This is a genomic window from Amycolatopsis sp. La24 (genome assembly GCF_029087445.1).
Taxonomy (GTDB): Bacteria; Actinomycetota; Actinomycetes; order Mycobacteriales; family Pseudonocardiaceae; genus Amycolatopsis; species Amycolatopsis nivea.
In genome coordinates this window covers 1-57,671 of record NZ_JARACH010000032.1, presented here as the reverse complement: position 1 = coordinate 57,671, position 57,671 = coordinate 1, and the positions used below count along the sequence as shown (strand labels likewise).

46 protein-coding genes and 1 riboswitch (1 of these 47 running past the window's edge) are annotated in these 57,671 nt (G+C 69.3%); of the genes, 19 read left to right on the top strand and 27 right to left on the bottom strand.

Features of this window, described 5'->3' with window-relative positions; genetic code table 11:
- A protein-coding gene (locus tag PUT80_RS27155; RefSeq protein ID WP_275293928.1) for an NADP-dependent oxidoreductase crosses the window boundary here: on the bottom strand, positions 1-422 show its beginning. It extends 481 nt beyond the left edge of the window; 422 of the gene's 903 nt are visible here — the first part of the coding sequence; it begins with the start codon at positions 420-422; the stop codon falls past the left edge of the window.
- A gap of 89 nt (positions 423-511) precedes the next feature.
- Here PUT80_RS27155 and PUT80_RS27150 point away from each other — a divergent pair, with 89 nt between their 5' ends.
- Positions 512-1,090 (top strand): TetR/AcrR family transcriptional regulator, encoded by a 579-nt coding sequence (locus PUT80_RS27150; RefSeq protein WP_134730869.1) that lies wholly within the window; start codon positions 512-514, stop codon positions 1,088-1,090.
- Here the strand turns inward: PUT80_RS27150 and PUT80_RS27145 are convergent.
- Positions 1,037-2,041 carry a YafY family protein gene (locus PUT80_RS27145; RefSeq protein ID WP_275293927.1) on the bottom strand — a complete coding sequence of 335 codons (1,005 nt, stop codon included), beginning with the start codon at positions 2,039-2,041 and terminating at the stop codon, positions 1,037-1,039. The genes PUT80_RS27150 and PUT80_RS27145 overlap by 54 nt on opposite strands.
- A 79-nt stretch (positions 2,042-2,120) precedes the next feature.
- Here PUT80_RS27145 and PUT80_RS27140 point away from each other — a divergent pair, with 79 nt between their 5' ends.
- Positions 2,121-2,564 (top strand): nucleoside deaminase, encoded by a 444-nt coding sequence (locus PUT80_RS27140; protein ID WP_037814760.1) that lies wholly within the window; start codon positions 2,121-2,123, stop codon positions 2,562-2,564.
- Between the two features lies 1 nt (position 2,565).
- Here PUT80_RS27140 and PUT80_RS27135 read toward each other — a convergent pair whose 3' ends face one another.
- Positions 2,566-3,219 (bottom strand): NIPSNAP family protein, encoded by a 654-nt coding sequence (locus tag PUT80_RS27135; protein ID WP_051729072.1) that lies wholly within the window; start codon positions 3,217-3,219, stop codon positions 2,566-2,568.
- A 326-nt stretch (positions 3,220-3,545) separates the two neighbouring features.
- Between PUT80_RS27135 and PUT80_RS27130 the strand changes: the two genes are divergently transcribed.
- On the top strand, positions 3,546-4,517 hold the full coding sequence (locus tag PUT80_RS27130) for a chitinase (RefSeq protein ID WP_051729071.1): 972 nt from the start codon (positions 3,546-3,548) through the stop codon (positions 4,515-4,517).
- A 484-nt stretch (positions 4,518-5,001) separates the two neighbouring features.
- Here PUT80_RS27130 and PUT80_RS27125 read toward each other — a convergent pair whose 3' ends face one another.
- The 9 genes from PUT80_RS27125 to PUT80_RS27085 form a co-directional block, all read right to left on the bottom strand.
- Positions 5,002-5,271, bottom strand: coding sequence for a hypothetical protein (locus PUT80_RS27125; RefSeq protein WP_275293926.1), 270 nt, complete (start codon positions 5,269-5,271; stop codon positions 5,002-5,004).
- Positions 5,272-5,373: 102 nt separating this feature from the next.
- A complete protein-coding gene (locus tag PUT80_RS27120) occupies positions 5,374-5,979 on the bottom strand; it encodes a TetR/AcrR family transcriptional regulator (RefSeq protein ID WP_037814758.1) in 606 nt (201 codons plus the stop codon).
- Between the two features lie 247 nt (positions 5,980-6,226).
- Positions 6,227-7,393 (bottom strand): acyl-CoA dehydrogenase family protein, encoded by a 1,167-nt coding sequence (locus PUT80_RS27115; protein WP_078870531.1) that lies wholly within the window; start codon positions 7,391-7,393, stop codon positions 6,227-6,229.
- The gene (locus PUT80_RS27110; protein WP_275293925.1) at positions 7,390-9,342 is read right to left on the bottom strand and encodes a biotin carboxylase N-terminal domain-containing protein; all 1,953 of its coding nucleotides are present in this window, start codon (positions 9,340-9,342) and stop codon (positions 7,390-7,392) included. The genes PUT80_RS27115 and PUT80_RS27110 overlap by 4 nt, the downstream gene beginning before the upstream one ends.
- Positions 9,343-9,347: 5 nt before the next feature.
- The gene (locus PUT80_RS27105; protein WP_051729070.1) at positions 9,348-10,949 is read right to left on the bottom strand and encodes a carboxyl transferase domain-containing protein; all 1,602 of its coding nucleotides are present in this window, start codon (positions 10,947-10,949) and stop codon (positions 9,348-9,350) included.
- The gene (locus PUT80_RS27100) at positions 10,946-12,139 is read right to left on the bottom strand and encodes an acyl-CoA dehydrogenase family protein (protein ID WP_051729069.1); all 1,194 of its coding nucleotides are present in this window, start codon (positions 12,137-12,139) and stop codon (positions 10,946-10,948) included. Before PUT80_RS27100 ends, PUT80_RS27105 begins: the two co-directional genes overlap by 4 nt.
- Positions 12,094-13,788: an acyclic terpene utilization AtuA family protein gene (locus tag PUT80_RS27095; protein WP_275293924.1), complete on the bottom strand. Its 1,695-nt coding sequence runs from the start codon at positions 13,786-13,788 to the stop codon at positions 12,094-12,096. Before PUT80_RS27095 ends, PUT80_RS27100 begins: the two co-directional genes overlap by 46 nt.
- Positions 13,785-14,576 (bottom strand): TIGR03084 family metal-binding protein, encoded by a 792-nt coding sequence (locus PUT80_RS27090; protein ID WP_275293923.1) that lies wholly within the window; start codon positions 14,574-14,576, stop codon positions 13,785-13,787. Before PUT80_RS27090 ends, PUT80_RS27095 begins: the two co-directional genes overlap by 4 nt.
- A 268-nt stretch (positions 14,577-14,844) precedes the next feature.
- Positions 14,845-15,963, bottom strand: coding sequence for an IS110 family transposase (locus PUT80_RS27085; RefSeq protein ID WP_275293922.1), 1,119 nt, complete (start codon positions 15,961-15,963; stop codon positions 14,845-14,847).
- A gap of 552 nt (positions 15,964-16,515) precedes the next feature.
- On the opposite strand from PUT80_RS27085, the gene PUT80_RS27080 reads away from it, so the two are divergent.
- The 4 genes from PUT80_RS27080 (at position 16,516) to PUT80_RS27065 (ending at position 22,243) form a co-directional block, all read left to right on the top strand.
- Positions 16,516-17,349, top strand: a complete 834-nt coding sequence (locus PUT80_RS27080) for an enoyl-CoA hydratase-related protein (RefSeq protein ID WP_275293921.1) — start codon at positions 16,516-16,518, stop codon at positions 17,347-17,349.
- Positions 17,346-17,957, top strand: a complete 612-nt coding sequence (locus tag PUT80_RS27075) for an acetoacetate decarboxylase family protein (RefSeq protein WP_275293920.1) — start codon at positions 17,346-17,348, stop codon at positions 17,955-17,957. The genes PUT80_RS27080 and PUT80_RS27075 overlap by 4 nt, the downstream gene beginning before the upstream one ends.
- A gap of 216 nt (positions 17,958-18,173) precedes the next feature.
- Positions 18,174-21,155: a ribonucleoside-diphosphate reductase subunit alpha gene (locus PUT80_RS27070; RefSeq protein ID WP_134730884.1), complete on the top strand. Its 2,982-nt coding sequence runs from the start codon at positions 18,174-18,176 to the stop codon at positions 21,153-21,155.
- A 14-nt stretch (positions 21,156-21,169) separates the two neighbouring features.
- Entirely contained in the window at positions 21,170-22,243 is a 1,074-nt protein-coding gene (locus PUT80_RS27065; RefSeq protein WP_134663605.1) for a ribonucleotide-diphosphate reductase subunit beta, read from the top strand.
- Between the two features lie 69 nt (positions 22,244-22,312).
- On the opposite strand, the gene PUT80_RS27060 is transcribed toward PUT80_RS27065, so the two are convergent.
- Positions 22,313-22,621, bottom strand: a complete 309-nt coding sequence (locus tag PUT80_RS27060) for a metalloregulator ArsR/SmtB family transcription factor (protein ID WP_275293919.1) — start codon at positions 22,619-22,621, stop codon at positions 22,313-22,315.
- Between the two features lie 81 nt (positions 22,622-22,702).
- On the opposite strand from PUT80_RS27060, the gene PUT80_RS27055 reads away from it, so the two are divergent.
- The 5 genes from PUT80_RS27055 to PUT80_RS27035 all read left to right on the top strand — a co-directional run bounded on the left by PUT80_RS27055 (position 22,703) and on the right by PUT80_RS27035 (position 29,922).
- Positions 22,703-22,990 carry a muconolactone Delta-isomerase family protein gene (locus PUT80_RS27055; RefSeq protein WP_275293918.1) on the top strand — a complete coding sequence of 96 codons (288 nt, stop codon included), beginning with the start codon at positions 22,703-22,705 and terminating at the stop codon, positions 22,988-22,990.
- Between the two features lie 74 nt (positions 22,991-23,064).
- Positions 23,065-23,253: riboswitch (cobalamin riboswitch) on the top strand.
- A 114-nt stretch (positions 23,254-23,367) separates the two neighbouring features.
- On the top strand, positions 23,368-25,632 hold the full coding sequence (metE, locus tag PUT80_RS27050; protein WP_275293917.1) for a 5-methyltetrahydropteroyltriglutamate--homocysteine S-methyltransferase: 2,265 nt from the start codon (positions 23,368-23,370) through the stop codon (positions 25,630-25,632).
- 257 nt (positions 25,633-25,889) lie between these two features.
- Entirely contained in the window at positions 25,890-27,293 is a 1,404-nt protein-coding gene (locus PUT80_RS27045; protein WP_134663625.1) for a cytochrome P450, read from the top strand.
- Positions 27,294-27,557: 264 nt separating this feature from the next.
- A complete protein-coding gene (locus PUT80_RS27040; protein WP_275293916.1) occupies positions 27,558-29,393 on the top strand; it encodes a diguanylate cyclase in 1,836 nt (611 codons plus the stop codon).
- Between the two features lie 70 nt (positions 29,394-29,463).
- Complete coding sequence (locus tag PUT80_RS27035; protein WP_275293915.1) at positions 29,464-29,922, top strand: peroxiredoxin; 459 nt, start codon at positions 29,464-29,466, stop codon at positions 29,920-29,922.
- 134 nt (positions 29,923-30,056) lie between these two features.
- Here PUT80_RS27035 and PUT80_RS27030 read toward each other — a convergent pair whose 3' ends face one another.
- From PUT80_RS27030 to PUT80_RS27015, 4 genes are all read right to left on the bottom strand, one after another.
- Positions 30,057-30,581: a GNAT family N-acetyltransferase gene (locus tag PUT80_RS27030; RefSeq protein ID WP_275293914.1), complete on the bottom strand. Its 525-nt coding sequence runs from the start codon at positions 30,579-30,581 to the stop codon at positions 30,057-30,059.
- Between the two features lie 74 nt (positions 30,582-30,655).
- Complete coding sequence (locus PUT80_RS27025; protein WP_275293913.1) at positions 30,656-31,852, bottom strand: LCP family protein; 1,197 nt, start codon at positions 31,850-31,852, stop codon at positions 30,656-30,658.
- Between the two features lie 109 nt (positions 31,853-31,961).
- Entirely contained in the window at positions 31,962-33,224 is a 1,263-nt protein-coding gene (locus tag PUT80_RS27020; protein WP_051729088.1) for a cyclopropane-fatty-acyl-phospholipid synthase family protein, read from the bottom strand.
- Positions 33,225-33,314: 90 nt separating this feature from the next.
- On the bottom strand, positions 33,315-34,055 hold the full coding sequence (locus PUT80_RS27015) for an alpha/beta fold hydrolase (protein WP_275293912.1): 741 nt from the start codon (positions 34,053-34,055) through the stop codon (positions 33,315-33,317).
- Positions 34,056-34,121: 66 nt separating this feature from the next.
- Between PUT80_RS27015 and PUT80_RS27010 the strand changes: the two genes are divergently transcribed.
- Positions 34,122-34,850 (top strand): SIS domain-containing protein, encoded by a 729-nt coding sequence (locus PUT80_RS27010; protein WP_275293911.1) that lies wholly within the window; start codon positions 34,122-34,124, stop codon positions 34,848-34,850.
- Positions 34,851-35,193: 343 nt separating this feature from the next.
- On the opposite strand, the gene PUT80_RS27005 is transcribed toward PUT80_RS27010, so the two are convergent.
- Complete coding sequence (locus tag PUT80_RS27005; RefSeq protein WP_037814719.1) at positions 35,194-37,059, bottom strand: ABC transporter ATP-binding protein; 1,866 nt, start codon at positions 37,057-37,059, stop codon at positions 35,194-35,196.
- Between the two features lie 245 nt (positions 37,060-37,304).
- Here PUT80_RS27005 and PUT80_RS27000 point away from each other — a divergent pair, with 245 nt between their 5' ends.
- A complete protein-coding gene (locus PUT80_RS27000) occupies positions 37,305-38,615 on the top strand; it encodes a glycosyltransferase 87 family protein (RefSeq protein WP_275293962.1) in 1,311 nt (436 codons plus the stop codon).
- On the opposite strand, the gene PUT80_RS26995 is transcribed toward PUT80_RS27000, so the two are convergent.
- The 4 genes from PUT80_RS26995 to PUT80_RS26980 all read right to left on the bottom strand — a co-directional run bounded on the left by PUT80_RS26995 (position 38,602) and on the right by PUT80_RS26980 (position 44,284).
- Positions 38,602-38,811 (bottom strand): helix-turn-helix domain-containing protein, encoded by a 210-nt coding sequence (locus PUT80_RS26995; RefSeq protein ID WP_003071237.1) that lies wholly within the window; start codon positions 38,809-38,811, stop codon positions 38,602-38,604. The two genes, PUT80_RS27000 and PUT80_RS26995, sit on opposite strands and share 14 nt — an antisense overlap.
- 179 nt (positions 38,812-38,990) lie before the next feature.
- Positions 38,991-40,619: an ABC-F family ATP-binding cassette domain-containing protein gene (locus PUT80_RS26990; protein ID WP_275293910.1), complete on the bottom strand. Its 1,629-nt coding sequence runs from the start codon at positions 40,617-40,619 to the stop codon at positions 38,991-38,993.
- 167 nt (positions 40,620-40,786) lie between these two features.
- Positions 40,787-41,464: an acVLRF1 family peptidyl-tRNA hydrolase gene (locus PUT80_RS26985; protein WP_275293909.1), complete on the bottom strand. Its 678-nt coding sequence runs from the start codon at positions 41,462-41,464 to the stop codon at positions 40,787-40,789.
- A gap of 48 nt (positions 41,465-41,512) precedes the next feature.
- Positions 41,513-44,284, bottom strand: coding sequence for a S8 family serine peptidase (locus tag PUT80_RS26980; RefSeq protein WP_275293961.1), 2,772 nt, complete (start codon positions 44,282-44,284; stop codon positions 41,513-41,515).
- A gap of 589 nt (positions 44,285-44,873) precedes the next feature.
- Here PUT80_RS26980 and PUT80_RS26975 point away from each other — a divergent pair.
- Positions 44,874-46,433 (top strand): CBS domain-containing protein, encoded by a 1,560-nt coding sequence (locus PUT80_RS26975; protein WP_275293908.1) that lies wholly within the window; start codon positions 44,874-44,876, stop codon positions 46,431-46,433.
- 378 nt (positions 46,434-46,811) lie between these two features.
- On the opposite strand, the gene PUT80_RS26970 is transcribed toward PUT80_RS26975, so the two are convergent.
- Positions 46,812-47,303 (bottom strand): GNAT family N-acetyltransferase, encoded by a 492-nt coding sequence (locus PUT80_RS26970; protein ID WP_134669640.1) that lies wholly within the window; start codon positions 47,301-47,303, stop codon positions 46,812-46,814.
- A gap of 40 nt (positions 47,304-47,343) precedes the next feature.
- Positions 47,344-48,906 carry a dGTP triphosphohydrolase gene (gene dgt, locus PUT80_RS26965; protein ID WP_037814706.1) on the bottom strand — a complete coding sequence of 521 codons (1,563 nt, stop codon included), beginning with the start codon at positions 48,904-48,906 and terminating at the stop codon, positions 47,344-47,346.
- A 38-nt stretch (positions 48,907-48,944) separates the two neighbouring features.
- Between dgt and PUT80_RS26960 the strand changes: the two genes are divergently transcribed.
- Both PUT80_RS26960 and PUT80_RS26955 read left to right on the top strand, forming a co-directional pair.
- Positions 48,945-50,051, top strand: coding sequence for a lycopene cyclase family protein (locus PUT80_RS26960; protein ID WP_275293907.1), 1,107 nt, complete (start codon positions 48,945-48,947; stop codon positions 50,049-50,051).
- Between the two features lie 145 nt (positions 50,052-50,196).
- Positions 50,197-51,876, top strand: a complete 1,680-nt coding sequence (locus tag PUT80_RS26955; RefSeq protein ID WP_275293906.1) for a GGDEF domain-containing protein — start codon at positions 50,197-50,199, stop codon at positions 51,874-51,876.
- Here PUT80_RS26955 and PUT80_RS26950 read toward each other — a convergent pair.
- Both PUT80_RS26950 and PUT80_RS26945 read right to left on the bottom strand, forming a co-directional pair.
- Complete coding sequence (locus tag PUT80_RS26950) at positions 51,860-52,504, bottom strand: response regulator transcription factor (protein WP_275293905.1); 645 nt, start codon at positions 52,502-52,504, stop codon at positions 51,860-51,862. The genes PUT80_RS26955 and PUT80_RS26950 overlap by 17 nt on opposite strands.
- Positions 52,501-53,700, bottom strand: a complete 1,200-nt coding sequence (locus PUT80_RS26945) for a histidine kinase (protein ID WP_275293904.1) — start codon at positions 53,698-53,700, stop codon at positions 52,501-52,503. The genes PUT80_RS26950 and PUT80_RS26945 overlap by 4 nt, the downstream gene beginning before the upstream one ends.
- Before the next feature lie 83 nt (positions 53,701-53,783).
- Between PUT80_RS26945 and PUT80_RS26940 the strand changes: the two genes are divergently transcribed.
- Positions 53,784-54,509, top strand: a complete 726-nt coding sequence (locus tag PUT80_RS26940) for a class I SAM-dependent methyltransferase (RefSeq protein ID WP_275293903.1) — start codon at positions 53,784-53,786, stop codon at positions 54,507-54,509.
- 158 nt (positions 54,510-54,667) lie between these two features.
- Here PUT80_RS26940 and PUT80_RS26935 read toward each other — a convergent pair whose 3' ends face one another.
- The gene (locus PUT80_RS26935; protein ID WP_238607420.1) at positions 54,668-55,228 is read right to left on the bottom strand and encodes a snapalysin family zinc-dependent metalloprotease; all 561 of its coding nucleotides are present in this window, start codon (positions 55,226-55,228) and stop codon (positions 54,668-54,670) included.
- A 155-nt stretch (positions 55,229-55,383) separates the two neighbouring features.
- Between PUT80_RS26935 and PUT80_RS26930 the strand changes: the two genes are divergently transcribed.
- Entirely contained in the window at positions 55,384-57,303 is a 1,920-nt protein-coding gene (locus PUT80_RS26930) for an AarF/UbiB family protein (protein ID WP_275293902.1), read from the top strand.
- The last annotated feature ends 368 nt before the right edge of the window (positions 57,304-57,671 follow it).

The following is a 57,671-nucleotide window of genomic DNA, read 5'->3' as shown; positions in this document are numbered from 1 at the left end:
AGCAAGGTGCCGGAGCCGAGTGCGTCGAGCGCCGCGTAAGCCGTTCCGACCGCCATCGGCAGAGCCGCCGCGTGCACCGCGTCGAGCCCGTCCGGCCGCGGGAACCACGTGTCGAGCAGCGCCTGTTCAGACGCACCCGCGGTGGGGCCAGTGAACGGCGCGATGCCGAAAACCGGGTCGCCGACCTCGACGCCGGTCACGCCTTCGCCGAGAGCGTCGACCGTGCCGGACACCTCCAGGCCGATCCCGCGCGGCAGGTCACCGGCGAAGAGGCCCTCGCACAACGCCCAGTCCGCCGGGTTCAGGCCGCACGCCTGGACCGCGACGCGGATCCGCCCCGGCCCGGGTTCGGGGGCCGCAGCGTCCTCGACCCGCAGGACCTGGGCCGCAGGACCGTGTTCAGAGAAACGAAGGGTGCGCATCCGGCTGTCTCCTCGTGAGTGATGACAGAAGCTGTCGTCACTGACGCTACCAGAGTGATGACAGCATCTGCTGTCGCTACACTGGCCCCATGGCGCGATGGGAGGGCAACACCCGGAACCGGCTCGAGCAAGCCGCACTGGAGTTGTTCGAGGAACAGGGCTACGACCGCACGACGGTCGCGCAGATCGCCCAGCGCGCGAACCTCACCGAGCGGTCGTTCTACCGCTGGTTCGCGGACAAACGGGAAGTGCTGTTCGGCGGCAGCCAGGAACTGGAAACCGAATTCGTCACCGCGATCGACGCCGTCCCGCCAGGAACGCCCGCGCTGCCGACCCTGCTGGCCGCCTTCGCTACGGCGCCACGCGTATTCCGTCCGCGCGAATTCCTGCTGCGCCGAGCGACCGTGATCGCTGCCAATCCCCCGTTGCGTGAACGGGAATTGATCAAACTCGTCACCATTTCCGAAACCCTCACCAGCGCACTGAAAGACCGCGGCATCGATCCCCAAACCGCCCGGCTGGCCACCGACCTCGGACTCTCCGTCCTACGACTCGCCACCGAACGCTGGATGACCGAGAAACACCGCGACAGCAACAGTTTCCCCGGGGCCCTGTCAACCGCCGCCGCGGATTTGCTCGCCGTCGCCACCGGCGGAAGTCCGGCCTGACGTCGCCCGCGCGAATCGTTGCGCGATGTTCGCCATCCGGTCCAGCAATTCCGGCGGCCCGTCCTCCACCACGAAGTCGAATTCCCACTGCGCCAGGTAAAACGGAATGGATTCGAAGGTTTTCGCGCCGGTGCGGATCCGGCAGGTTTCGTCGTCGATCGGCTCGATCACCGCCGTCGTCGGGGAAATCCACGCCGTCAGCACTTCCGCCGGAGCCGACACGCGCAGCGTCACGATGTGCGGATACGGCGCGGTCGCGATCCGGCTCGACACGTAAGCGGCGAGGTCCTCGGCCGGCGGTTCCCTTGGCGTGAAACGGAAACTAGGCACCGGGAGACCGTCGATGCGGTCCAGCCGGAAGGTGCGCCAGTCGTCTCGGCCGAGGTCCCACGCGACGAGGTACCAGCGCCAGCCGGCGTGCACGAGCCGCAACGGTTCCACGTCGCGTTCGGTCACCTCGCCCGCGTGGGTGCCGTAGGTGAATCGCAGGCGCTCGTTGTCCCGGCACGCCGCCGCGACCACGGTCAGCAGCTCCGCGTCGATCGTCGGCCCGCCGCCGGGGATCCGGACCATCGCCGAATCCATCGCCCGCACCCGGTGCCGCAGCCGCGCGGGCAGCACCTGTTCGAGCTTCGCCAACGCCCGCACGGACGTCTCCTCGATGCCCGCCACCGTGCCGTTCGCCGCCGTGCGCAGGCCGACCGCCACCGCGACCGCCTCGTCGTCGTCCAGCAGCAGCGGCGGCAGCGCCGCACCGGAACCTAGCCGGTACCCGCCCGCGACCCCCGGCGTCGCGTGCACCGGATAACCGAGCTGCCGCAGCCGTTCGACGTCGCGGCGGATCGTCCGGACGTCGACCCCCAGCCGGCCCGCGAGGTCCGGACCAGGCCATTCGCGACGCGCCTGCAACAGCGAGAGCAGGCGCAACAGGCGTTCGGAGGTTCCGTACATGCCGAGCACTCTGCCACGCTTCGCGGACAGGTTCGGTCCTCGATCGCCAGGGCAACGCGGCGACGTGCGAAAGTGACGCATGCTCGACGACCTGCTCGCTGTCGCCCGCGAAGAGGCGGAAGCCGGAAAAGCCGAGGGCGGCGTGCCGATCGGCGCGGCCCTGTTCGACCGCGACGGGAAGCTGCTCGGCCGCGGCCACAACCGCCGCGTCCAGGACGGCGACCCGTCCCTGCACGCCGAAACCACCGCCTTCCGCGCCGCCGGCCGCCGCCCGCACTACCGCGACACGATCATGGTCACCACGCTGTCGCCGTGCTGGTATTGCAGCGGTCTGGTCCGGCAATTCGGCATCCCGCACGTGGTGATCGGCGAATCCCGCACCTTCACCGGCGGCCACGGCTGGCTCGCCGACCACGGCGTCCGCGTCGACCTCCTCGACGACCCCGCCTGCGTCGCCCTGATGACGGAATTCATCGAACGGGAACCGGCGCTCTGGTTCGAGGACATCGGCGAACCGACGTGACTCACGCCAGCGGCGAAAACTCCAGCGGCACCGCGATGACCGAGTCCGCGCCGAGAATCTCCTCCGGCGCGCCCGGCGGCGGCCACATCCCCTTCGCGTAGAGGTCGCGACGGATCGCGAGCCGTTCGTCCAAGCTCGCGAACGGCCAGATCTGGATGATCCGGTCCGGGCCGTCGAGCGCGTACATCACGACGGTCAGCGGATCGACCAGATGCCGCGCGGGCAACGCTTCGCGCCAGCCGTCGATCGTCGCGGTCAGACCGCCCGGCCGGAGGTGGTAGTCGCGGATCTCGTACACCGAGCCGTACGTTCCCGGCCGCACCGGCGGCACGAACGGGAACGGCGCGAAACTCTGCAGCGACAGGTCGGTCAGACAGCCGCCGCCGAACGGTTCGCGGCTGTGCCGGGCGCGCAAGCGTTCCTCGTCCAGCGCTTGCTGGTTCTCGAACCCGCGCAGCACGACCAGCCTGCCGAGCGGACCGTTTTCCGTCTGCCAGCAGCCGAGCAGTTCGCCGTGCCCCTCGACCCACGGCAGCACGCCTTCGACGGCTTTCGGCCCGTCGAGCAGCTGGAACGACAGAATCGCCAGCTCGTACCGGACAGCCTGCTGCTCCGGGGCGACGTCGGCACCGCTGATCCGGACCGGTTCGGTCATGACGCTCCTACTTCGTTCGCTCGCCCTTCCAGCCTGACACAGCCCCGCGGCCGCGCTCGCTGAGCGGACTCGGCTGCCCTCCCGGCCACGCACCGCTTCCCGATCGTCCCGCTGACCGGAGCCCCGGAACCTCCCGGCGACCTCGGCGCCGTCGGTGAGGTTTTTTCCCACTCCCGCCCATGTCTTGACACTTCTCAATGGTCTAGTCCATTGTGACTGCGCACACACTCCCCCGAGTGCCTGCGGGGCGCCGCCGCCACGTCCGGCTTCGCCAGGTGCTCCGATGACGCGTGCCGCGAGGTGCGCGTTCCCCCGTTGGAGGACCCATGAAATCCTTGCGCCGCACCAGTTCCCGCCGGAAACTCGCCGGACGTCTCGGCGTGCTGGCGCTCGCCGCGGGCGCCGCTTTGTCCACCGCGACCGGCACCGCCTCAGCCGCGGGAGACCCGGTCCTCGCGGCCCCGTACCTGTACCAGTGGGGCGGCCAGAGCGATCCGTCCGCCGCGATGGACGCGACCGGCGTCAGCGCGTTCACCCTCGCGTTCATGCTTTCCGGCGGCGGCTGCACGCCCGCCTGGGACGGCAACCGCCCGCTCGACGGGACCGACGCCGCGATGATCCAGAAGATCCGCTCCGCGGGCGGCGACGTGATCCCGTCGTTCGGCGGCTGGCAGGGCAACAAACTGGGCCCGAACTGCGGATCGCCGGAGGAACTGGCCGGCGCGTACCAGAAGGTGATCGACGCCTACGACCTCAAGGCGATCGACCTCGACATCGAGAACACCGACGAGTTCGAGAACGCGGCGGTGCAGGACCGCATCCTCGGCGCGGTCAAGATCGTCAAGGAGAAGAACCCGAACGTGCGCGTCGTGATCACCATGGGCACCACGCCGCAGGGCCCGAACGACTGGGGCAAGCGCCTGGTCTCGCAGGCGAAGGCACTGGGCGCGGACGTCGACGTGTGGTCGCTCATGCCGTTCGACTTCTCCGACGGCGGCGACATGGTCGCGATGACGAAATCCGCGGTCGACGGCCTGGTCGGCGAACTGAAGTCGACGTTCGGCTGGGACGACGCCACCGCCTACCACCGCGCCGGACTGTCGTCGATGAACGGCAAGACCGACCGCGCGGGCGAGGTCGTGTCGGTCGCGGACTTCACCGCGATCCGCGACTGGGCCGCCGAACACCACCTGGGCCGCGTCACGTTCTGGGCGACAAACCGCGACTGCGGCGGCTGCAGCGGGATCGACCAGGAGAACTACGCGTTCACGAAGGTCGTGGCCGGGTACAACGGCTGATCGCGGGGCCGGGCTGGGTTGAGCCAGGCGACGGTTCGGGCGAGGCGGGTTAGGTCGAGCAGCGATCCTGCCGACCTGGGCCGAACTGGCAGCGGTCCGGCCCCAGCCCGGCTCGGCGCCGGTCCGGCCGACGCGCGCTAAGCCGGGCAGCGATCCTGCCGACCTCGGCCGAACTGACGGCGGCTCGACTGGCCCTGGCCCGGCTGGGCAGCGATTGGGCTGGCCCGGATCAAGCCGGGCAGCAACTCCGCCGACTCGGGTCAGGTTGGCGGGTTCGACCGGCCCGGATCAAACCGACGGCGGTTCAGCTGAGCGAACCGGGCACCGTTCGAGCGAAGACTCGCGGGTCACCCCGGTGGACTGAACCACCTGGTGCGCGCGGATCGCGGCCGCCGGGTCTGGCGACGGGGACCTTCCCGCCCGGGAGGTCCCCGTTCTGCCGTCCGTCACACACCGTGTGCGGATACGGCCGAACGAGTGAAGATCAGGCAGCGGCGGTGACCGACAGCGCGGCCGCGCCGGCCTCGGTCAGTTCGGCGGGGACCCGGCCCGCGGCGGTGACTCCCGCGCCCGGGCGGACGTAGCCGCCCTTGGCGAGTGCGTGTGCGGTCATCTGGTCGCAGCAAGCGAAACCGTCGACGAACAGGTCGGGCTCGCAGCTGGTGGACATCTCCGCGCGCTGCTGCGCGACCGCTTTGAGCATGGCCATCGCGCGATGGGTCAACTCGACGGTCACCCCTTCTGCACCGGACACCGGGATCGCCTTCTTCCTCGTGGGCTACTTACTCAACGTTATCGCCGATTGGGCCGAATGTGTTAACAGCCACACTGTAGCGGTTCGGGAATGTGACGATGCCTAGACCTGTTCGGTTCCCGCCAGGCGAGACTCGAGCGTCCGCGCCCACTCGCGCACGATCTGCTCGCGGCGGCGGGTGTCGTCGGTGAGGAGGTTGGCGAGGCCGAGCCCGCGCCCGAGGTCGAGAGTGGCCTGGACCAGTTCGCGAACGCCCGGCTGAGCCTCGTCGACCCCGAGCAGTTCGACCGCGACCCGGTGCGCCTCCCGCCCGACGCGCGCCTCCAGCGGCACCAGCACGTCGCGCAGCTGGTCGTCCGTCGACGCGACGGCCCACAGCTGCAGCGCGGCGCGGAACATCGGCCCGGTGTAGAGGGTCAGCAGCATCTCGACGACCCACTCGATCCGCGACGAGCCGCCCGGCGACCCGGCCGCGCGCGTGCGCAGTTCGTCCAGCTGGGCCTCGCCGAGCAACTCGACCGCCGCGGCGACCAGCGATTCCCGCGTCGGGAAGTGGTGCTGCGCGGCACCTCGGGAAACCCCGGCCCGCTCCGCGATGACCGCGACGGTCACCCCGTGCCACCCGCGCTCCCCGATGCAGTCCATCGCGGCTTCGATCAACCGCCGCCGGGTGGTGCGGCTGCGTTCTTGTTGCGGCTCGCGGAGCATCAGCCCTCACCTGCCCGAGCCAGTGCGCACCCAGACCTCAGACCAGACACGCGCCGAGTGGTGCGACTGCGATCCTGCGGCGGCTCGCGAAGCATCAGCCCCAGCCCGCTCCGGCAGAAGTCCGTGACGGGAGCCCTGCGGGACTCTGCTCCCCTCCCGGACCTCAGACCAGGCCCGCACCGGGGACCCGGCCGCTCTCCACGGCCGGGCCGCCGATCGCCGACGCACCTCATGACTTCACCCTTGCTCAGTACGACTTCGGCAGCCCGAGGCTGTGCTGACCCACGAAATTCAGCACCATCTCGCGGCTCACCGGCGCGATCCGGCCCAGGCGCACGGCCGTCACCAGGGTTCCCAGGCCGTATTCGGTCGCCAGCCCGTTTCCGCCGTGGGTCTGCACTGCCTGGTCGACCGCGCGGATCGCGACCTCCGCCGCCGCGTATTTCGCCATGTTCGCGGACTCCCCGGAAGCGAAATCGTCGCCCGCGTCGTACAGCGAGGCGGCCTTCTGCGTCATCAGTTTCGCCAGCTCAAGCTCGATTTTCACCTGCGCGAGCGGATGCGCGAGCCCCTGGTGCGACCCGATCGGCGCGCCCCACACCTGCCGTTCGTTGGCGTAGCCGACCGCCTTGTCCAGGGCGTACCTCGCGGTGCCCAGCGAGAACGACGCGCCCATGATGCGTTCCGGGTTCAGGCCCGCGAACAGCTGCGCGATCGCCGCGTCCTCCTCGCCCACCAGGGCTTCCGCGGGCAGCCGCACGTCGTCCAGGAACAGCGAGAACTGGTTTTCCGGCGCGACGATGTCCATGTCGATTTTCGTGAACTCGAACCCGGGCGCGTCCGTCGGCACCACGAACAGCGCGGGCTTCAGGCGACCGGTCTTCGCGTCCTCGGTGCGGCCCACGACGAGCACCGCGTCCGCCTCGTCGACGCCCGAGATGAACACCTTGCGCCCGGACAGCACCCAGTCGCCGCCGTCGCGACGGGCGGTCGTCGTGATCTTGTGCGAGTTGGAACCGGCGTCCGGTTCGGTGATCGCGAAGACGATTTTCTTGCTGCCGTCCGACATTCCGGGCAGCCACTGCTTCTTCTGGTCCGGCGTGCCGAAGCGCGACAGCACCGTCCCGACGATCGCCGGCGACACCACCATCAGCAGCAGCGGCGAGCCCGCGGCCGCGAATTCCTCCAGCACCGCGGCGAGATCCGCGATCCCGGCTCCCCCGCCGCCGTATTCCTCCGGCAGGTTCACGCCCAGGTAGCCGAGCCGTCCGGCCTCGTTCCACAGTTCGTCGGTCTTCTCGCCCGCGCGGGCCTTTTTCGCGTAATAGTCGTGCCCGTACTTGCCCGCCAGATCGGCCGCGGCCTTCCGCAGCGCCACCCGCTCTTCGGGCTCGACGAAGTTCATCGCGTTCATTCGGTCTCTCCCACCACAGCCAGCACCGCGCCTACCTCGACCTGTTGCCCGACCTCGACCGGCAGTTCGGCGACCACGCCGTCCGCCGGGGCCGAGATCCGGTGTTCCATCTTCATCGCTTCCAGCCACAGCAACGGATCGCCCGCCCGCACACTGTCCCCTGCGGACACTGCGAGCCGCACGACTGTGCCCGGCATCGGCGCGAGCAGTGAACCCGCGGCCAGTGCCGAATCGGGGTCGGCGAACCGCGGCTCGGCGGTCAATGTCACCGAACCCAATGGTGAATCCACATAGGACACCGCGCCGTGCCTGGCGACGGCGAAGGTCCGGCGCACTCCGGCAATGTCGAGGACCACCTGATCCGGCGTCGCGGCGACCAAGGCGACGTCGTCGTATCCCTCGGCACGCAGGCCGTCGCGGGTCAGCGAATAGACGACCTCGTAACGGTTGTCTCCCTTGGCGAATACCTTGCGCTGACCGCCGGACCGGACGTTGCGCCAGCCACTGGGCAGCCGTCCCAGAGTGGTCGCGGAGGCCCGGTTCCCCGCAGCATCGGCCAGTGCGGCGGCCAGGGCGGACCAGCGTTCGGTGTCCACAGTGGCCAGTGGCGCGGCCAAAGTGTCCAGTCCGTGCCGGTCGAAGAACGCGGTATCCGTTTCCCCGGCAAGGAAAGCTTCGTGGCGCAGGATCCGGACCAGCAGGTCGCGGTTGGTCACCACGCCGTGGATCTTCGCACCAGCCAAGGCACCGGCAAGCCGACGCGCGGCTTCCGCCCGCGTGGGAGCCCACGTGATGACCTTCGCCAGCATCGGGTCGTAATGGACGCCGATCACCGAGCCGGACTCCACGCCGGAATCGAGGCGCAGTCCGGCACCGTGGACGAATTCGCGGTCCACTCCGGACACTTCGAACGTGCGCAGCGTCCCGCTCTGCGGCTGCCATCCGGCCGACGGGTCCTCGGCATACAGCCGGACTTCGATCGAATGCCCATTGCCAGCAGGCGGTTCGGCGGGCAACCGGCCGCCTTCGGCCACCGAAAGCTGCAACGCCACCAGATCCAGTCCGGTGACGTTCTCCGTCACCGGATGCTCGACCTGCAGCCGCGTGTTCATCTCCAGGAAGTAAAACCGACCGTCCGGGCCAGCGAGGAATTCGACCGTTCCCGCGCCGACGTAGTCGATCGCCTGCGCGGCCTTGCGTGCCGCGTCGAACAACTCCGCCCGCATGGCATCGTCCACAAAGGGCGATGGCGCTTCTTCGACGACCTTCTGGTGCCGCCGCTGGATGGAGCACTCCCGCTCCCCCACCGCCCAGACGGTGCCGTGCGAGTCGGCGAGCACCTGGACTTCGATGTGCCGTCCGGTTTCGAGGTATCGCTCGCAGAACACCGTCGGGTCGCCGAACGCCGATCCCGCCTCCGCGCGAGCACTCTCGACGGCCTCAGCCAGCTCGTCCAGCGAGCGGACCACGCGCATGCCGCGACCGCCGCCGCCAGCGGAAGCCTTGACCAGCAACGGAAGATCGGCATCGGTTACCGAGGAAGGGTCCAATTCGGACAGCACCGGGACCCCGGCGGCAGCCATCAGCCGCTTGGACTCCACTTTGGAGCCCATCGTTTCGATCGCCGCGGGCGGCGGGCCGATCCAGGTCAGCCCGGCGTCGAGCACTGCCCGGGCGAAACCGGCGTTCTCGGACAGGAAGCCGTATCCGGGGTGGATCGCGTCGGCACCGGCGTCCGCCGCGGCTTTGACGATCAGTTCGCCTCGCAGATAGGTCTCGCCCGGTGCGTTGCCCGGCAGCCGGACGGCGACGTCGGCTTCCCGCGCGTGCGGTGCGTCGGCGTCCGCGTCGGAAAACACCGCGACGGTGCCGATTCCGGCGTCCCGGCAGCTGCGGAACACGCGGCGGGCGATTTCGCCCCGGTTGGCGACCAGCAGATTCTGGATCATGGCCCTCACATCCGGAAGACGCCGAAGCCGCCTTCGACGCCCTTCACTGGTCCGTTGTGGATCGCCGACAGGCTCAGCCCGAGCACCGTGCGGGTGTCGCGCGGGTCGATGATGCCGTCGTCGTAAAGCATGCCGGAGAGGAACATCGGCATCGATTCCGCCTCGATCTGGTTTTCCACCATGGCGCGCATCGCGGCGTCGTTCTCCTCGCTGTACTCCTGTCCCCGGCTAGCCGCCGCGGCGCGGGCCACAATGGACAGCACGCCGGCCAGCTGCGCCGGCCCCATCACCGCGGATTTCGCGCTCGGCCAGGCGAACAGGAACCGCGGATCGTAGGCCCGGCCGCACATCCCGTAGTGCCCGGCGCCGTAGGACGCTCCCATCAGGACGGACAGGTGCGGCACCTTCGAGTTCGAGACCGCGTTGATCATCAGCGCACCGTGCTTGATGATGCCGCTCTGCTCGTATTCCTTGCCGACCATGTAGCCGGTCGTGTTGTGCAGGAACACCAGCGGCGTGTCGATCTGGTTGGCCAGCTGGATGAACTGCGCGGCCTTCTGCGATTCCTCGCCGAACAGCACGCCCTGGGCGTTGGCCAGGATTCCCACCGGATACCCGTGGATGCTCGCCCATCCGGTGACCAGGCTCGGCCCGTACAGCGGCTTGAACTCGTCGAAGTCCGAACCGTCCACGACGCGTGCGATCACCTCGCGCGGGTCGAACGGGATCTTCAGGTCCGTCGGCACGATGCCGAGCAGGTCTTCGGCGTCGAACAGCGGTTCGGCGTAGTCCGGTTTGGGCGTCGGGCCCTGTTTGGTCCAGTTGAGCCGCTTGATGATGCTGCGGCCGAGCCGGATCGCGTCCTCCTCGTCGACCGCGAGGTAATCGGCGAGCCCGGACGTCCGGGCGTGCATTTCCGCGCCGCCGAGGGATTCGTCGTCGGATTCCTCGCCGGTCGCCATCTTGACCAGCGGCGGTCCGCCGAGAAACACCTTCGCGCGTTCCTTCACCATCACGACGTAGTCGGACATGCCGGGCAGATACGCGCCGCCCGCGGTGGAGTTGCCGAACACCAGCGCGACGGTCGGCACCTTCGCCGCCGAGGACCGCGTCAGGTCGCGGAAGACGCGGCCGCCCGGGATGAAGATTTCCTTCTGCGTCGGAAGATCCGCGCCGCCGGACTCGACCAGGTTGATCACCGGAAGCCGGTTCTGCGCCGCGATGTCCGCCGCCCGGAACGACTTCTTCGTCGTCCACGGGTTGCTCGCGCCGCCCTTGACCGTCGGGTCGCTCGCCGAGATCAGGCATTCGACGCCTTCCACGACGCCGATCCCGGTGATCACGCTCGCGCCGACCTTGTAGTCCGAACCCCACGCGGCCAGCGGCGACAGCTCCAGGAACGGCGAGTCCTCGTCCAGCAGCAGTTCGATCCGCTCGCGCGCCAGCAGCTTCCCGCGCTTGCGGTGGCGTTCGACGTACTTTTCCCCGCCGCCGGCGACCGCTTTCGCCTGTTCGGCGTCGATCTCCGCGAGCTTCTCCAGCATCGCCTCGCGGTTCGCGGCGAACTCGTCGGCGCGGGTGTCCACTGTGGACCTGATAGTGGTCATGCGGTGTATCCCAATCGCTTCGCGGCCAGTCCGGTGAGGATTTCGGTGGTGCCGCCGCCGATGCCGAGAATGCGGACGTCGCGGTAGTGCCGTTCCACTTCGGACTCGCGCATGTAGCCGAGCCCGCCGTGCAGCTGCACCGCCTCGTTCACGACCCATTCGGCGGTCTGCACCGCGGTGTTCTTCGCGAAGCACGCCTCGGCGATCACTTCTTCGCCGGACACGTGCCGGAGCGCGACCTGCCGGGCGTACGTCCGCGCGACGTCGACCTTGCAGGCCATCTCGGTGAGCTTGTGCTGCACCAGCTGCCGCGAGATCAGCGGACGCCCGAACGTCTCGCGCATCCGGCACCAGTCCAGCGTCAAATCCAGTGCCCGCTGCGCGTGCGCATATGCCTGCACCGCCAGCGAAAGCCGTTCGGTGACGAACTGCGTGGCCACCTGAGCGAAGCCGCTGTTCTCCGCGCCGACCAAGTTCTCCGCCGGGACTCGGACGTCCACATAAGACAGTTCCGCAGTGTCCGACGCCGCCCAGCCCATCTTCTCCAGCTTGCGCGACACCGTGAACCCTGGCGTCCCGCGCTCGACCACGATCAGCGAAAGCCCGTGCGCGCCCGCTTCACCGGTTCGGACCACAGTGGTCACAAAGTCCGCGCGACAGCCGGAAGTGATGAACGTCTTCGCCCCGTTGATCACGTACTCGTCGCCCTCGCGCACCGCAGTGGTGCGGATCCCGGCGACGTCGGAACCGCCGTCCGGTTCGGTGACCGCCAGCGAGCCGATCTTCTCGCCTTCGAGCGTCGGCCGCACCCAGCGTTCGATCTGCACCGGGTCGCCGGCCTCGACGATGTGCGGCACCGCGATCCCGCAGGTGAACAGCGACGCGAACAGCCCGCCGGACCCGCCCGCGTAGTGCATTTCCTCGGCGACCACGAGCGCGTCGAGGTAATTGCCGTCGCCGCCGCCCGCGGATTCGGGGAACGCGACCCCGAGCAGGCCCAACTCTCCCGCCTTGCGATGCAGGTCGCGCGGCAGTTCCCCGGCCCGCTCCCAGTCGTCCAGGTGCGGCAGCACGTCCTTCTCCACGAACCGGCGCACCGTCGCGCGCAGTTCGGTGCGTTCCGGCGTGCGGAACGGATCCACGGTCACAGCAGCGCCTCCGGGACGTCGAGTTCGCGCGCCCGCAGCCATTCGCCGAGCGCCTTCGCCTGGGGATCGAACCTGGCCTGCGAAGCGACGCCGTCGCCGAGAATGCCCTCGACCACGAAGTTCATCGCCCACAGGTTCGGCAGCAGATGCCGGGTGACCGGCAGTCCTTCGGTTTCCGGCAGCAGACGGCGGAATTCCCCGACCGTCAGCCGGTGCACGAGCCAGCGCCACGCCTCCTCGGACCGCACCCACACGCCGAGGTTCGCGTTTCCGCCCTTGTCGCCGCTGCGCGCGCCCGCGACGAGCCCGAGCGGAACGCGCCGCACCTTGTTCGCCGGAAACGGTTCCGGCAGTGCCGGTTCGTCTACTTCGGACAAGGAAACCGTCTCGGCAGCGGGCGCGATGTCCACCTTGGACCCGTCCGGCAGCACCGCGACATGCGGAACCGCGGCAGCGTCCACAAAGGCCGCCGAATACACCCCGAACGGCGAAGCGTCCGAGGGCGGTGCGGTCACGTGGAATCCCGGGTAGCTCGCGAGCGCCAGCTCGATCGCCGCTCCGCTGAACGCACGTCCAGCGACCTTCGGATCATTGTCCTTCACCGCGACATGCAGCAGCGCGCTGGCACGTTCCTCGGTGTCGGCGTCCGCGTGATCGGTGCGCGCGAGCGTCCACCGGACGTCGGCTGGCGGACGCTTCGCCAGCGCGCCTTCCAGCTGTTCCCGTACCAGCGCGGCCTTTTCTTCGATGTCCAGTCCAGTAAGGACGAACGTCGTCTCGTTCCGGAAGCCGCCGAGCCGGTTGAGACACACCTTCAACGTCGGCGGCGGCGCTTCCCCGCGAACCCCGCTGATCCGCACGCGGTCCGGTCCGTCGTCCGACAACGACAACGTGTCGAACCGCGCCGTCACATCAGGATTCGCGTACCGCGCACCGGTGATTTCGTACAGCAGCTGCGCCGTCACAGTCCCTTTATTGACCACGCCGCCCGTACCCGGATGCTTCGTGATCACACTGGAGCCGTCCGCGTGGATCTCCGCCAGAGGGAATCCCGGCACACCAATCGGCTGTTCCCGGAAGAACGAGTAGTTCCCGCCGGTCGCCTGCGCGCCGCACTCGATGACGTGTCCCGCCGCGACCGCTCCGGCGAGCGCGTCGTAGTCGTCGCAGGCCCAGCCGAAGTGCGCCGCCGCCGGTCCGACGATCACCGACGCGTCCGTAACGCGCCCGGTCACCACGATGTCGGCCCCAGCCTTAAGGCACTCCGCGATGCCCCAAGCGCCGAGGTAAGCGTTGGCAGTCAACGGTTTCTCGAAGCCGAACTCATCCGCTCGCGCGATCAGGTCGTCGCCTTCGACGTGCGCGACGCGGACCTCGAGACCGAGCTTCTCGGCCAGTTCGCGCAACGCGTCGGCCAGCCCCGCCGGGTTGAGCCCGCCCGCGTTCGCGACGATCCGGACGCCCTTCTCCTTCGCCAGACCGAGGTTTTCCTCCATCTGCCGGAGGAACGTCTTGGCGTAGCCGCGCGCCGGGTCCTTCATCCGGTCGCGGCCGAGGATGAGCATGGTCAGCTCGGCAAGGTAATCGCCGGTCAGGACGTCGAGCGGGCCGCCGGTCAGCATTTCCCGCACGGCGGAGAACCGGTCGCCGTAGAACCCGGACGCGTTCCCGACGCGCAACGGCGCGCTCACGCGAACTGCCCCGGCTTGCGCCCCGCCCCGGGCGGCCCGGCGAACGCCTGCGCGATGCCCAGCCATTCCTCGACGTCCGCGCCGGTCGCGACCAGATCAGTGTCCGCCGGATGCCGCCGCTGCGTCGCGACCAGGCAGAAGTCGAGCGCGCTGCCGGTCAGCCGCTGCTCCGCGCCCTCCGGCCCGAACGCCCACGTGCTGCCGTCCGGCGCGGTCAGCTCGACCCGGAATTCCTCGGTCGGCGGTGCGAGCGAGTGGAGTTTGTACGCGAAATCGCGCGTGCGCGTGCCGAACCGGGCGATGTGCCACAGCCGTTCGGTGGGTTCGCGGGTGACGCCGAGCGCGTCGGCGATGTCCTGGCCGTGCGCCCAGGTCTCCATCATCCGCGCGGTCGCCATGGAAGCCGCGCTCATCGGCGGGCCGTACCACGGCAGCTTCTGCCCGTCCGGGACCGCGGCGAGCGCCTCGGCGAGGGCGGCCCGTCCCGCGCGCCACTGCGCCAGCAGCTCGTCCGGCGGCAGCTGAGCCCCGTCCTCGGCACCCTGGTCGACGTAGTTCTCGCCGATGCTCAACAGGTTTTCGACCTCGGACTGCCAGTCCTCCGGCCTGCTCGCGGAGATCAGCGATTTGCCGTCGGTCCACGCCAGATGCGCCACCTGATGCGCGATGCTCCAGCCGGGCGCGGGCGTCGGCCGCGCCCATTCCCCGGCGGGCAACCCGGCGACCAGGTCGTCGACCGCCTGCGATTCGGCCGCGAGATCCCGGAGGATCCCCGCGAGATCAGCCATTCCTGCGCCTCCCTGCGTCCGCCGCACCACCTCGTGCGGACCCAGCGTGGACCCTGGCCCCGGAAAAATCAAGCGCGCATGATTGTTTTGCTCCGGCACCGAGTCCGTGAGGGCCACCCTCATTGACTCTGATTCCCTCAGGGTTCCCCTCACGACCCGTCACCGGTCGTGAGGGACCCCTTCACGGACTCTGATTCCCTCAAGGAGCCCTTCACGGACCGCCCCGCCAACCACCGGGACGCCGCCCCAATGATGCTCCTATGGTTTGTCAAGGGGTGAGGTGGTGGAGTGCGGCGAGGTCGGCTGTGAGGTGTGGGTAGATTTCGCGGGCGACGTAGCGTTTGAGCATGCGGATGACGTGTTTTCCGTTGCTGCGGTTGGGTGTTCGGTGTGCGGTGACGTAGTCGCGGGTGGGTTGGTGGGTGGCCATGCGGGTGAGGACGACGCGGTAGAGGGCGGCGTTGGCGTGGCGGTCGCCGCCGCGGTTGAGGCGGTGCCGGTCGGTGAGCCCGGAGCTGGCTTGTTGTGGTGCGGCGCCGGTGAGCATGGCGAAGGCGGGTTCGCTGCGGAGCCGGTCGGGGTTGTCTCCGGCGGTGACCAGGAGCTGGCCGGTGGTGTCGGGGCCGAGGCCGTGGCGGGCGAGGGTGCGGGGCGCGATCAGGGCGGTCAGGGCGGCGAGCTGGGTGTCGAGCGCGGCGAGGGCCTGGTTGTGGCGGTGGATCGCGGCGGCCAGTTCGTGCAGGGCGATGCGGGTGCCCAGGGCGGAGTCGAGCAGGGCGCGGCCGGGGGCGGCGCCGGTGGCGGCGGGGGCGGCCGCGAGGGCCTGGCAGGCCGGCAGCAGCGCGGCCGGGGCGAGGTTGTGCAGGCGTTCGCGCAGGTCGTCGGGTGCGGTGACGAGGGTGGCGCGCAGGGTGTTCCAGAGCGCGGTGCGGGCTTTGACCAGGGCGTCGCGGGTGTTGCGCAGCACGCGGACCGATTCGATCGGCCCGGTGCGGACTTTCGGGGCGGCGGTGGCGTCGCCGGACTGCACTGCGGCGGCGGCGTTGAGGGCGTCGAGGGGGTCGGTTTTGCCTTTCAGGCGGCGTTTCTGCCGGTTCGGCCGGGCGACTTCCACGACGTGCACGTTCTCGGCGAGCAGGTAGCGGGTCAGTCCGGCTCCGTAGGAGCCGGTGCCTTCCACCCCGGCCGCGGCGATCGGGCCGAACCCGGTCAGCCAGGCCAGCAGCGCCTGGTAACCGGCGCGGGTCGCGGGGAACCGGCGGGTTCCCAGCACCCGGCCCAGGGCGTCGCGGGCCGCGGCCCAGTGGAAGTCGCGGTGGGTGTCCACTCCCGCGACGACCCCGCCCGGCTCGGGGGCGGGGTGGGATTCCGGCGTGTGGTTTGCCATGCTGATCGGTGTCGTTCCTTCTCGGAGGGCTCTGGGCGGGCAACGGCGCCCCACCGGACCGCGGCGAGCGGACAACACTGTGATCAGCGGCCTGCGGCTACAGGCTCCTATCAGGTCACAACCCCGCGCCCGGTGAGGACAAGCGGGGTCACCGGACCGGCCGACAGATCATTGGCCAGACACCACGGTCGGTGGCATTTCGAGTCAAACCGGACCAGTGACCCCGCACCCCCACATCCTCACAGCGGCATTGGGTGCATCTGACGCAACGAACGCCACATTGGGGCGCAAGCCCCACCCGAGAACCCGCAGCCGATGCACCCCAAACATCGAGGCACCCAGCCCTCCCCCGCACCCCGACACGAAGCCTCCCTGCGGTTCGGGGGTGCTTGTCAAGGCATCTTTCCCGCCTTGACAAGCACCCCCGAACCGTCAGCACAATCAACCTTCGGGGTGCCCCACGCAACCACCCGTGCGCAATGTCGCCGCCAGGCGACGAGGCGGACCCCACCGATATTGACACCGCGAAAACAAGCCCCCTACCGTCCTCCCATGGACTCCTACGCGGAGATCGCCTACGAGGTCGCCGCCAAGGTCGCGACCGTCCTGCTCGACCGGCCCGAAGCCCGCAACGGCTACACGACCCGGATGGCCGACGAACTCGCCCACGCCCTCGACCGCGCCGACCGGGACGAGGACGTCCGCGCCGTCGTGCTCGGCACCACCGGCAAGGACTTCTCCGTCGGGGCCGACCTCTCCTCCGGCGGCTTCGACTTCGGCGACCGCCCGCCGGACGACTGGCAGGAACCGGCCGGCCGCGTGTCGAAGCGGATCTTCACCATGAACAAACCGGTGCTCGCCGCGTTGCGCGGGGCGTCCGTCGGCGCGGGCATCACCATCACGCTGTCCTGCGACTACCGGTTCGCCTCCACCGACTCCAAGTTCGGCTTCGTCTTCACCCGCCGCGGCATCTACCCCGAAGGCGCGTCCGCGTGGTTCCTCCCCCGCCTCGTCGGGATGGGCGCGGCCGTCGACTGGATGGTCAGCGGACGGCTCTTCGGACCCGACGAGGCGCTCCAGGCCGGACTCGTCCACCAGATCCACGACCCCGGGGAAGTCCTCGCCCAAGCCCAAGCCAAGGCGAGGGAGATCGCCGAAACGACCGCGCCGGTCGCGGTAGCGGTCACCCGGCAGTTGCTCTACCGGATGGCCTCGGCCCCGTCTCCGTTCGACGTCCACCAGGTGGACTCGAAGCTCATCTCCCAGCTGGGCTCGAACCCCGACGCCGTCGAGGGCATCGCCTCGTTCTTCCAGAAACGCCCGCCGGAGTTCCCCTTGCGCGTGGACCGCGATCTGCCGCCTTACCTGCCATGGATCACCGAATGACCGAGTACCCGCCCGAACCGTGGCACCTCGCCGCCGACGCGTGCATCTCGATGTGGCGGGTCCCCGTCGACGAACTGCCCGCCTTGCCCGCCGGCGCCGAACCGCTGCTCCTGGGCAAGCAGGCCGCCGTGTTCACCGCTTGGATCGACTACCTGCCGTCCGGCCAGCTGAGCTACCACGAACTCCTCTCCTGCGTCGCTGTGCGCGGCCGCGGGCTCGCCGCGTCGATCACCGACATCTGGGTCGACAGCGAGGTCTCGCGCGCGGGCGGGCGCGAACTGTGGGGCATCCCGAAGGAACTCGCGTCCTTCGCCTTCACCGGCGGACGCACCTTCACCGCGGCGACCTCCGACGACTGGATCGCCACCGCCGCCTTCACCCCGCGCCTTGGGCTCCCGATCACGCTCCCGGTACGCTTCGAGATCGCTCAGGACCGCGGCGGCACCCCGTTGCGTACCCCGGTCGAGTGGCGTTCGAAGCCCCGCGCGGCGGCCGCCGACTGGTCGGTCAACCCGGCCGGGCCGCTGGCGTATCTCGCCGGGAAACGGCCCGTGGCCAGTGCCGCACTGGGTGCCACGAGGCTCCGTTTCGGATCTTGCCCTCGGTGATCGGATAACCCGCCAGGGTGAGACCGACACGCCATACCTTGGGGCCCGTGCGAGCCCCCACCCCAACATGTAGTCTCTGGGAACCGGCAGCCCCCAGCGACGGGGAGACCGCTTGAAGAGGGCGGCCGGGCTGTTTCGCCGAAACCGCAGCGCATGGCCTTGACCGGCCGTGTGCCGCTCGAACGCGCCCATTTCGAGGAACTGTTGGAGACACGCATGTCAGTGGAAACCGGTCAGCGGCCGCCGTCGGCGGCGGAGGGGGCCCCGAGCGCGGTCCGCGTCATCCGGCGGGACGGAAGCGTCTCGCCCTTCGACGCGGGCAAGATCTCGGTGGCGCTGACCAAGGCCTTCCTCGCGGTCGAGGGCGGCGACGCCGCCGCGTCCTCCCGCGTGCACCACGTGGTCGCGGAGCTGACCGGGCAGGTCGAGGCGGCGCTGCTGCGCCACACCGGCCCGGAGACCGCGCTGCACATCGAGCAGATCCAGGACCAGGTCGAACTCGCCCTCATGCGCGGCGAGCACCACAAGGTCGCCCGCGCCTACGTGCTCTACCGCGACGAGCGCACGAAGGCCCGCGAGGCCGCCGCGCCGGCGTCCGCCGAGGTCGCGCTGAGCGTCAAGGGCGCCGACGGGACGCTGCGCCCGCTCGACTGGGCGCGCGTTTCGCACGTCGTCGGCGAGGCCGTCGCCGGGCTCGAGGACGTCTCCGCCGAGCCGGTGCTGGCCGAGGCCAAGCGCAACCTCTACGACGGCATCACCGCCGACGAACTGGCGCTCGCGCAGATCATGGCCGCGCGCGTGCTCGTCGAGCAGGAGCCGAACTACTCGTTCGTGTCCGCCCGCCTGCTGCTGGACAAGCTGCGCGGCGAGGCGCTGAGCTACCTCGCGCAGAAGCCGCGCCAGGCCAGCCAGGACGAGATGGCGGCCGAATACCCGGCGTACTTCCGCGCCTACCTGCGCCGCGCGGTCGAACTGGAACTGGTCGACGGCGAACTGCTGCGCTTCGACCTGGACAAGATCACCGCCGCCATCCACGCCGAGCGCGACCTCGACTTCGGCTTCCTCGGCCTGCAGACCCTGTACGACCGGTACTTCCAGCACCACAACGGCGTCCGGTTCGAGCTGCCGCAGGCGTTCTTCATGCGCGTCGCGATGGGCCTCGCGATCCGCGAGGACGACCGCGAAGCCCGCGCGATCGAGTTCTACGAGCTGCTGTCGACGTTCCACTTCATGGCGTCCACCCCGACGCTGTTCAACAGCGGCACCAACCGCGCCCAGCTGTCGTCCTGCTTCCTGACCACGGTGGACGACGACCTGGACTCGATTTTCCAGGCGTACAAGAACAACGCGCTGCTGGCGAAGTACTCGGGCGGCCTCGGCAACGACTGGACCCCGGTCCGCGGCCTCGGCGCGCACATCAAGGGCACCAACGGCCAGTCCCAGGGCGTCGTGCCGTTCCTGAAGATCGCCAACGACACCGCGGTCGCGGTCAACCAGGGCGGCAAGCGCAAGGGCGCGGCGTGCGCGTACCTGGAGACCTGGCACGTCGACATCGAGGAATTCCTCGACCTGCGCAAGAACACCGGCGACGACCGGCGGCGCACGCACGACATGAACACCGCCAACTGGGTCCCGGACGAGTTCCTGCGCCGCGTCGAGGCGAACGCCGAGTGGACGCTGTTCTCCCCGAACGAGACGCCGGACCTGCACGACCTCTACGGCAACGCGTTCGCGCAGCGCTACCGCGAGTACGAGGCGGCCGCCGCGCGCGGCGAGATCAAGGTGTTCCGCAAGGTCCGCGCGGTCGAGCTGTGGCGGCGGATGCTGACCATGCTGTTCGAGACCGGCCACCCGTGGATCACCTTCAAAGACCCGTGCAACCTGCGTTCGCCGCAGCAGCACGTCGGCGTCGTGCACTCGTCCAACCTGTGCACCGAGATCACGCTGAACACGAACACCGAAGAGGTCGCGGTCTGCAACCTCGGCTCGGTGAACCTGCTCAAGCACGTCACTCCGTCCGGTTTGGACACTGAGCGGCTCGAGAAGACCGTGCGCACCGCGGTCCGCATGCTCGACAACGTGATCGACATCAACTTCTACACGATCCCGGAGGCGCGGCGCTCCAACCTGCGCCACCGTCCGGTCGGCCTGGGCATCATGGGCTTCCAGGACGCGCTGTTCGAGCTGGGCGTGCCGTTCGCGTCCGCCGACGCGGTGAAGTTCGCCGACGTGTCGATGGAGCACCTCTCCTACTACGCGATCTCGGCCTCGACCGACCTCGCCGAGGAGCGCGGCCAGTACCAGACGTTCGAGGGTTCCTTGTGGAGCAAGGGAATCCTGCCGATCGACTCGATGCAGCTGCTCATCGACGCCCGCCAGGGCGACGGCCTCGACGTCGACACCTCCACGACGCTGGACTGGGCCCCGCTGCGCGAGCGCGTCAAGACCGTCGGCATGCGCAACTCGAACGTGATGGCGATCGCGCCGACCGCGACGATCTCCAACATCTCCGGCGTCGGCCAGTCGATCGAGCCGCTGTTCCAGAACCTGTACGTCAAGTCGAACATGTCCGGCGACTTCACCGTCGTCAACCCGCACCTGGTCAAGAGCCTCAAGGCGCGCGGCCTGTGGGACGAGGTCATGGTCAGCGACCTCAAGTACTTCGACGGCAGCCTCGGCCAGATCGACCGCGTTCCGGACGACCTCAAGGCGCTGTACGCGACCGCCTTCGAGATCGAGTCGAAGTGGATCGTGGACGCCGGTTCGGTGCGGCAGAAGTGGATCGACCAGGCGCAGTCGCTGAACCTGTACATCGCGGCACCGAGCGGCCGCAAGCTCGACGAGCTGTACCGCTACGCCTGGCACAAGGGCCTCAAGACCACGTACTACCTGCGGGCGCAGTCCGCGACGCACGTGGAGAAGAGCACCCTGCGCGGCACCGACGGCAAGCTGAACGCCGTCTCCGCCACCCCCGCCCCGGCCGCTCCGGCTGCCGCCGCTCCGGCCGCCGCGCCTTCCCCGGCACCGTCGCCGTCGCCGTCCGCCGCGGTTCCGGCCGCTTCTCCCGCGCCGTCGCCGTCGCCCGCCGCGGCCGTCCCGGCGGAGCCGAAGGAGATGCCGAAGACCGACGTCGACTTCGTCGCCACCGAGGGCGCTGCCTGCCGGATCGACGACCCCGACTGCGAAGCCTGCCAGTAAGGAATTCCTGAACCATGACGAACGTGGAAACGACGGACGCGACCGGCCTCGGCGAGATCGAGGTCGGCGCGGCCCGGATCAACGTCGACGACAAGCGCATGATCAACGCGCGCGCCGACGTCAACCAGCTGCTGCCGATGAAGTACCGGTGGGCGTGGGACAAGTACCTCGCGGCGTGCAACAACCACTGGATGCCGACCGAGGTCGCGATGCAGGCCGACATCGCGCTGTGGAAGTCGCCGGACGGCCTCACCGAGGACGAGCGGCAGATGCTCAAGCGCAACCTCGGCTTCTTCGCCACGGCGGAGTCCTTGGTGGCCAACAACATCGTGCTCGCGGTGTACCGCCAGATCACGAACCCGGAGTGCCGCCAGTACCTGCTGCGCCAGGCGTTCGAGGAGGCCGTGCACACGCACACCTTCCAGTACATCTGCGAAAGCCTCGGCCTGGTCGAGGGCGAGCTGTTCAACATGTACCGCGAGGTCCCGTCCATTTCAGACAAGGACGCGTGGGCGCTGAAGTACACGCAGAACCTGGAGAACCCGGACTTCGAGACCGGCACGCCGGAAGCCGACCAGGCGTTCCTGCGCGACCTCGTGGCGTTCTACGTGATCTTCGAGGGCATGTGGTTCTACACCGGTTTCGCGCAGATCCTGTCGCTGGGCCGGCGGAACAAGATGGTCGGCATCGCCGAGCAGTACCAGTACATCCTGCGCGACGAGTCGATCCACCTGAACTTCGGCATCGACTGCATCAACCAGATCAAGATCGAGAACCCGCACCTGTGGACCGAAGAGTTCCAGGCCGAGGTGCGCGGAATGCTGCAGGACGCGTGCGAGCTCGAGGTGAAGTACGCCCGAGACACCATGCCGCGCGGCATGCTCGGCCTGTCGGCTGACCTGTGCGAGCAGTACATGCACTTCATCACCGACCGGCGCGCCCAGCAGATCGGCCTCACCCCGATCTACGGCGAGAACGAAAACCCGTTCCCGTGGATGTCCGAGGCGATGGACCTGAAGAAGGAAAAGAACTTCTTCGAAACCCGCGTCATCGAATACCAGTCCGGCGGTGCCCTCGACTGGGACTGATCCCGCTCCGGGAAAGACGCTGAAACTCGGCCGCGCTCCTGGTTCGCCAGGGCGTGGCCGAGTTTCGTTTCACGAGGTCTCGTTCGCCGCCAGCACGCTTTCCAGGACGTCCGGGAAACACCGGAAGGCTTCCTCGCGGAGCGAGACGAAGCAGCGGGTGCCCTCGAGACGATGCCAGGTCAGCCCCGCTTCGCGCAGCGTTTTCATGTGATGGCTCAGCGTGGACGGCCCCACGCCGACCTCGAAATCGCCGCGCGGATGCTCCGCGCGGTCCGCCAGCACCGCCATGATCCGCAGCCGGGCCGGGTCGCCCAGCGCCGACAGCAGGCGCGCGAGCGGGACGTCCCGCGGATCCGGGTGGTCGAGGTGGCGAGCCATGGCACCAGAGTACCCAATATGTTCGATGTTCGACGAATATCGATGATAGCGTGGCGGCACGAACCGACCCAGGAGGACGACGTGGACTTTCTGATTCGCATCGACACGTCTCGCGTGTACGAGCTGCCGGACGGCGAACGCGAGGACGTCATCGCGCGGGAGCACGCCCGCGGCCGCGAGTTGATGGCGCAGGGAGTGCTCCGGCACTTCTGGCGGCTGCCAGGGCGGCGCGCCAACGTCGGCATCTGGACGGCCCCGGAGGCCGATACCCTCCACGAGGCGCTTGCCAGCCTGCCGATCTGGAAGTACGCGGACTTCGACATCACCCCGCTGGCCACCCATCCCTTGACCCGGCAGGCAGCGGCGTGACGATCCCGCACTTCGGGACGCGAGCCTGGCTTGTGCCGCGCACGAGCCGGAACCGCTAAGCTCGCCCACGCCACTGGTTCGCCAGGACGCAGCCGCGTCCCGGCGAGGCAACAGGGAACCCGGTGCGATTCCGGGACTGCCCCGCAGCGGTATGTGGGAACGAAAGCTGTCACCGCGAAACGCGGTAAAGCACTGGGCACCCCGCCTGGGAAGCGACAGCCGGTAGGCACGAGCGATACGCCCACGAGTCCGAATACCTGCCACTGGCACGCACGCCGACGGCGTGCGTGAGTCCGGGCCTCGCGGGAAGGGCACCGACCGAAGCACGACTTCCGCGTGCCCGGACTCTTCCGGCGAGCACGTGAGGATGCATTGCTGTGACCACGATCGGCACCACCGTTCTGGGCTATCCGCGGATCGGCCCGGCCCGAGAACTCAAACGAGCACTCGAGTCCTATTGGTCAGGAAAAACCACCGAAGAAGGCCTTCTGACCGCCGGACGGCAGCTGCGCGAGCAAACCTGGACAACCCTGCGAGACCAAGGCCTCGGCTCGATCCCGTCCAGCACTTTCTCGCTCTACGACCAGGTCTTGGACACCACCGCCCTCTTCGGCGCTCTGCCGGAGCGCTTCACCCGCCTAGGCCTGTCCCCGCTGGACACCTACTTCGCCGCCGCGCGAGGAGTCCCGGACGCACCCGCCCTCGAAATGACGAAGTGGTTCGACACCAACTACCACTACCTGGTCCCGGAACTGGGCCCGAACTCCCGCTTCGCACTCACCGGCACCGCCCCGATCGACGAAGTCCGCGAAGCAAAGGCACTAGGCATCACGCCACGCCCGGTACTCGTCGGACCGGTCACTTTCCTACTGCTGGCCAAGCCCACCGAACCCGGCTTCACCCCGCTGGAACTGCTGGACGAACTACTGCCCGCATATGCCGAACTTCTGGGCAAACTGGCCGACGAGGGCGTCGAATGGGTCCAGTTGGACGAACCAGCCTTCGCGACAGACCGAACCACGCCGGAGTTCAACGCACTCACCCGCGCCTACCACTGGCTGGCCAAGGAACCCCACCGCCCGAAGGTCCTGGCAGCCGGATACTTCGGCGGCCTCGGCCGAGCACTGGGCGTCCTGGCCCGCTCCCCCATCGAAGCAATAGCCGTGGACCTGGTAACCGATGAGTCCTTTGTGGACAAAGTTGCAGCAGAAGGAGCACTGCGAGACAAGGAAGTCCTAGCCGGAGTAGTAGACGGCCGAAATGTCTGGCGCACCGACCCAGACGTCGCACTAGCCCGCGCAGCGCAACTGCGAGACACCGCCGCACGCGTGAGCATCTCGACGTCGTGCTCGCTACTTCACGTCCCCTACGACGTGAACGCGGAAACAGACCTCGCCCCGCGCCTCAAGAACTGGCTGGCTTTCGCGAAGCAAAAGGTGGACGAGGTCGTCCTGCTAGGCCGAGCCCTAAGCGGAGAGACCGCAGACCTCGCTCCAGCCCGAGCGGCCGTCACCGACCGAGCCGGAGCCGCCGAACTCAACGACGCCAGCGTCCGTGCACGAGTCAACGCACTCCGCCCAGTAGACACCGTCCGCGCGCCGTATGCAGAACGCGCTGCGGCACAACAGAAATCCCTGAACCTGCCCCCACTACCGACCACCACAATCGGCTCCTTCCCGCAAACCAGCGAGGTCCGCCGAGCCCGAGCCGCACACCGCGCGGGCAAGATCGACGACACCGCCTACCGCACCGCGATGCGCGCCGAAATCGACCGCGTCGTACGGCTGCAGGAAGACCTGGGCCTAGACGTCCTGGTCCATGGCGAACCCGAGCGCAATGACATGGTCCAGTACTTCGCCGAACAACTGACTGGCTTCGCGGCGACCGCCCTCGGCTGGGTCCAGTCGTACGGATCCCGTTGCGTCCGCCCGCCAATCCTCTTCGGCGACGTCTCCCGGCCGCGACCGATGACCGTCGAATGGGCGCAGTACGCGCAAAGCCGCACTGACCGCCCGGTGAAGGGCATGCTGACCGGCCCGGTCACGATCCTGGCGTGGTCGTTCGTCCGTGACGACCAGCCCCTGGCCGACACCGCACGCCAGGTCGCGCTGGCCGTCCGGGACGAGGTCGCGGACCTGGAGGCCGCCGGAATCCGCATCATTCAGGTCGACGAACCGGCATTGCGCGAGTTGCTGCCGCTGCACGCAGCGGACCGTGACGCGTACTTCGACTGGGCAGTGCCCGCGTTCCGGCTGGCTACTTCGGGCGTCGCGGAAACGACGCAGATCCACACGCACATGTGCTACTCGGAATTCGGCGACGTGCTGCCCGCGATCGACGCCCTTGACGCCGACGTCACCAGCATCGAGGCCGCCCGCTCGAAGATGGAGGTGCTCGCCGACCTGAACGAAGCAGGCTTCGGCCGCGGAGTCGGACCCGGCGTGTACGACATCCACTCGCCGCGCGTGCCGGACCAGACCGAGATGGCGGACTTGGTGCGCACGGCGCTCGGCGCGGTCCCGGCGGACCGGCTGTGGATCAATCCGGACTGCGGTCTCAAGACCCGCAGTTACGCCGAGGTCGAGCCGGCGCTGCGGCATCTGGTCGGCGCGGCCCGGGAACTGCGCGCCGAACCTCGCTGACCCGTCCCGGTGCCGGGCAACACGGCCCGCTGCCCGGCACCGGTCCGAGGATCACCCGAACGGCAGGCCCGCGAGGTATTGTCAATGCGTCAATAACGCGGGACCGTGGAGGCGGCCGATACCCTGACCGGGAGGTGGTCGCCATGGCGGACGTGACCGGAAAGACGAGGCTCCCGGCGGCAGGCGGCGCGCTCGGCAAGGTCGCCCACGCGGGGAGCGACGGCGTCACGCGGCTGTCGGAGAACCTGCGCGGCCGGATGCCGCCGCTGACCGCGATCCCGTTGCCGCGCAAGTTCGACGAACGCTGGCTCGGCGCGCGCTGGCCGGTCCGCGAACTCGCGGCGCCCCCGGCGGGCAGCGGCCTGAAACCGGTGCTCGGCGACGACGGGCCGCCGCTGATCGGCCACACGCTCGACGGGATGCGGTTCGGCCTCGACTTCAGCCTGCACCGCTTCGAGCAGTTCGGCCCGGTGTCGTGGATGGGGGTGTTCGGCCAGCGGATCGTGACCCTGTCCGGAGCCGAGGCCACCCAGGCCGCGCTCGTGAACAAGGACAAGGCGTTTTCCCAGGAGGGCTGGAAGTTCTTCATCGAGCGGTTCTTCGAGCGCGGGCTCATGCTGCTCGATTTCGGCGAGCACCACCTGCACCGGCGGATCATGCAGGAGGCGTTCACGCGCGACCGGCTTCGCGGCTACGTCGCGCAGATGGGTCCGGCGCTGCGCGAGGGCGTCGCCGCGCTGCCTTCCGGCCGCCCCCAGCTGTACTGGGCGTTCAAGCAGCTGACGCTGGACGTCGCGACGCAGGTTTTCATGGGCATGCGCTCCGCCTCCGACGCCGAGCGCATCAACCGCGCGTTCGTGGCCGCTGTGCGCGCCGGTACCGCCGTCGTGCGCTATCCGGTGCCTGGCGGTCGCTGGGCCGCGGGTTTGCGCGGCAGGCGGACGCTGGAGCGCTATTTCGGCGAGAACCTGGCGGCCAAGCGCGACGCGGACGGCGACGACCTGTTCTCCGCGCTCTGCCACGCGGTTTCCGAGGACGGCGACCGGTTCAGCGACGCCGACATCGTCAACCACATGATCTTCCTGATGATGGCCGCGCACGACACGACCACCATCACCGCCAGCGCGATGGCCTACTACCTCGCGAAACACCCGGAATGGCAGGACCGCGCCCGCGAGGAGTCGCTGCGCCTCGGCGACGACCTGCCGGACCTCGACGCGCTGGAAAGCCTCGAAACACTGGATCTGGTGATGAAGGAGGCGCTGCGGCTGCGCGCGCCGGTGCCGTCGCTGGCACGGAAGACCACAAAGGACACTGCCGTCCTCGGCCATTACCTGCCGGAAGGCACCATGGTCGCGGTTTCGCCGACGCTGAACCACTACTCCCCCGAGCACTGGACCGATCCGCTGCGCTTCGACCCCGAGCGGTTCGGCCCGGACCGCCGCGAGGACAAGGCGCACCGGTTCGCATGGATGCCGTTCGGCGGCGGCGCGCACAAGTGCATCGGGCTGCAGTTCGGCGGCCTGGAGGTGAAAGCGCTCATGCACGAGCTGCTGCGGGCGCACCGCTGGTCGGTGCCCGAGGACTACGTCGCGAAGTGGGACTACGTCTCGCTTCCGGTGCCCGCCGACGGACTGCCCGCCCGGTTGGCCTATCGTTGACGGCCGCCGAGCGGGACAGAAAGGTCGACAGCTGGAGACAAAACTGCAGTACAAGCCACCTTCGTGTACTCAAGGTGACTTGATGTCACCAGTTGTGTAGTGCCCATCACTCGTTCAGCCGGTAGACACCCTGTTTGGTCCGTGATGCCGTGGCATCACTTGCGGCCAACTCGTACCCAGTGTGGGTCTTCGGATCCTCCGCACCGGGTCTGAGCTGGTCTTTGTCCGCGTATGAAGAGGTGGAGTGTGCCGGAGCCTGGTGCCATGCCAGGGTTGGTCGACGTCGCGCGCAAGTACGCGGCGGCGCTGACCGACACCAACGGAGTAACGCTCCCTCCCGCCGAGGTGGAGCGGATCCTGCTCGACTTCGCCGGCGAGGTCGCCGCGCGTCCCGAGGACGCGGGCGCCACGCGGCGGTTCACCGCGCTCTTCTCCTCCGTGCCGCTCGGCATCGCGCTCACCGACCCGGCCGGGAACGTCGTCGAGGCGAACGGCGCGCTGGCCCGGTTGCTCGGCACGTCCGCGGCCGCGTTGCGGGACAAGCACATCGCGGATCTCGCCGCCGGCCCGCAGGACGCCACCCGGCTGCGCACCGCGCTCGAAGGCCTCCCGCTCACCGCCGACGCGCGCCGGACCGTGCAGAGCGTGCAGCTCGGCCACAGCCGCGACGGCGAACTGACCACGAACGTCACGCTCGCGTCGCTGCCCGGCGACCGGCCGGGCACGTACTTCCCGGTGTTCATGGCCGCCGATGACGACGACCTGCACCTGCTCGGGGAACGGCTGCGCCACCAGAACCTGCACGACCCGCTGACCGGGCTGCCCAACAGCGCCGCGTTCAACGCCCAGCTCGAACTCGCGCTCGGTTCGGGCGGCTCCTCCGAGATCGCCTTGCTGTACCTGGACATCGACGGGTTCAAGGTGATCAACGACGGGCTCGGCGCCGGCATGGGCGACCAGGTGCTGAAGGAGATCTCGCGGAAACTGACGGCGGTGTTCGCCGGCAAGCACGAGGCCTACGTCGCGCGGCTGTCCGGTGACGGTTTCGCGGTGCTGCTGCGCGGCCCGGAACTGACCGGGCAGGAGACGGTCCTGCTGGCCGACCGGGTGCTCGAGGAACTCAGCGAGCCGGTCTACGTCGACGGACACGGCATCGGCGTCAGCGCGAGCATCGGGATCGTCGTGCGCCCGGCGAACGAAGGCAGCCACGGCGACCTGCTGCGCGCGGCCGAACTGGCGCTGCACCGCGCCAAGGAAGCGGGCAAGGCGCAGTGGATGCTGTTCGACCCGCAGCTCGACGCACGGGACCGCAACCGCTACCAGCTCGGTGCGGTGATCGCCGGCGCGCTGGAGAACGGCGAGTTCTCGCTGATCTACCAGCCGACGGTCAAACTCGCGAAGCCGGACGAGATCGCCGCGGTGAACGCCGGACTGCTCTGGAGCCACCCCGAACGCGGCGAACTCGGACCCGAGGAGTTCTACCCGCTCGCGCAGACCACCGGAATGACCGTGCCGCTCGGCAAATGGCTGCTGCAGGAATCGCTCGGCGCGACCGCGCGCTGGCGCGAACAGTACGGCCCCGCCGCGCCGGACGTGTGCATCCGCCTGCCGAAGCGCCTCGCCACCGACGAAGACCTGGTGCTGATGGTCAAGAACCAGCTCGACCGGCACCGCCTGCCCGCGCGAGCACTGCGGCTGTGCACCGACCGCGAGTCGATGTTCGACAGCGAGGGCGAACTGCTGGACTCGTTCAGCGTGCTCGCCGACCTCGGTGCCCAGCTCGTGCTCACCATCACCGGATCGTCCGACCTGGAACTCATCCCGCGCTACCAGCTCCCGGTGAAACACGTGATCCTGAGCGGCCCGGTCGTCGACGCCCTGGCCGGCCCCGACCCCGCCGAAACCGACGTGCGGCACCTGTCACAGCTGGTCACGCGGGCCAAGGAACTGGGGCTGCGCATCGGCGCGGAGGGCGTGCGCGACCACGGTCATGCCGCACGCCTGCGGGAACAGGGCGTGCTGGCGGCGCGGGGTTCGTTCGTAGCGGAGTCCGCGACGGGCGACGAGGTCGACGAAATGATCGCCCGGCACGCCAGCTGACCCATCCGCCGCCCGCCCGGCGCCGAACCCCCGGGCACGACGACCTCTTTTCCGGAAGGACCCCTCCCCGATGCAGCCTGGCGACCTCGCCCCCGACTTCACCCTCCCCGACGACCAGGGCGTCGAACGCACCCTGTCCGCCCTGCTGGCCGACGGCCCGGTCGTGCTGTTCTTCTACCCGGCCGCGATGACGAGCGGCTGCACCGCCGAAAGCTGCCACTTCCGGGACCTCGCCGCGGAATTCGCCGAGGCGGGCGCGCAACGGGTCGGCATCAGCCCGGACGCGGTCGGCAAACAGCGCGAGTTCTCCGCGAAGCACGGTTTCGACTATCCGCTGCTGTCCGATGTGGACGGCACGGTGGCGAAGCAGTTCGGCGTGTGGCGCAAAATCCTGCCCCTGCACACGAAACGCCAGACGTTCGTGATCGGGCAGGACCGGCGGGTGCTGGACGTGATCAAGAGCGAACTGAACTTCACCGCGCATGCGGATCGGGCATTGAAGGTGCTTCGGGAGCGAGCGGACGCCTGACCTCTTCGGTACCCGTTCCGGCCGGGATTTCCCCAATGTGGCATTGGGTGCATGCGACGCACCCAATGTGGCATTCGGTGCGTCAGACGCACCCAATGCCACATTGGGGCGCTCTCAAGCCGCAGGCAAACCACTCAAGCGGCCCGATCGAGCCGCCACACCACATTCACCCCGCTGCAAGCCGACGGAAGCCGCCCCTCTGCATTCTCCTCCCCCACCCGGGAAAACCCCAGCCGCTCCGGAACCGCGCCGCTGCGGGCGTTCCGCTCGTCGTGCTTGATCAGCACATGCGTGGCGTCCAGCCGCCAAGCCAACGACACCAGCAAAGCGCTCGCCCGCGTCACGTATCCCTTGCCAGTCTGGGACTTCGCGAGCCAGTACCCGATCTCCCACCCGTCCCCGCGACGCATCAAGCCGCAACTGCCCGCCAGTTCGTCGTCCGGCGTGAAAATCGCGTAGTTGTACTCCTCGCCGCTCTCCCACTGCGCGACCGCGCGGGCGAGGAACTCGTCCCCCTTGGCGGAGTCGTAGCCGTCGATCGCCCAGGGCATCCACGCGGCCAGGTGGTCCAAAGATCCCACGACGGTCTCCACCTGCACGTCGCGATGGTCCGGGCGCCAGCGAACGAGGGTGATCACACCGTCGGTGAGAGTGTCCATGCCAGCAATCCTGACAGCAAAAACGGCGGCAGGCTCGCGAATTTCGCGAAGCCCGCCGCCGTCCCCAGCGAACGTCAGTTCATCACGATGTCGGGCGGCACCTCGGTGTCGTTCTTCAGCGCGTCGAACAGCTGCGCCGACTTCTTCTTGTCCCAGTGCTGCGCCGAAGCGTCGGTGATCGGCATCGTCGTGGTCGTGACGCCGTCGGAGGAAATCCCGCGCATCGCGATCGCCAGGCCGACCAGGTTGTGCACGTGGTCGCCGGTGTCCATGGTCAGCGCGTCCGGCGCGGAGCCCAGCAGCGGGAAGAAGTCGAACGGGTTCAGCAGCGTCCCCGGGCTCGCCACCTGGCTCACCAGCGCGCCGATGAACTTCCGCTGGTTCGCGACCCGGTCGAGGTCCGAGCGCGGCGTCGCGGACGCGTGCCGCATCCGGACGAACCCGAGCGCCGACCGGCCGTCGAGCTTCTGGCAGCCCGCCTTGATGTCGATGCCGGTCATCGGGTCGTTCATGTCCTTGTCGATGCACATGTCGACGCCGCCGATCGCGTCGACGATCTTCGCGAAGCCGCCGAAGCCGATCTCCGCGTAGTGGTCCATCCGCAGCCCGGTGGCCTGTTCGACCGTCTGGACCAGCAGTTTCGGCCCGCCGAGCGCGAACGCGGCGTTGATCTTGCTCGTGCCGTGGCCGGGGATCTTCACCTGCGAGTCGCGCGGCAGGCTCAGCAGCGTCGGCTTCGTCGAGTTGTCCGGGAGGTGCGCGATCATGATCGTGTCGGTGCGCTGCCCGCCCGCCTCGCCGGAGTCGCCGGTGGCCAGCCGCTCCTCGTCCTCCGCGGTCAGGCCCTGGCGGCTGTCCGAGCCGACGATCAGCCAGTTCGTGCCCGACGCGGCGGCCGGGCGCCCGGAGTAGTCGCCGATCGCGTCCACCCGGTTGATGGAGAACTCGAGATACGCCCAGATCGCACCGACGAACAGCACGAACACGATCAGGAGCGTCATCAGGATCTTGCCGATGCTCCACCGGCGGCGACGGCGCGGCCGCGGCTGGCGGCCGCCGTGCTCCGGCGGGTCCTGCCTCGGCGGTCCGGGCGGCGGAGCGGGGGCCTCGCCGCGCGCGCCCATCGGCCGGGTGCGGGCGTCGTAGGGGCTCTGCCCTCTCCCCGGCAGCGGCAGCATCTGCGCCCGCTGCTGCTGCTGACGCGGGCGTGCGGGGGGCTGCGGTGGCCTGGGCGGCATCCGCCGCCTGCCGTCGTCGCCTCCGTACGTCATGGGCCTGTCTCCCCGATCCGGTGGGTGTGGCCGCGCAGGATCCTGCACGGTCCTCCTGCGGTGGACGTGCGGGACCCTACGCGGGTTGTTCCGGAAGGGGGAGGAGAGGTCAGCGCGGGTCGGCGAACCCGAACTGGTGGACCTTCAGGTGCCCCGACCGGAACCCGGCCTCGGAGTAGGCGAGGTAGAACTCCCACATCCGCCGGAACACGTCGTCGAACCCGAAGCCGCGGATGTCGTCCCAGCGCTGCTGGAAGCGGTCCCGCCACAGCTTGAGCGTGCGGGCGTAGTCCTGGCCGAACTCGCGCATCCCGGCCAGCTTCAGCCGGGTGTTCTCGCGCATCCCGTCCTCGATCGCCTGCACCGACGGGATGATGCCGCCGGGGAAGACGTACTTGTGGATCCACGTGTAGGACTTGGCCGAGGCCTCCATCCGGTCGTGGTCCATGGTGATCGCCTGCAGGCCGAACTGCCCGCCGGGGCGCAGGCGCTTGCCGATCGTGGAGAAGAACGTGGGCCAGTAGGACGCGCCGACCGCCTCGATCATCTCCACGCTGACCACCGAGTCGTACTCGCCGGTGGCCTCGCGGTAGTCGCACAGCCGCACGTCGACGCGGTCGGACAGGCCCGCCTCGGCGATCCGCGCGTCGGCGAGCACCTTCTGCTCCTGCGAGATGGTCAGCGACGTCACCTTCGCGCCGCGAGAGGCCGCGCGGATGGACAGCTCGCCCCATCCGGTGCCGATTTCCAGCACCTCGCTGCCTTTGCGCACGCCGGCGTAGTCGAGCACGCTGTCGAGCTTGCGGTGCTGCGCCTGGGTGAGCGTGTCCCCGGGCCCGAACAGCGCCGAGGAGTACATCATCGACTCGTCCAGGAACGCGCTGAACAGGTCGTTCGACAGGTCGTAGTGCCGGTGGATGTTCGACCGGGCGCCCTCGATCGTGTTCTCTTCCGCGGACGGCTGCATGCGCTCGGCGAACCGGCGGAACCGCTGCAGGAAGGGCGGCACGAGCGTGGCGAGCCGCTCGGCGAACGGCGTCAGCACGCCGGCCAGGTCTTCCGCGGTCCAGTCGCCGACCAGGTACGCCTCGCCGAAGCCGATCTTCGCGTCGGCTCCGAGCCGGTGGAAGAACGCCGCGGGCCGGTGGATGCGCATCTCCGGCGCGTCCGGGCCGCCCGCGCCGAGCACCGTGCCGTCCGGGAACGTCACCCGCACGTCCAGCGTTTTCACCGCGTGCCGGAAGAGCGCCTCGGCCGCGCGCGCCCGCAGCGGCGAATGCGGCGGCGTGGCGAGACCGGGCCATCGGGATTCGTCGGGCACCGGCTGCGAGACCGCTGAGACCACTGTCGGATCGACTCGTGACGTGGACAAGACACTCCCTCCGAACGGGCTTTTCGAGCCCTTCCCCATGATATTCCCGCTTCGTCCCCGTCGCCCTCGCGACCGGGCCGCACCCTCCGGTTACCCCGGAATGCGCAGCCGGTCGCCGGAGGGGCGGGACCAGGCCTGACGAAGAGTCTCGTCCGTCTCGCCCACTCCGATCCGGTCCAGTGTGAAAGCACACATGAGCCGGGTCCAGACCGCGGGACGGCGGATCATCGAATGGCCCTCGCCGGCGATCTCGAACCGCGCGACCAGGTCGGTGACCTCGCGGGCGCGCGCGGCGAAGGCGTAGGACTCGGCGGGCAAGGTCATCCGGTCGCGGGTGCCGTGCGCGATCAGCACCGCGCGGCCCGCGACGGCGTCGACCGGCTCGCCCTGCGGCGTCCACGGGGCCATCGCGCACACCCCGGTCACCGCGGGATCGTCGGCGACGCGCAGCGCGACGCGGCCGCCCATGGAATGCCCGACGAGGACCACCGGGAGCCCCGGATGGTCGGCGCGGATCCGTTCCAGGGCCCAGCGCGCGTCCGGCACCGGGCTTTCCGTCCGCCCGTTCCAGCCGTACAGCCGGTTCCGCATCAGCCGGACTTCCAGCCCGTGCCGCTTTCCGGCGCGGTGCAGCGAGCGGGCCAGCGGCACCATCCGCTGGTACGCCAGCCGCCACGGCTGGACGGCCGCGGTGCTGCGTTCGGCCCCGCCGTGCAGCACGAGCGCCACCGCGCGGGTCTGCCCGGGGGCCCGCCACACCCGCACAGCCGGATCCGTCCGGCCGTTCCGCCGTTTCCCGTTCACCGGCACCCCCGTTTCGATCAACTCCACGGTAATCCACCACGAAGCGTGTCCACCCGATAGATTCGGTGCCCGGACCCGCGAGGAAGGGCAGGTGTGGTGAGCGCCACGGATCTCGTGAAGAACACTTCGGACCAGCTTGCGGCGGCCGCGGAGGCCAACGCCGCGCACGTGTCCGCCGCCGCCGACCTGCTGCTGGGGGTGATCCGGGCCGACGCGCTGGTCTTCACCGCGGGCGCCGGGCACTCGCTCGCGGCGGTCGCCGAGACGTTCTACCGCGCGGGCGGGCTCGCCTGCGTGTATCCCGTGTACCACCCGGAACTGCTGCCGCTGCACGGCGCGCAGCAGAGCACGCGCACCGAGCGCCGTTCCGGGCTCGCCGAAGAGGTCTTGGCCGAACGCGCACCGGGACCGGACGACGTGCTGGTCGTGTTCTCCACGTCCGGCGTGAATCCGTACCCGGTCGAACTGGCCGCAGGCGCACGCCGCCGCGGCGCCTCGGTGATCGCCGTGACGTCGCGGGCCTGCGTGGCCGCCGCACCGCGCCGGTCCGCCACGACGCTGGTCGAGGAAGGCACCGTGGTGCTGGATTCGCTGGTGATTCCCGGCGATGCCAGCTATCCCGCCTCCGGCCCGCGCACCGGTCCACTGTCCACTGTGGTCAATGCGTTTCTGTGGAACCTGATCCTGGCCGAGGTTTACGACCGCGGCACCGCCGAAGGGCTCGACGTTCCGTTGTGGCGCAGCTCCAATGTGGAGGGTGGGGACGCGGCGAACGCGGCTCTGCTGGCCAAGTACGAACCTCGGGTGCCCGCACTGCGCTGACCCACGCGCCCAATGCGGCATTGGGTGCAGGTGACGCACCGAATGCCACATTGGGTGCGTCGGACGCACCCAATGTGGCATTGGGGCGTTCTCAGTAGCGCGGTGTGCGTTGGGTTCGCGGCAGCGGTGCTCGTCCGGACCCTGCGGAGCACCGACCTACGGCGACCCGCCGAGCAGCCCGCTCCCGCTGAACGTACGTGAGGGGAACCCTGAGGGAATCTGATTCCCTCAGGGTTCCCCTCACGTACGTCGGCGGGAGCGGGGAAGCTACGCGGTTGGGCCGATGCTACGCATCGCCCCAACGACGCCGCGCCAACGAGAAACCCCCACCGGGGCGTTCGGGTCAGGCCGCGGCTGGTTCCTCCGCGAACTGCGTGTGGTACAGCTCCGCGTACCGCCCCTCGGCAGCCAGCAGTTCGTCGTGCGTGCCGCGTTCCACGATGTTCCCGTTTTCCACCACCAGGATCAGATCCGCCGCCCGCACGGTCGACAGCCGGTGCGCGATCACCAGCGACGTCCGGCCTTCCAGCGCGCCGGTGAGCGCTTCGCCCACCGCGGCCTCGGATTCCGAGTCCAGGTGCGCGGTCGCCTCGTCCAGCACCACGACCTTCGGCTGCGCCAGCAGCAAGCGCGCGATGGTCAGCCGCTGCCGTTCGCCGCCGGAGAGGCGGTAGCCGCGTTCGCCGACGGTCGTGTCCAGTCCGTCCGGCAGCGAATGCACCAGATCGCCCAGCCGCGCCTTCTCAAGCGCGGCCCAGATCTCGTCGTCGGCGACGTCCGGGCTCGCGTAGCTCAGGTTGGCCCGGATCGTGTCGTGGAACAGGTGCCCGTCCTGGGTCACCACGCCGACGGTTTCGCGCAGCGAAGCGAAACTCAGGTCCTTGACGTCCACATCGGACAGCCGGACCGAACCGGCGTCCACGTCGTACAGCCGCGGCAGCAGCGAAGCGATCGTCGACTTGCCCGCACCGGACGAACCGACCAGCGCGACCATCTGCCCGGCTTCGGCGCGGAAGCTGATGCCGTGCAGCACCTCTTCGCCGCCCCGGCTGTCCAAAGTGGCCACGTCCTCCAGCGAGGCGAGCGAGAACTTGTCCGCCGCCGGGTACCCGAACTTCACGTCGGAGAACTCGACCGAAACCCCGCCATCGGGCAGCTTCTTCGGCTCCGCCGGTTCCTTGATCATCGGCTCCAGGTCCAGCACCTCGAAGACCCGCTCGAACGACACCAGCGCGGTCATCACGTCCACGCGCACGTTCGCGAGCGCGGTCAGCGGCGTGTACAGCCGGGTCAGCAGCAGCGCCAGCGCGACCACGGTGCCCGGTTCGAGCTTGCCGGTGAGCGCCAGGTAGCCGCCGAGTCCGTAGACGAGCGCCTGCGCGAGCGCGGACACGAGCGTCAGGCTGGTCATGAACCAGCGCGTCAGCATCGCGGTGCGGACGCCGATGTCGCGGACCCGTCCGGCGCGGAGGCCGAAGTCGGCGACCTCCTGGCGCGGCCGTCCGAAGAGCTTCACCAGCGTGGCGCCCGGCGCGGAGAACCGTTCGGTCATCTGCGTGGTCATCCCGGCGTTGAGCTGCGCGGCCTCGCGCTGCAACCCGGCCATGCGGCGGCCCAGCCTGCGGGCGGGCAACACGAAAATCGGCAACAGGACCAGTGCGACGAGCGTGACCTGCCACGAAAGCGACACCATCACCACCAGCGACAGCACCAGCTGGATCACATTGGTGACCAAACCGGACAAAGTCGCCGTGAACGTGCGCTGCGCCCCGATCACGTCGTTGTTGAGCCTGCTGACCAGCGCACCGGTGCGGGTGCGGGTGAAGAACGCGATCGGCAGCTTCTGCACGTGCTCGAACACCGCCACGCGCAGGTCATAGATGATGCCCTCGCCGATCCGCGACGACTGCCAGCGTTCCGCGAGACCGAACCCGGCGTCGAGGATCGCGAGCGCCGCGATCACCACCGACAGCCAGATGACCACGTTCAGCTCGTGCCCGCCCACGATCGCGTCGACGACCTTGCCCGCGAGCACCGGCGTCGTCACGGCGAGCACCGCCGAGATCACGGTGAGCACCAGGAAGGCCAGCAGCCGCTTCCAGTGCGGCCGGGCGAACCGCGCGACCCGGCGGACCGTGCCTCGGGTCAGCGCTTTCGGCGCGTCGCCCGCCCGCATCGCGGAGCTCAGCAGCGCCCAGGTGTTGTCCATCGGAGTGTCCCCCAGCTCGTGAAAACCTCTAGATTAGTTGAACTTTTTTCCGGAGATGCCCTGCACAACACCGGGACGCCCGGCATTCTTCCCGATGTCCGCGAAGGACTTCCCGGGGACTCGGATTCCGATCACGGACCTCGGGCCGGTGCGGGCCACGGGCGGTGGGATCCGGCGCGGCCCGGCTCGGTAGCCTGGCGTTTCGGGGTCGGCGAGCCGGGGAGGAAACGCGGGTGCAACTGCTGATGGCCCCTGCGCGTGCCGGGGAAGCCCATCCCGTGCGCGTCGCCGCCTGGGATCTCGTCTTCTATCTCGGCTGCTTCGCCTTCGCGCTCGGCACCGCGCTCGCTTCGGAGTTCTACGGCTATCGGATCTGGGGCAATTTCGCCGTCGCCGGATACGGATTGGCCGCCGCGCGCAGCGCCTGGCTGACGATTTCCGCGCGCCGCGGAATGCAAACTAACGGCAAATTCGGGTCGCGCTGGATCGGTATCGGCGCGGTTGTCGTGCTCGCGATGTGCGCGCCGCTGGTGACGCTCGTGATCCGGCGGCTGACCGGAACGGACTGGCTGATCACCCCGTTCTCCTGGGCCGCGCAGCCTGAGGTGTGGGTGATCGAACGCAGCGCGGACCTGTTGCTGCGGAACGGAACCCCGTACATCGACATCACCGCGCTCCACCGCGCACCGGAAGTGAACGACTACACGCCGTACGGCCCGGTGATGACCGTTTTCGGGCTGCCGCGCGCGTTGTTCGGCGGCAGTCCGGTCCTCAATGCACTGACCGACGCGCGGTGGATGTTCGCGCTGGCCGCGGTGCTCTGCGCGTACGCGTCCTGGCGGCTGCTGAACCGGCCCCGGATCCCGGTTTTCGCCGCACAGCTCGCGATCGCCTGTCCGCTGACCGCGCTGACCTGGGCGGTCGCCGGACCGGACCTCGCGATCGTGGGCCTGCTCGTGCTGACGTTCGCCCTGGCCGCGTCGGGGCGTCCAGGATGGACCGGGTTCGTGCTGGCGCTGGTGATCAGCGCGAAACTCATCGTCGCGCCCGCCGCCGCGGTGCTCGCGGTCTTCGTTTGGCAGCGGGCTCGCGGCGGAAATCCTTGGGCGGCAACAGGTCGCTTCGCGGGCGCGCTGGCCGCGGCGACGATCGCGCTGCATCTGCCGGTGTATCTGGCGAACCCGGCGGCGTTCACCGAGCACGTGATCCGCTTCCCGCTCGGCATGGGCGCGGTCCGCTCCCCCGCGGCGAGCCCGCTGCCCGGGCATCTGATCGCGCAGGCCGGACCGGCCGGCACCGTGATTTCCCTGGTGCTGGTGGGTGTCGCGGCGGTGGCGATGCTGATCTGGCTGGCGCGCCGGCCCCCCGCGACGGGATCCGCTGCACTGACGCGAACCGCCGTCGGACTCGGCGCGTTGATCCTGCTTACTCCGGCCACCCGGTACGGCTACCTCGTGTACCCGCTGGTACTCCTCGGCGCCGCGCTGACCTTCCGGACGACCTCTCCGACCGTGCGCCCCCCGCGCAGCGGCCGCGCTGACGCTACTTCTTCTTGACTCGCGTGGCCCCGCCGCGCCCCCGCAACTGGACCCCGGACTCCGACAGCACCCGGTGGACGAACCCGTAGGACCGTCCGGTGGATTCGGCCAGAGCCCGGATGCTCGAGCCCTTCTCGTATTTCTTCTTCAGGTCAGCGGCCAGCTTGTCGCGCGTGTTGCCGGTGATCCGCGCGCCTTTCTTGAGATCAGCCACGTCGATCGCCTTCCCGCCGAGTGGTTGTTCCGGGCCATTCACGGCCCCTGCCGGGGCAATGATCGAACACTACGCGCCGGATTGCCAGACGACAGCCGTAAAACGATCGAAACCGCGATCACATTGGGCCATTCCAGTGCTTTGCCCGACACGGTCAGCACCCGAACGGACGCACTCGGTCAGGCAAGCTGGACAAGTTCCAGATAATCCGCGGACCAGTGGTCCTCGGTTCCGTCCGGAAGCAGGATCACGCGCTCGGGTTCGAGTGCCTCGACCGCGCCCGGGTCGTGCGTCACCAGCACGACCGCGCCGGCGAAGCTGCGCAGCGCGTCGAGAACCTGTGCGCGGCTGGCCGGGTCCAGGTTGTTCGTCGGTTCGTCGAGCAGCAGCACATTGGCTTGGCTGGACACGAGTCCAGCGAGCGCGAGCCGGGTCTTCTCGCCGCCGGACAGGGTTCCGGCGGGCTGGTCGAGCTGTTCGCCGGTGAACAGGAACGAGCCGAGCAGGTTCCGCAGCTCCTGCGCGCCGGTGTCCGGTGCGAGATGGCGGATGTTTTCCCACACCGACGCGTCGTGGTCGAGCGTTTCGTGTTCCTGTGCGTAATAGCCCAAACGCAATCCGTGACCCGGTTCGACGGATCCGGTGTCCGGGGTTTCCATTCCGCCGAGCAGCCGGAGCAATGTCGTCTTTCCGGCGCCGTTCAATCCGAGCACGACGACCTTCGAGCCGCGGTCGATCGCCAGATCGACGCCGGTGAAGATCTCGAGCGAACCGTACGACTTGGACAGCCCGTCGGCGGTCAGCGGCGTGCGCCCGCACGAGGCCGGGTCCGGGAACTTGATCCGGGCGACCTTGTCCGCCTGGCGCGTCTCGTCGAGCGAGGACAGCATCTGCTCCGCACGCCGGGCCATGTTCTTGGCCGCGACGGCCTTGGTCGCCTTCGCGCCGAGCTTCGCGGCCTGCGCCTGCAGCGCGGACGCCTTCTTCTCGGCGTTCGCGCGCTCGCGGCGGCGGCGCTTCTCGTCGGTGGCGCGCGCGTCGAGGTAGCGCTGCCAGCTCATGTTGTAGATGTCGATCTCGCCGCGCGTCGCGTCGAGGAACCAGACCTTGTTCACGACGTCGCCGAGCAGTTCGACGTCGTGGCTGATCACCACGAGCCCGCCGTCGTGCTGCTTGAGGAAGCCGCGCAGCCAGTTGATCGAGTCGGCGTCGAGGTGGTTGGTCGGCTCGTCCAGCAGCAGGATCGTCTCGGACTTGCCGCCCGCGCCCGCCTCGGCGGCGGCGAACAGGATCCGCGCCAGCTCGACGCGACGGCGCTGACCGCCCGACAGCGTGCTGAGCGTCTGCGACAGGATGCGGTCGGCGAGGCCGAGGTTCGAGCAGATTCGCGCCGCTTCGCTCTCCGCGGCGTACCCGCCGAGCGAGGAGAACCGCTCTTCGAGCCGCGCGTAGCGGTTGATCGCCTTGTCCCGCTGCTTGTCGTCGACCAGCTCTGACATCGAGGTCTGCGCCTTTTCCATGTCGCGCAGCAGGGTGTCGAGCCCGCGCGCGGACAGCACGCGGTCCTTCGCGGTGACCGACAGGTCGCCCTCGCGCGGGTCCTGCGGCAGATAGCCGAGTTCGCCGCTGCGCCGGACGTCGCCGGCGTGCGGTTCGCCCTCGCCCGCGAGGACCTTCAGCGAGGTGGTCTTGCCCGCGCCGTTGCGGCCGACGAGGCCGATGCGGTCGCCGGACTGGATGCGGAGGGTGGCGCCGTCGAGCAGGATGCGCGAACCGGCGCGCAGCTCAAGGCCAGTGGCCGTGATCAAGAGAACTCCCGGATACGGGGGCGGTCAGGTGGACGTGCTGGAGCGCCCCGGCACCGCGTGCGATGCGGGGCGGGCGGCTACTCTCTCTGGATCCGCACCAATGCCCTGTTGACCACGAACCCAGTGTACGGGTCGGCGTCGAACGGTTTTCGCGGCCGTGTCCGGATTCACTCGGGTCCCGGTGTTCGATCCCTCACCACCAGGTGGACGGCACGCGCTCGCTGTGCTGCTTCGGCCAGCACCTCATAGCCGGGCTCGGGAATCTCCAGCACCCGCGGCTCCGCCCGGTCGAACAACTCGGCGAGCCGTCTGTCGGAGCGCAGTCCGTCGAGCGCGCGACGGTCTCCGCCGAGCACCACAGCGTCCACTTCGGACAGTCGAGGCAGTAGAACCTCGTACGCGTCCTGGGCGGCTGAGCGGAGCGCGGCCCGCGTCTGGCCTTCGCGGCGGCGGGCGAAGCGTTGCTGCGACCAGCCGCCCGCCGCGGTTCGGCCTTGCACGTGGTGGCGATCGGTTCGGGAGAGGACTACGCGGCCGTCGTAGGCAAGTCCGAGGGAGTGTCCGCCTTTTCGGACCAGCAGCAGCGCGATCAGTCGCGGTGTCTGCACGTGGCGAAGCAACGGTTCGACGGCCAGCCCGGAGTATTCGCCTCGCTCGCTCAACGGTCCAAACGGGACAGTCGCGGTAGCTGTGGTGCCGTTCTCGGCGGTGACTTGCACGTGCGTCGCGGCGAGAACGGTCGTACGCACGCCGTGGTTGCGTTCGGCGAAGCGCGCGAACCAGCCGTCGAGCCGTTCGGGCGGGACTTCCACCGCCCGTCCGCCGCCTGCGACCTGCCGTGCCATGCCGGAAACGGTACGGGGCCGCCGCGCGGTGCGACGGCCCCGCATCGCTTAGGCCAGCTGAGGCCGCACCGGCCCGGTGGTCACCGTCTTGTGCACGTCCGCCGGATGCCCGGCCGAGACGTACCCGTTGACGTGCAGCGAAACGCTGCGGATCGAACCGGTGTCGCCGCCGGTGGTGTCGACGACCTTGAGCGTCCACGTGCCGTCCGCCGAAGCGCCGAGCTGGCTCTGCGCCGCGACCGGCCGGTAGGTGCCGGTGTACGGCGCGTCCCCGGACCCTGTCGAGCTGAACAGCTTGGTCGCGGAATCGTCGAAGACCACCTGGCAGAGGTTGTTCCCGCTGCCGCCGCCCTTCTGGAACAGCGTCGCCGTCGCGCCGGAAGGCGAGGTCAGCGTGCCGACCAGGTCGTTGACGTAGGTGTGGTCGATGCCGACCGTGGTCGCTTTCTCCGCCGTGGTGCAGGTGGCGCCGTCGATCGAGAGCGACACCTTCGACGCGGGACCGACGCCGCTCACCACGAGCGGGACCGACGCGCCGAGCGGCGAGTTGTCCGGGATCGCGACCGCCGGACCGGCGTAGGCGAACGCCTGCGAAACCGGCGACGGCGTGCCGACCGGCAGCGAGAACGTGCTGGTGCGCGGCGAGTACGAGCCCGCGAAAGTCACCTTCGCGGTGAGCACCACCGGCGAGCCGAGCTGCTGGCTTGCCGGAACCGTGACGGTGAAGTCGTTGATTCCGGTCTGTCCCGGGCTGATCGTGCCGTACGACTTCGCCCTCGGCTCGATCGTGACGCCCTGGGTCGGCGAAGTGAGCACAACGCTCGTGGAGACTGCGGTGCCGTCGCCGGTGTTCTTCACCGGAAGCGTGACAGTCGCGGTGTCACCGGGGTTGAGCGTGCTGCCGCCGCTGGGTCCGCGGACCGTCGGCTGCCCAGCTTCCGCGTACGGCTGCGGACTGGCTCCGGTGTACGCGAGCACCTTGTCCGCCAGCAGCACTCCTGCCCCGGTGAGGTTGTCCGTGCCGGGCGCTTCGATATCCACCGCGGTCTTGAGGAACGCCTCGCGAATGTCCGAAGAGGACAGTCCGGGATTGCCGGACAGCACCAGGCTCGCGATCGCGGCCGCGTGCGGTGCGGCCGCCGAGGTGCCGAAGAACGGGTCGAACCCGCTCACCGACGTGTGCACGCCGTCCGCCGCGGTGATTTCCGGCTTCTGCCGGACCTCTCCCCCGGTCGACGACACGTCGCCCGGCGTGATCGGCGTTCCGTTGGCTTCGTAGAACATGCGCCGCGGACCGTCCGAACTGAACCGTTCCGCCTTGCTGGCAGCGGAATACGCCGCCGGATACGGTCCGGTCGGGTTCGCCGGGTCGCCCGGTTCGAGCGGCCGCCCGAACGCCGCCTCGGCCGGTGCCGCGGCGACCGCGAACGCCTTGCGCGCCGCGGCATGGCCCACGACCGCGCCCGGCGTGGAGTACGCCTTGAGCCCGTCCGCGGAATCGCGGAACCGGCTGCCGAACGCGGTCAGCGAAAGGTACCGGCTCGCCCCGGAGAACTTCACCACGGCGAGCCGCAGCCCCGTGCCGCCGAACAGCGGGGTGGCCAGCTGCTCGTACGGGTCCTGGGTGCCGTTCTGGACGTCCTGGCTGAAGCTCACGACGTTGCCGCGCGCGTCGAGGAGATAGAGGTCGTAGTCGTCCGCGGCCGTGCCGATCGGGTCGGACCAGTGCAGCGTCACCGGGATGCTGGCCGACGACGCGTCCGAAATCGGTTCGTACACCTGCTTTCCGGCTGCGCCCGCGAAGTTGTGCGCGGTGCCGGCGAACTTGCCGATCGAGACTCCCGAATCGACGAAGTCGCCTTCCCAGTGCGCCGCGGTGCCGTCGGCGACATTGCCTTCATTGCCCGCGGAGGAGAAATAAAGCGCGCCGTCGGCCGTCACGTCGTTCACCGCTTGCGCGATGATCCAGTCCTGGAACGGGGATTCCTTGAAGTAAATGACGTCGTCGACGATGACGTCGCAATGCGCTTCGAAACGGAGCTTGCGGATGTTGTCGGCGAAACTCGCGTCGGAGGTGAACGCTGTCGCGAAACCAAGCTTAGCGTTCGGCGCGAGGTCGTGGATGATCTCCAGCATCGCGGTGCCCTCGTCGCCGCTGCCGGCCTGTCCAGTCAGGACATCGACCGCCGGAAGCTCACCCTTGGTGCGGGAAACCTCCAGGGAATCGACGCCGTCGGACAGCGCGCACGCCTTCACGCCGGTGCCGGTCACGCCGAACTGCTGACGCGCGGTGTCCGCGTTGTGCGCCCGGTCGCCCGCGCTGACCACCTGCGTTTTGGTCCCGATCGCTTCCTTGAGCTGCCGGTCGATCCGATCGGCCTTCTGCTGCTTGGTTTCCGTGCCGTTCTTGTTTTCCCGCTGCCGCGCCGTCATCGCCTGATCCGCGGTTTCGACGTGCTTCACATCGCCGCGCTTCGCGATCTCCGGCAATGCGGCCAACGGCACGTCGGCCCGGATGCTCGCCGCCGTGCTCGACACCGCACGCACCTCGGCCCCGGCCTTGCGCAGGTCGTTGACGAGCCCGTCGCTGACCTTCGTGACCCGGATGTCGACCAGTGCCTTGTCCGCGGTCTTGCCGATTCCGGGCAACGCGGCCGCGCTCAGGCTCCGCGTGCGCATCTTCTCCTGGACGAGCAGTTTGCTGTCTATTTTGGACTCAGTCGCGGTCTGTCCTGCTTTCACCGCTTGCAATGCGGCGATCTGACTGTTCGCGGTGGAGTCCACAGTAGACTCCTGCGCATCGGCCAAGGGCGGTGCCACCAGCCCGGCGGCAAGCACCGCCGCGGCGACCACGCCCGTCCGTCTTCTTGTCGAGGCTCCAGGTGAACGGGTACGACGCACGTGCGCCCTCCGATCTCGCACCGCGTGCCCCGACTCACGCTGGCCAACGCCGGTGATCACCGGCTGGATCCAGCTAAGTACCACTTCTGTCCGGGAAAAACGGCCGTTGGAGTGACGTTGGTGAGGCAATATCCGTTGCCAGCCGGACGTCGTAGGCCGTTCGGCGGAGCCAACCGCCGATCCGGCTATCACTGGTGGCGCACCGACGGAGACTGCGAGCGAACCCTCCCCTGCCGTACCGCACTCGCGGCGGCTCCCTGGGCTGAATGGCCCTGAGAGCACCCGAAATGACCCCCTGGGCGACTCCTGAAAAACAACTTTTACAGCTTATCCGATTCTATATTTCCAGGAATCTCACGAAATGAATCAACGAATTTGACGCAAAGAATTCTCCGGCGGATTTCACCGCCAGAACATGAGCTCTGAAAACCGGGGATTGCCACGACCCATCATGGACCATTACGCTGGTCGCTGGCACCGGGCAGCCGACAGAGGGGGACGTTGCGAAGTGCACGCGTGGATGGTTCGTGCTGGCAGCCACGGCGAACGTGAGAAGACTGCCCTGAGCGACGGCTTCGTCATTGCAGGCTGGGAGGAAGTCGAAGACCTCTCGCACATACGCGATCGCGAACAGCTCCGGTCGTTGCTGACCGAAACCTATCCTGATCTCAGCCCTCAAGTCATCGCGAACTGGACTGGCCAGCTCTGGCGATTCCGCGAAGAAATCGCGATCGACGACCTCGTGGTCATGCCTGTTGTCGGCAACGGACCCCGCTGCCTGGCGTTAGGTGTGGTGACCGGCCCGTACAGCTATGACGCGGACGCGCCAGAAGGGTTTCGGCACCGACGGCCAGTACAGTGGCAGCGCACCGACTTGCCCCGCGACTCAGTCCGACCCGACCTGCGCGACAGCATGGGGTCGCTCTTGACCGTCTTCGAACTGAGCCGCAACGACGCGGCGCGGCGTATCGCGATTCTGGCCGAGCAGGGAGAAGACCCGGGTCCGCCGGATTCGGATGCCGACGGGCCCACCGTCGCATCTCCGCAGCGGCTGGAGGAGCTGGTAACGGCAGCGCAAGACAGCGGCGACGCGGTCACTTTGACCGTGCGGGAACTACTGGGCATCTGGGGGTACAGCCGCCGCTGGCCCTCCGTCGTCGAGCAGGTCCGCAGCGAGCTGGCACAACGCGGCTTGTCCACCAAACCGCCGTTCTCCGCCGGCAGCATCAACAGTCGGATCTCGATCGTCCCCGTCGGTACCGAGCCGCACGCTGGAGTCCCGGTGCCGACCGCCGCCGAGTTGCCGGACGAGCCGGCACCGGAGGATCAGCCGGTTGCCCTCCTTATCAAACAATTGCCGTCCGCCGAAGTCGCACTCAGCTTTGTGAAATCGAGCGACTCGCTCAGCGTGGCGATGACGAAGATGGCGATGGACAACTACTCTCAGCTGCCGATCCTCGACGAGAATCGGCAGCTACGGGGAGCGGTCAGCTGGGAAAGCATCGGCCTTGCGCACCTGTCGAGCGCTGCGCCGACGCTCGCCGACGCCGTCCTGTCCGCACGAGAAGCAGACGGCGAAGACGACCTTCTCGACTGGATCTCCGAGATCTATCGCCGAGGATTCATCTTCGTCCGGGGCCAGGACCGCAGGGTGCAAGGCATCGTCACCACAGCCGATCTCACCAATCAGCTCGGCAGCCAGCTGCGTCCGTTCCTGCTGATCGCAGAGATCGAACGCCGATTGCGTCGCATCGTAGGCAAACTGCTCAAGGACAACACCGTCAGCATTGAGCAAGTGCACCGACAGCTTCGCCCGTACCGCACAGCGCAAGTACGCGACGCTGACGACCTCACCATCGGCGAATACCCGCATGTGTTCAAATCGGAGAACACGTGGAGCGCGGCTCGATGGAGCTTGGACAAAGAGCTTTTCCTTGAACGACTGCGGAAAGCAGCCAGTTTCCGCAACAACCTCATGCACCTCAACCCTGACCTGGACCCGGAGTCGGAAGCAGAACTGCAGCCTTTGCAGGGGCTTCTCGGGATGTTGCGCGCACTAGACCACTAGCCTCGGTCCGAGCCCGTCCGTCAATCTGCGGGCGAGTCGATCGGCGAGCTTTGATCCGTGCCAGGTCTGCTCGTTGGCCGCCTTAGTTGACTGCTAGTCCAGCCGCGTACTTATCCGGCACCGGTCCGCACCCGCAGGACGCCATCGTGAAATACGACTCCGGTGCTCCCGCGGCGTCCGGCAAGCTTGGAAACCTCCGCCGCTGGATCGCGTTCGCCTGAGCAGCCTCACTGTCCGCACAGCCCCGTCCCCGCGACGACGTCCAAATTCCGGAGCCGGCACCGCGTCGTACTCGCAGAACAGCGGATCCCCCTTGGGGTATCCCGAATACCTGGCCCGGCAATCGGGCACCGAGATCGAAAACCTCCGCGAAACGAGTCACAACTCCAGCCACATGATCCGCAACCCCACCCGCCCCTCCACCGGATGCTGAAACGCCCCCGGTGCGATCCCCAATGTCACGAACCCCAAACTCTCGTACAACCGCACCGCATGGACATTGGTCTCCACCACCGCGTTGAACTGAATCGCCGCGAACCCCGTCCGCCGTGCCCAAGCGATCAAGTCCACCACCAAGGCCCGTCCGACGCCGTGGCCTCGGGCGTCCCTGGACACCATCAAGCTTCCTGAAGCGACATGGCTGCCCGGGCCAGGCCGGTTGGCGTACATGTTCGCCGTGCCCAGCACCCGGTCCCCGTCGGCCGCGACCACGACCCGCGCCGGGGCTGCGACCAGCCACTGCTGGCGAGCTTCCGATTCGCTCATCGCCGGGTCGTAGGGGAACGTCTGCTGCTCGGTCACCACGTCCCGGATGATCGGCCAGATCCCCGGCCAATCGTCGGCGCCGGCGTCCCGGATCGTCAACGGCATCTGCCTACCGTGCTGACCGGCCCCGGCGAACGCAACCTATTTACAGCACAAAGGAATCCGACCAAGGCTGGCTCGACCGGCCTGACAGAGCGTCCAGCAGGGTCACCGCTTGCTTGTCGGTCAGCGAAGCCACGAAGTCCACGACCGCGCGTCCCCGGGCCAGTCCGCGCACCGCGTCCGCGCCCTCGATTCGTTCGCCCGTCGCGCCCACCAGCAGTTCCGGCGCGACCCGGGCGAGGTCCGAGTACTCGCCGTGTGCCAGTTCCATCAGGTCGTGCAGCCGACGCGGCAAGCGGGAAGCCTCGTCGCGGTCCAGGAGCCACGCGTCCAGCGCGTCGACCAGCGTCGTGACCAGACTGGCCTGGCCGCGCTGGTGCAGGGCGAGATCGGGGCGCAGCAACACAAACCGCCGGTGGACGAACTTCAGGACCTGCACCTCGTGCCACTGCGCGGGACGCAACGAGACGTGCCCGGACCGGGTCGGGGGCGACGACAGGACGAACACCCCGTCCACCAGCCGCGCCATCCAGTTCGCCGAGAAGGCGGCCGTCGCTTGTTCGGCTTCGGTCGAGCCGTCGAAGCCGTCCGCGAGGAGGCCGTCGACCAGTTCTCGCTGGACTCGGGCGACGGCCGCGGCGAAGGCGTCGTCGTCCACGATCCAGCTGTCCTTCAGGTGCATGCGACGGCGCATCCGCTCCAGGGAACGGCCTGGGCGGCGAATTTCCGCGGTCAGCCGGGCATCGTCCAAAGAGGCCAGCTCGACCGCGTGCGCCAGCCACTCCCCCAGTTCGGCGGCGACGGGGGCGTGCTGCAGGACGCCGATGCGGTGGAAATCCTGCAGATCGTGGATCGCGTACGCGATGTCGTCGGCAGTGTCCATAACGGACGCTTCGACCGTCTGCTGCCACGGCTCGATCCGGCCGGCGAACGGGGCCCGCGACTGCTCGAAGTCGTCCAATTCCGTGACATACGCGGAAAACTTGCTCGCGCCGGTGCCGGGAGCGTCGTCCGGCTCGGCAGCGCCGCGAGGGGGCAGCGGCATCGCGGTCGGATGCGGCTGCGGGTAATGCAGCCGCGCCCACGGGTACTTCAGGACCGCGGCGCGGACCGCGGTCGTCAGGTCCAGCCCGATGGCGGACGGGCCGCGCACGTCGGTCGTCGTGACGATGCGGAACGACTGCGCGTTGCCCTCGAAACCGTCGGCCAGGCCGAACCGGTGCCGAGCGATCCGGTCCAGGATCTGCTCGCCGAGGTGCCCGAACGGCGGGTGCCCGAGGTCGTGCGCCAGCGCGGCGGCCTCGCACGCGTCGGGGTCGCAGCCGCCGAGTTTCGCCGCGAGTTCGGCCGACTCGCTCGATCCGGTGATCCGCTCCGCGATCCCGCGCGCGACCTGCGCGACCTTCAGACTGTGCGTCAGCCGGTTGTGTAGCAGCCCGGCGCCGCCGGCGCTGACCACCTGGGTGACCCCGCCGAGCCGCGCGAAGAACGGCGACGCGGTGATCCGGTCGCGGTCGACGCGGAACGGGCTGGTCGCCAGATCGGTGAACCCGCCGGTCCCGTCCTGCGGGTCCCGCCGCGCTGCCCTCGGATCGGTCTCGTCCATGTGTCCCACCGTATCCGGCCGTCCGGCAGGATTGCGGGATGACCGACGTGCTGGTGGCGGGCGGCGGCCCGGCCGGACGGGCGCTGGCGGCCGCGTGCGCCCGGCGAGGATTGGAAACGGCCGTGTTCGACCCGGATCCGCACCGAAAGTGGCCGAACACTTACGGACTGTGGGCAGACGAAGTGCCGGAGCTGCCTGACAAAGCGATCGCCGCGGCTCCGGCGACGACGCTCGCGTTCGGGACCCGCGAGCACCGCGTCGACCGGGCCTACCGGGTGCTCGACAACGCCGGGCTGCGCGAGTGGCTCACCGAACCGAAGGTCCAGGTGATCACGGGCAAGGTGACCGGCGCGGAACACGGTCCGCACGGTTCGACGGTCCTGCTCGCCGACGGTCGACGGCTCGCAGCCGCTGTGTTCGTCGACGCGTCCGGTGCGCCCAAGCTCCGGGCTCCGCGCGCCGAGCAGACCGCGTACGGGCTCGTGCTGCCCGCGGACCAGGCCGAGCGACTGGCCCCGCCCGACACCGCTGTCTTCATGGACTGGCGCGACGGCACCGACAGCTTCCGCTACCTGCTGCCCCTCGGCGACGGCTCCGTGCTGGTCGAGGAGACCTCGCTGGCCCGCAAACCCGGGCTCCCGGTGTCCGAACTGGCCCAGCGGCTGCACGCGCGGCTCAAAGCAGCGGGAATCCGCCCGGCGGGCCGTGTCGAACAGGTGCGGATCGTGCTCGACGTCCCGCTGCCGAAGCGCGGCCAGGCGGTGCCGTTCGGGGTCGCGGGCGCGCTCGTGCACCCGGCGACCGGTTTCAGCCTCGCGACCGCCCTGCAGCTCGCGCCTCGCGTCGCGGAAGCTCTGGCGGACGCGTTCGACGCAGGTCCGGCGGCCGCGGCCGGCGCTGCCCGGAAGGCATCGTGGCCGCCGGAAGCCCGTGCTGTGCATGCCTTGCGCCGCCACGGACTCCGTGCATTGTGCGGAATGTCACCCGCTCAGTCGGCGCAATTTTTCGACCTGTTCTTCGAGCTCCCGATCCCGGCGCAGCGCGCGTTCACCTCGGGCCGCGCCGACCTGCTCGGCACCGCCTCGACCATGGCAAACCTGTTCCGCACCGCCCCGGCCCGGCTGCGCCGGCGGCTGCTCGGCTGAGCCCGTGCCGGGATTTTTGCCTTGCCCGATCGAGCGAACGGGAAAACCATTTTGTTACTCCGATCCGGTGGCCGAAGTGCCGCGCCGGTGAACATCAGCTGACAACGGTTTCGCGGCCCCCTTCGGCGGTGCGAGTATCGCGTCCGTGACGACGCTGCGTGCGGTCCGATTCGCCTTCCAGCCGATGTACAGCTTGCACACCGGCGGGGTCGTCGCGTACGAAGCGCTGGCCCGGCCGGGCCGGGGCACCGCGCACGAACTGCTCGCCGAGGCCCGCCGCGCGGGCAAGCTCACCGAGGTCGACCTCGGGCTGGCCGCCGCCGCGGTGCGCCAGGAAGCCGAGCGGCCCAGCGCGCTCCCGCTGCACCTCAACGTCTCCGCCCGCACGCTCGCGTCGCCGCTGGAGGCGTTCGACGAGCTGATCGCCGAACTCGGCGCGGCCGGACGGCGCACCCGCGACGTGGTGCTCGAGGTCGGGCCGCCGTTCACGCACCTGCCCACCGGCCGCCTGCTCGACGGCATGCGCGCGCTCACCGAACAGGGCTTCCGGCTCGCGCTCGACGGGCTCGGCCGCGGCGACCTGCCGCTGGCGCTGCTCGCGCAGTCGCCGGTGGACCTGGTGAAACTCGACCGCAGCGTGCTGCGCGGCCTGCCCGGCGACCCGGCGTCGACAGCGGTGGTCGAGGCGCTGCTGCACTTCACGACGCGCACGAACACCCGGCTGGTCGCGACCGGCATCGAAACCGAGTCGCAGCTCGACGCCGCACAGAGCCTCGGCGTCCGGATCGCGCAGGGCAACCTGCTCGCGCCGCCCGCCGCGCACCGGTCCGCGCCCGCCTCCGGCGCGGTCATCCCGGAGGACCGGCGCACGCCCGCGCCGCCGCAGGCCCCGCGCGTCGGCGACTTCCTCCGCCCAGCGACAACCCTGCCGGTCGACGCGACGTGCGACGACGTCCGCGAGGTGCTCGCCGCCGCGGACGCGCCGAGCGGCGTGGTCGGCGTCGACGCGGACAACCGTCCACAGTGGTCAGTCGACCGGACCCGGTTCCTCGTCACCATCACCGGTCCGTACGGACACGCCTTGCACGCGAAGCGGCCCGCCGCCCGGCTGGCGGACAAACCGCACCTGATCGAGGCGGGCGCGAGCGCGCTGGAATTCCTCGAACTGGTCACCGACGCCGACTGGGGCCGCACCGGCGACGACGTCGTAGTGGTCGACGCGTCCGGGCACTGTCTCGGCGTGGTGCTGGTGACCGAGGTCGTGCGCGGGGTCGCCGAGGCGAAGGTCGAGGAGGCGGTCACGCTCAGCCCGCTCACCCGGCTGCCGGGCAGCGAAGCGGCGGCCCGCGACGTCGAACGCCGGATCGCGAGCGGCGAGCAGTTCGTGGCGGCGTGGCTGGACGTCGACGCCTTCAAATCGGTCAACGACAACGCCGGTTTCGCCGCGGGCGACGACCTGATCCGCGCCCTGGGCGAAACGCTCACCGACCTCGCCCGGCGGCTGCCGCGGATGCGTGTGAGCCACGTGGGTGGCGACGACTTCCTGATCGTGTGCGACGTGGACGAGATCGGCACGGTCGCCGCGGCTTTGCTGGACACGCACTGGTCCGCCGAGGGCATGCCGGTCACGGTTTCCCTGGCGACGCTCGTGTGCGGCAGCGGCGCCATTCCGTCCTATCGGGACGCTTCCCGCCTTCTCGCACCGCTGAAGAAACGCGCCAAGGCCGTGCCGGGTTCGAGCTGGGTCCTCAGCCGCCCCGGCAGCGACCGCGTCGAAGTCCTGCGCGGCATCGGCCGGGACGTCGCGATCAGCCGGTCGGCCTGACGAATCCCGACTCGTACGCCCGGATCACCGCCTGCGTCCGGTCCCGCGCGCCCAGTTTCGACAGCACATTCCCGACGTGCGTTTTCACCGTCTGCAGCCCCAGGAACAGCTCCGCCGCGATCTCCCCATTGGACAGTCCCGCCGCCATCAGCCGCAGCACGTCGCGTTCCCGTTCGGTCAGGAAGTCCAGCGAGGCGGCGGCACCCGGCGCGCGGCGAGCCGCCATGCCCCGGATCGCGGCCGGGAACAACAGCGAATCGCCCGCCAGCACCGTGCGGATCCCGGCGACGATCTCCTCCGGGCGCGCGCGTTTCAGCAGGAATCCGCTCGCCCCGGCGAGCAGCGCGTCGTACACGTAGTCGTCGTTTTCAAAGGTGGTCACCACGATCACCTTCGGCGGATCCTCCACAGTGGACAGCAGATGCTCCGTCGCGCGGATCCCGTCCACCGCGGGCATCCGCACGTCCATCAGCACGACGTCCGGCCGCAGTTGCCCGACTAGCCCCGGCACCTCCGCCCCGTCGGACGCCTCGCCGACCACGGTCAGGTCCGGTTCGCTGTCCACGATCGCGCGCAGCCCGGCCCGGATCAGCCGTTCGTCGTCCACCAGCAGGACTCGCACGCTCACCGGTTCCCCCACGGCACCGTCACCACGACCTCCCAGTTATCGCCGACCGGTCCCGCGGACAGCTTGCCACCCACCAGTTCCGCCCGCTCCGCCATGCCCCGCAGACCGCGTCCGCCGCGGGCGCGCGACGGCCGGGCCGAGCCGAGCGGATTCGCGACCGCCGCCCGCAGCTGCCCGTCCGCGACCGTCAGCGCGACGGTGACCGGCACCTTGCCCGCGTACCGCACCGCGTTGGTGAGGCATTCCTGCAGGATCCGGTACACCTCGCGGGAAACCACCGCCGGCACCGCGGCGATGTCGCCGTGCACCTCGTAGCGGCACTCCGTCCCGGACTGCTGCGTCACGGTGATCAGCGCGGGCAGATTGGCGAGACCCGCGTGCGGCGTCCGGTCGCGTGCTTCGTCGCGGAGCAGGCCGAGCACGTGGTCGAGGTCGTCGAGCGCGGTGCGGGCGGATTCCTCGATCGCGGTGAGCGCTTCCTCGGTGAAACCGGGATCGGTGTGCAACGTCCGCCGCGCGGCCCCGGCTTGCAGCGTGACCACCGAAAGCGCGTGGCCGACGGAATCGTGGAGTTCGCGCGCGAGCCGGGTGCGTTCGGCGAGCTGGTCGGTGCGGCGTTCGAGCTGCGCGATGCGTTCGGCGGCGGACCAGCCGAGCAACCGGGCGGCCACGCGGCGCAGCACTCCGCCGAGGCCCCACACGACGTAGATCAGCACGACGAAAGCCGCCACGAACGCCGCGGGCAGCCACGCCGAAGCCCAGCCGCGCGGAACCGTCAGGTGGAAATCCGGCGTGTCGACAAGCCGACCGGTGAAGACCGCGTTGATCGCGAAGCCGAACCCGGCGGGCACCGCGAGCGTCGCGAGACCGGTGCACAGACCGGTCACGACGTGCAGCACGAACATCGTCGCGCACCGCAGCCGTCCGCGTCCCGGCGCGGGCTGGGCGAGCAGTTCCCGAACCGCCGCCGCCTCCAGGACGCGCACCGCGGGCAGGAACGCGGTCGCGGCCAGCACCACGAGCATCACGACGAACCCGGCGAGGCTCGCCCATCCCATCGTCGTGGCGAACGGCACCAGCGCGGGCATCGCGACCATGGCGAGCAGCAGGTACGGCACGCTGAGCGCGGCGCCGAGGATCAAGTACACCCACCGGCGATAGGTGACCCCGCTGACCAGCGGACGGAAGAAACGCACCCGCCAATCCTGGCAGGCGGCGCCAGCGGACGCCTCCCTCCAGGGCGGGACCCGGCGGCCGATTTTCTGGCACCGTGGACCGCATGCCTCCTGAAGAGAGCACCGTCGTCAACGACTACGACCTGCTGGCCGACACCTACACCCGATGGTCGGACACCGAAATCCAGAACGCCTACTACGAGCGGCCCGCCGTGCTGGCGCTGGCCGGGGACGTGACCGGGCGGCGGATTCTCGACGCGGGCTGCGGCGCCGGGCCGTTGACCGTCGCGCTGCGCGATCGCGGCGCGGAAGTATCCGGTTTCGACCTCAGCAGCGGCATGCTCGAGATCGCCCGCGAGCGGCTAGGACCGGACGTGGACCTGCGCGTCGCCGACGTGGCCGAGCCGCTCCCCTACGCGGACAACGCGTTCGACGACGTCGTCGCCTCACTGGTGCTGCACTACCTCGAAGACTGGGGCCCGACGCTCGGCGAGTTCCACCGCATCCTCAAGCCCGGCGGACGGCTGATCGTGGTGGTCGACCATCCTTTTGCCATTCACCTGCTGCAGCGGCAAGCCGGGCAGCAGACCGACTACTCGGCCACCTACGAGTGGACCGAGACCTGGGAAATCGACGGCCGCACCATGCCGATGAGCTTCTGGAACCGGCCGGTGCACGCGATGACCGACGCATTCACCGCGGCCGGGTTCCGGATTGCGGTGCTCAGCGAGCCGAAACCGGTGCCGGAGGCGGAAAAGCTGTTCCCCGAGGACTACCGGATGCTGTGCGTCAGCCCGAGCTGCCTGTTCTTCGTGCTGCAAGCGGAATGAGAACGCGCAGGCCGGGTCCGCTCCGGCCTGCGCGCAGTCCTCAGTAGACAGTCGTCGTGACCCGGCCCGAGATCGTCGTCCCTGCTCGTGTCTGTTCTTCCTGCAGCAAGCCGAATGAGAACGCGCAGGCCGGGTCCGCTCCGGCCTGCGCGCAGTCCTCAGTAGACAGTCGTCGTGACCCGCGTGCCCGCGGCGCGGACTCCGTTGGCCCACAACTGCTGCACCTTCGCCGACTCCTGCGCGTCCGGCTTCGCGTTGGTGCATGACGTGCCCGGACCGTGCCCCGACATCAGCTCCGTGCACGGCCCCTCGTAGTGGTCCGGCAGCCCGAGGTTGTGCCCGAGCTCGTGCGCGGCGATGCGGGTCGGGTCGTAGCCCTCCGCGACCTGGCTCGTGTCCAGGTAGACGTCGCCGTTGCCGTGGCCGTCGGTCTGCGTGTACGAGCCGCCGCTGTGCACCTCGTGGATGGTGATCGTCGCCTTGCCCTCGTCCTTGACCAGCTGCACGTCGGTGACCGCGGCGTTCCAGTTCGCCGCACCCTGGTCGATCTGCGCGACGTAGTCCGGCGCGCCTGCCGAGCTGTAGTAGACGGTGGTCGCCGCGGCGGCGGAGGCGGCGGGTGCGGTCGCCAGGCCGAAGCCGAGCGGCACGGCGGCGACCGTGGCCAGTGCGGCGATCCGCCGGAACCCTCGTGCGTGCATCGTGTCCTCCGTACTCATCGGGGAAAGCAAGCAACCCTTTGTCCGCTCGATGACGTTAGAAGTTCACCACCGGGGCCGACTACGTCCGAAAGTAGGGCGCTCCCCCGCGAGAGGGAGGCCCGTCCCGCCCCGGCTGGATCCGCGCGCGCCGCCGTGCTGGTGTGCTCTTCGGCATGCAAACGCTGCTGCTCGGCCTGGTGGCCTACGTCGTCGTGCTGTGGCCGCTCGTCGCCGCGGCCCGCAAAGTGCTCGGGGTGCGCGTCGGTCTCGTCCGGGCGCTCGGCGCCGCGCTGGCCGGCTGGCTCGTCGCGGGCACCGCCGTCCGGCTGTTCCCGATCGCCGTGCTCACCAACGCCGGGGCCGCGATCGGACTGCTGATCCCGTTGGCGGGCAGTGCGCTCGCGGTGACCCTGCTGGTCCTGTTCGTCGCCGAACTCGCGGTCCCGTCCGGCGGACCGGGACTGTTCGCCCGGATGCGCTCGCTGCGATCCCGCGCGTCCCGCGCCCGTCGTTACTCGCGGATCATGCGCATCGCCATCCGCCACGGCCTCGGCTCGTTCCTCACCGGCCGCCGCACCGCGGGACCCGACGGTTCGGCGAAACTCGCGCGATCGCTGCGGCTGGCACTGGAAGAAGCCGGCGTGACGTTCGTGAAGCTCGGCCAACTGCTCTCGACCCGCGCCGATCTCCTGCCGCCGGTGTACATCCGCGAACTCAGCAAGCTGCACGATCAGGTCCCGCCCGCGCCCGAAGACGAGGTGCGCGCTTTGCTGCGGGAGGAAATCGACGTCACCGCCTTCGCCCACATCGACGACGAACCCCTTGCCGCAGCGTCGATCGCGCAGGTTTACGGCGCCCGGCTGCGGTCCGGCGCCGAGGTGGTCGTGAAGGTGCAGCGGCCCGGGATCCGCGAGCAGGTGGAACGCGACATCGACATCGTCCGCCGCCTCGCCGCCGTACTGTACGAACGCGCCGGCTGGGCACGTTCGCTCGGTGTCCGGGAACTGGCCGACGGCTTCGCCGAATCCCTTGAGGACGAACTCGATTTCCGCACCGAAGCCGCGAACATCGACGCCATCGCCGCACATCCGGTCCCCGGCGTCACGCTTCCGACTGTCCACAAAGCACTGTCCACAGAGCGCGTTCTGGTGATGCGCCGACTGGACGGCAAACCGCTCGCCACAGGTTCCGCGCACTCCCGCGAAGAACTCGCCCGCACCTTCCTGCGCGGCCTGCTAGACCAGGTGCTGCTGGGCGGGGTGTTCCACGCAGATCCGCACCCGGGCAATGTCTTGCTGCTCGAAGACGGCACCCTCGGCCTGCTCGATTTCGGCTCCGTCGGCCGCCTGGACACCGGCCTGCGCGCCGGCCTGCAAGCCCTGCTGCCCGCCATCGACCGCGGCGACCCAGCCGGCGTCCGCGACGGCTTGCTGGAAATCGTCAACCGCCCGGACGACCTCGACGAACAACGCCTGGAACGCGCCCTCGGCGCCCTGCTGGCCCGACACTTCGGCCCCGGCCGGAGCCCCGGTCTCGACCTGTTCACCGGCCTGTTCCGCGTCATCGCCGACTTCCGCCTCGCCGTCCCGCCGCCGATCGCCGCGGTGTTCCGCGCGTTGGCGACGATGGAAGGCACCCTCGCGACGCTAGCCCCGGACTTCGACCTGGTCGCCGAATCCCGCGCATTCGCCACCGAACGCATCGGCCTGCGCCCGGACACCCTGCGCCGCACCGTCACCGACGAATTCACCGCCTTGCTGCCAGTGCTGCGCCGCCTCCCCCGCCGCGTCGACCGAATCGGCGCGGCGCTGGAGGAAGGCAGACTGTCGGTGAACATGCGCCTGTTCTCCGACGAACGCGACCGCGACCTGGTGACCGGCCTGGTGCACGAGGTGCTACTGGCCCTGGTCGGCATCGCAACCGGACTTATGGCCGTACTACTGCTGTCCAGCTCGAGCGGCCCGCAACTGGTGCCCGGACTGACGCTCAACCACGTGTTCGGCTACAACCTGCTGATGATCAGCGCACTGGCGGGGTTGCGACTGCTTTTCGTCGTCTTCCGACGCTCCGGACGACGACCCCGAACCCGCTGACCCGCCGAACCCGCCTCGGCGAAGTACGTGAGGGGAACCCTCACGAACCCAGATTCCGTCAGGGTTCCCCGCACGACCAACTCCGATGCGCCCCAATGCGGCATTGGGTGCGTCAGACGCACCGAACGCCACATTGGGTGCATCCCACGCACCCAATGCCACATTGGGGCGCTACCCACCCACCAACCGCAGCCGACGCACCCACGCACCGAGCACCCAGCCCCACCCCGCAGCCGATGCACCCAACGAGCGAGGCACCCAGACCTCCCCCGCACCCCGATACGAAGCTCCCCTGCGGTTCGGGGGTGCTTGTCAAGGCATCTTTCCCGCCTTGACAAGCACCCCCGAACCGTCAGCACAATCAACCT

What these genes read in the sequence shown, in the direction of transcription:
- PUT80_RS27090 (WP_275293923.1), bottom strand. Translation starts at nt 14,576, where the DNA reads ATGGCTGATCTCGCGGGGATCCTCCGGGATCTCGCGGCCGAATCGCAG.
- PUT80_RS26985 (WP_275293909.1), bottom strand. Translation starts at nt 41,464, where the DNA reads ATGGCACGGCAGGTCGCAGGCGGCGGACGGGCGGTGGAAGTCCCGCCC.
- PUT80_RS27100 (WP_051729069.1), bottom strand. Translation starts at nt 12,139, where the DNA reads ATGGCTGCGGGCGCGCGAACTCGACGTCCCGGAGGCGCTGCTGTGACC.
- PUT80_RS27115 (WP_078870531.1), bottom strand. Translation starts at nt 7,393, where the DNA reads ATGAACGCGATGAACTTCGTCGAGCCCGAAGAGCGGGTGGCGCTGCGG.
- PUT80_RS27030 (WP_275293914.1), bottom strand. Translation starts at nt 30,581, where the DNA reads ATGGACACTCTCACCGACGGTGTGATCACCCTCGTTCGCTGGCGCCCG.
- PUT80_RS27130 (WP_051729071.1), top strand. Translation starts at nt 3,546, where the DNA reads ATGAAATCCTTGCGCCGCACCAGTTCCCGCCGGAAACTCGCCGGACGT.
- PUT80_RS27075 (WP_275293920.1), top strand. Translation starts at nt 17,346, where the DNA reads ATGACCGAGTACCCGCCCGAACCGTGGCACCTCGCCGCCGACGCGTGC.
- PUT80_RS27000 (WP_275293962.1), top strand. Translation starts at nt 37,305, where the DNA reads ATGGCCCCTGCGCGTGCCGGGGAAGCCCATCCCGTGCGCGTCGCCGCC.
- PUT80_RS27060 (WP_275293919.1), bottom strand. Translation starts at nt 22,621, where the DNA reads ATGGCTCGCCACCTCGACCACCCGGATCCGCGGGACGTCCCGCTCGCG.
- PUT80_RS27035 (WP_275293915.1), top strand. Translation starts at nt 29,464, where the DNA reads ATGCAGCCTGGCGACCTCGCCCCCGACTTCACCCTCCCCGACGACCAG.
- PUT80_RS26970 (WP_134669640.1), bottom strand. Translation starts at nt 47,303, where the DNA reads ATGCCGTTGACGATCCGGGACGCCGGCGCCGACGATTGGCCGGGGATC.
- PUT80_RS27005 (WP_037814719.1), bottom strand. Translation starts at nt 37,059, where the DNA reads ATGGACAACACCTGGGCGCTGCTGAGCTCCGCGATGCGGGCGGGCGAC.
- PUT80_RS27070 (WP_134730884.1), top strand. Translation starts at nt 18,174, where the DNA reads ATGTCAGTGGAAACCGGTCAGCGGCCGCCGTCGGCGGCGGAGGGGGCC.
- PUT80_RS26930 (WP_275293902.1), top strand. Translation starts at nt 55,384, where the DNA reads ATGCAAACGCTGCTGCTCGGCCTGGTGGCCTACGTCGTCGTGCTGTGG.
- PUT80_RS27105 (WP_051729070.1), bottom strand. Translation starts at nt 10,949, where the DNA reads ATGACCACTATCAGGTCCACAGTGGACACCCGCGCCGACGAGTTCGCC.
- PUT80_RS27065 (WP_134663605.1), top strand. Translation starts at nt 21,170, where the DNA reads ATGACGAACGTGGAAACGACGGACGCGACCGGCCTCGGCGAGATCGAG.
- PUT80_RS27145 (WP_275293927.1), bottom strand. Translation starts at nt 2,041, where the DNA reads ATGTACGGAACCTCCGAACGCCTGTTGCGCCTGCTCTCGCTGTTGCAG.
- PUT80_RS27135 (WP_051729072.1), bottom strand. Translation starts at nt 3,219, where the DNA reads ATGACCGAACCGGTCCGGATCAGCGGTGCCGACGTCGCCCCGGAGCAG.
- PUT80_RS27045 (WP_134663625.1), top strand. Translation starts at nt 25,890, where the DNA reads ATGCCGCCGCTGACCGCGATCCCGTTGCCGCGCAAGTTCGACGAACGC.
- PUT80_RS27025 (WP_275293913.1), bottom strand. Translation starts at nt 31,852, where the DNA reads ATGACGTACGGAGGCGACGACGGCAGGCGGCGGATGCCGCCCAGGCCA.
- PUT80_RS27085 (WP_275293922.1), bottom strand. Translation starts at nt 15,963, where the DNA reads ATGGCAAACCACACGCCGGAATCCCACCCCGCCCCCGAGCCGGGCGGG.
- PUT80_RS27150 (WP_134730869.1), top strand. Translation starts at nt 512, where the DNA reads ATGGCGCGATGGGAGGGCAACACCCGGAACCGGCTCGAGCAAGCCGCA.
- PUT80_RS27040 (WP_275293916.1), top strand. Translation starts at nt 27,558, where the DNA reads ATGCCAGGGTTGGTCGACGTCGCGCGCAAGTACGCGGCGGCGCTGACC.
- PUT80_RS26960 (WP_275293907.1), top strand. Translation starts at nt 48,945, where the DNA reads ATGACCGACGTGCTGGTGGCGGGCGGCGGCCCGGCCGGACGGGCGCTG.
- PUT80_RS26940 (WP_275293903.1), top strand. Translation starts at nt 53,784, where the DNA reads ATGCCTCCTGAAGAGAGCACCGTCGTCAACGACTACGACCTGCTGGCC.
- PUT80_RS27080 (WP_275293921.1), top strand. Translation starts at nt 16,516, where the DNA reads ATGGACTCCTACGCGGAGATCGCCTACGAGGTCGCCGCCAAGGTCGCG.
- PUT80_RS26935 (WP_238607420.1), bottom strand. Translation starts at nt 55,228, where the DNA reads ATGAGTACGGAGGACACGATGCACGCACGAGGGTTCCGGCGGATCGCC.
- PUT80_RS27110 (WP_275293925.1), bottom strand. Translation starts at nt 9,342, where the DNA reads ATGATCCAGAATCTGCTGGTCGCCAACCGGGGCGAAATCGCCCGCCGC.
- PUT80_RS27120 (WP_037814758.1), bottom strand. Translation starts at nt 5,979, where the DNA reads ATGCTCCGCGAGCCGCAACAAGAACGCAGCCGCACCACCCGGCGGCGG.
- dgt (WP_037814706.1), bottom strand. Translation starts at nt 48,906, where the DNA reads ATGGACGAGACCGATCCGAGGGCAGCGCGGCGGGACCCGCAGGACGGG.
- PUT80_RS27140 (WP_037814760.1), top strand. Translation starts at nt 2,121, where the DNA reads ATGCTCGACGACCTGCTCGCTGTCGCCCGCGAAGAGGCGGAAGCCGGA.